Origin of the sequence: Streptomyces sp. NPDC058221 (genome assembly GCF_042882365.1) — a bacterium.
Taxonomy (GTDB): Bacteria; Actinomycetota; Actinomycetes; order Streptomycetales; family Streptomycetaceae; genus Streptomyces.
This window is the reverse complement of record NZ_JBHVWF010000038.1, coordinates 1-54,312: the sequence shown is the minus strand read 5'-3', so window position 1 is coordinate 54,312 and position 54,312 is coordinate 1. Positions and strand designations below refer to the sequence as shown.

The following is a 54,312-nucleotide window of genomic DNA, read 5'->3' as shown; positions in this document are numbered from 1 at the left end:
GCCGATCTGGCCCTCCGCGTACATGATCCGCAGGTTCGGGAAGCGCTCGAACTTGCCGCTCATCAGCCAGTCGACCATCGAGAAGCAGCAGTTGGCGAAGGTGATGGTGGAGCCCACGGCGGGCGGGGCGTCGGCCGAGGTGGACGGCATCTTCGAGGACGAGCCGATGTGCATGGCGACCACCGTCCCCGTCTCGTCGCAGGCCCGCAGGAACGGATCCCACTCGTCCGTATGAATCGACGGCAGCCCGAGATGTGGAGGTATTTCGGAGAACGCGACCGCGCGCACTCCGCGGGCGGCGTTGCGCCTGACCTCGTCGGCGGCCAGCTGGGCGTCCCAGAGCGGGACGAGGGTGAGCGGGATGAGCCGGCCGTGCGCCTCGGGGCCGCACCACTCGTCGACCATCCAGTCGTTGTACGCCCGCACTCCGAGCAGCCCGAGTTCGCGGTCCTTCGCTTCGGTGAAGGTCTGGCCACAGAAGCGGGGGAATGTGGGGAAACAGAGCGCGGACTGCACGTGGTTGATGTCCATGTCCGCGAGGCGGTCGGGCACCGAGAACGAACCGGGGCGCATCTGCTCGTAGGTGATGACTTCGAGCTTGATCTCGTCCCTGTCATAGCCGACGGAGGTGTCGAGGCGGGTGAGCGGTCGGTGCAGATCCTCGTACACCCACCAGTCGCCTATCGGCCCCTCGTCACCCTTCGCACCCATCACAGGCGCGAACTTGCCGCCCATGAAAGTCATTTCCTTGAGCGGCGCCCGGACGATGCGCGGGCCGGAGTCGGCGTACTTGGACGGGAGCCGGTCCCGCCAGACATGAGGGGGCTCCACCGTGTGGTCGTCCACCGAGATGATCTTCGGGAAGGTCTCCATGCGTTCCACGGTAGCGCTGATCTGACGAACCGTCAGCTATCTGTGCGAGGCTCCGTTCCACAATCGTTGTCGAGGGCTCGTGCAGAGAGTCACCCACTGCTGACGCGTCCGCCCTTCACAAGGCAGACTGTTGACGGCGATACCAACGGTATGGAGCAATCCGGATGGCCTCGGTGGGATCCGGACATGTGCGGATCGTGCCGGGCAGCGCACAGGGTGGGACAGGAGGCAGCAATGGGCCGTGACGACGGGCCACGAGTACGTGTTCCGGAGCAACGCGCCCCGGAGCAGCGGCCGGCACAGGACGCGGGCCTGCACTTCTCCGTGCTCGGCCCGGTGCGGGCCCGGCGGGGCGACGAGACGCTGCCCTCCGGTTCACCGCAGCAGCGCGCCCTGCTGACGGCCCTGCTGCTGCGGGGCGGGCACACCGCCACGGCCGGCGAACTCATCGACGCCATCTGGGGCGAGGACCCGCCCTCGCAGGCGCTGGCCGCCGTGCGTACGTACGCCTCCCGGCTCCGCAAGATCCTGGGCCCGGACACCCTGGCGAGCGATTCCGGCGGCTACGCGATGTGGACCGGCCCCGGCGCGCTCGATGTGACGGTGGCCGAGGAGCTGGCGGCAGGCGCCGAGAAGGCCCGGGCCGCGGGTGACCGCTGCCGGGCCAGGGTGCTGCTGAACAAGGCGCTCGCCCTGTGGGACGGCGAGGCACTCGCCTCGGTGCCGGGACCGTACGCCGAGAACCAGCGCACCCGGCTGGAGGAGTGGCGGCTCCAGCTCACCGAGACCCGCCTCGACCTGGACCTGGAGGTCGGCTGCCACGCGGAGACGGTCTCCGAACTGACCGCGCTCACCGCCGCGCACCCGCTGCGCGAACGGCTGCGCGAACTCCTGATGGTGGCCCTGTACCGCAGCGGCCGGCAGGCCGAGGCCCTCGCGGTGTACGCCGACACCCGCCGGCTCCTCGCCGAGGAACTGGGCGTCGACCCGCGCCCCGAACTGGCCCGGCTCCAGCAGCGCATCCTCCAGGCCGACACGGAGCTGGCCCGCCCGGTCGACGAACCCGTCCAGACCGCCCCACCGATCCGCCCGGCCCAACTACCCGCGACCGTTCCCGACTTCACGGGCCGCGCCGCCTTCGTCCGCGAGCTGGGCGACCGGCTCGCGACCGCCGAGGGCTCCGTGATGGCTGTCTCCGCCCTCGCGGGCATCGGCGGCGTCGGCAAGACGACCCTCGCGGTGCACGTCGCCCACCAGGCCCGCAGGCACTTCCCGGACGGCCAGCTGTACGTCGACCTCCAGGGCGCGGGCTCGCGCGTCGCCGAACCGGAGACGGTACTCGGCGCGTTCCTGCGCGCCCTGGGCACACCGGACTCGGCGATCCCCGACTCCCTCGACGAGCGCGCCGCGCTCTACCGCTCCACGCTCGACGGCCGCCGCATCCTGGTCCTCCTGGACAACGCCCACGACACGGCCCAGATCCGCCCGCTGCTGCCCGGCACCGAGGGCTGCGCCGCGCTGGTCACCAGCCGGGTCCGGATGGTCGACCTGGCGGGCGCCCACCTGGTCGACCTGGACGTGATGTCGCCGGAGGAGGCCCTCCAGCTCTTCACCCGCATCGTGGGCGAGGAGCGCATCAACTCCGAACGCAAGGCGGCCCTGGACGTGGTCGCCGCCTGCGGCTTCCTCCCCCTCGCGATCCGCATCGCCGCCTCCCGGCTGGCCTCCCGCCGCACCTGGACGGTCTCGGTCCTGGCCGCCAAGCTCGCCGACGAACGCCGCCGCCTGGACGAGCTCCAGGCGGGCGACCTCGCGGTGAAGGCCACCTTCGAACTCGGCTACGGCCAGCTGGAACCCGCCCAGGCCCGCGCCTTCCGCCTCCTGGGCCTCGCGGACGGCCCCGACATCTCCCTCGCGGCGGCAGCCGCCCTGCTGAACCTGGACCTGCACACCGCGGAGGATCTCCTGGAGGCCCTGGTCGACACGTCCCTCCTGGAGTCGGCGGCCCCGGGCCGCTACCGCTACCACGATCTGGTGCGCCTCTACGCGCGTTCCTGCGCGGAGCGGGACGAGGAGCCGCCGCAGGAGCGGGAGTCGGCGTTGTCGCGGCTGCTGGACTTCTATCTGGCGACGGCTGCGGGTGTGTACGCGCTGGAGCGGCCGGGGGACCGGACCGTCAACCACCTGGAACGTGCCGAACACGCCGGACTGCCCTTCTCCGGCCACGACAAAGCTCTCGACTGGCTGTACTCGGAAGCCAACCCGCTCCTGGCCTGCGTTCAGCAGAGCATCACCGCCACCACCATTCGGCGTGCCGTGGATCTCCTGCTCGCCTCGAAGGACCTCGCGGAATCGGGCGCCAACTCACGTCAGTTCGAATCGGTCGCCACCATCGTGCGGGATGCCGCGGTCACCACGGGTGACGCTCGCTCCGAGGCCCGGGCGCGGACGGCACTGGCCCAGGTGCACAGCACCGCGGGCCGATTCGACCAGGCGGAGAGCGAGGCACGGCAGGCCATGGTTCTCGCATCGTCGATCGATGACGTCTGGACCCACTGCAACGCACCGAACGAGCTCGGGATCATCGCCGGCTACCGCAATCGGTTCCCCGAGGCAGAGGCTCTTCTCCAGGAGACCATCACCGCCTTCCGGACCGACAACAACCAGGCCGGCGAAGCCAGCGCTCTGTGCAATCTGTCCCGGGTCCGTCTGGCCATCGGCCGGACTGCGAGCGCCGTCGAACTCGCCGGCCAGGGAATCGACATCTACGCCCGGCTGGGGCTCACCCTGCGTCTGGCGAACGGTCGCTACGCCCTTGGGCTCGCGCTGGCCCGAGCGGGTCGGCAGGACGAGGCCGAGGTGCGCCTGTCCGAGGCGCTCTCCGTCTTCCGGGACAGCCGCCAACGGCTGTGGGAGGGGATGACCCTCTTCAGGCTGGCCGAGGTGCACCTCGCGGCTGAGCGGCCGGCCCAGGCCGCCTCGTACTCCGAGCAGGCGCTGACGGTGCTGCTCCACATCGGCGGCGAGTGGCGACGAGCCAACGTGCTGACCGTACTGGGCCAGGCATTGAACGGCATAGGCCAGGCGGACCGGGCGAAGGTCTGCTGGCAGGAGGCGCTTTCGGTCTTCGACCAGCTGAAGGCCCCGGAGGGTGCCATCGTTCGCGGCCTGCTCGGCGCGCCGGTTTCCCCCCACGGTCGCTGAGCCTGCGTTCATCGTTCGTTTATCACCACGCGCCATTCTCAATCTGTCGATGCGTCGCGTCGGGGGGCAGGCGAGTCGACAGTGGAACCGCGCACTAAGGTGAACGGCTCTGAACAGCCCGTCCGGCAGTTCACGGGGGAGCAGCCGGACGGGCTTTGCCGACCAACCATGCATCGATCAACGGAGTTCACAGCATGAGCGACGCCAAGAAGGCCCAGACGCCCACACCGAAGTCCGCCGCCAAGCCTGCGGACAGCCACATGACCGGTGAGCCCGAGATAAAGCCCACGGACAGCCACATGACGGGCGAGCCCGAGGTCAAGCCCACGGACAGCCACATGACCGGTGAGCCCGAGGTCAAGCCCATGGACAGCCACATGACCGGTGCCGATCCGCGCTGAGCCGGGGGCACGGGGGTAGGGGGAGCGGCCGCGGCGGCGCGGAGGGGGAGCCGTCGCGGCCGCTGCATGTCCGCGTCCGGGCGTTCCACGCGATCGCGCCACTCGTCCGAGGTCACCACACGTACGCCATCGACGTGGCCTCGCGGGGCGGGGGCGGGTGGTTCACCGAAGCATCACTATAGCATTGCAAATGCTATAGTGGTCGGATGGATGAGAGCTCCGACTTTCCACTCGGCGACGGACCCAGCAGCGGGATCTCCGTCACCCTCACCGCCGGAACGCTCCACGCGATCCGGGAACGCGTCGGCAAGCGCGGCGTCTCCGCGTACCTGGAAAGGGCCGCACAACGCCAGATCGAACGCGACAGCCTCGATGAGCTGCTCACCGACTTCGAGAAAATCAACGGCCCGGCAGACCCGGGTGCTGTGAGCGACAAGCGCACCAGGCTCACCGGCAACAGCGCATCCGAGTCGGGTACCGCCGCGTGAGCGGGACCCTGGTCCTGGACAGCGAAGGGCTGGCGCAGGCGGTTCTGCGGGGCCGAGAAGTCCAGGAGTGGCTGGAGGCGGCCCGCGAGGCGGATGTTCCCGTCATCACCTCGGCTGTGGTCCTCGTCGAGGTGGTCCATCCACGGATCAACCGCGCCGCGCTCGACTGGACGCTCTCCCGCCTGCGGGTCGAACCACTCAGCCAGTCCGTCGCCCACTCCGCGGCGACACTCCTCCGGAACGCCGGGCTGCACGGTCACAAGTACGCCATCGACGCGATGCTCTGCGCGACCGCCCTGGCACGCCCCGGCCGGGTCACGATCCTGACCTCCGACGTGGAGGACATCGGACTGCTCACCGCCGGCCATAACCGCGTGGTGGCGGAGAAGGTCTGACCGGCCGGACAGCCCTTACCCCCTCCCGCGCCCCCGCAGCTCCCCCTTCACCACCTTGCCGCTCGCGTTGCGCGGGAGCTCCGGCACGAACTCCACCGCCCTCGGCACCTTGTAGTTCGCCATCTCCCGCCGCGACCAGGCGATCAGGTCATCGGCGGTCAGCGTCGCGCCCGGACGGCGTACCGCGAACGCCTTGCCGACCTCGCCGAGGCGGGGGTCGGGGATGCCGATGACCGCGACGTCCGCCACATCCGGGTGCAGGCCCAGGAGCTGTTCTATCTCCGCGGGGTAGGCGTTGAAGCCGCCGACGATGAACATGTCCTTGATCCGGTCGGTGATGCGCAGGCTGCCGCCCTCGTCGAGGACGCCCACGTCGCCGGTGTGCAGCCAGCCGTCGGCCGTGATCGTGGCGGCCGTGGTCTCCGGGTCCTCGAAGTAGCCCCGCATCACGTTGAAGCCGCGGACCAGGATCTCGCCCGGTTCGCCCGGGGCGGCCAGGACCCGGAGTTCCGTGCCGGGGATCGCGCGGCCCGAGGTGGAGGCGATCACCTCCGCCGGGTCGCCGCGGCGGCACATCGTGACGATGCCGCTCGCCTCGGAGAGGCCGTAGGCGGTCAGGACCGTGGCGATGCCGAGCTCCGTGCGCAGGCGTTCGACCAGCTGGAGGGGGACGACCGCCGCGCCCGTCACCACGAGGCGCAGGGCCGAGAGGTCGTGGGAGGCGCGGGCCGGGTGGTCCAGGATCGACTGGTGGAGGGTGGGCGGGCCGGGGAGGACCGAGATGCGTTCGGCGGCGATGTTCGCGAGGACCGTGTCCACGTTGAAGACCGGCTGCGGGATCATCGTCGCCCCCCGCATCAGGCACGCGATGACGCCTGCCTTGTAACCGAAGGTGTGGAAGAAGGGGTTCACGATCAGATAGCGGTCGCCCTCGCGCAGGCCGGCCAGCTCGCTCCAGATCTCGTAGCAGCGCAGGGTCTGGGCATGGCTGATGACCGCACCCTTGGGACTGCCCGTGGTGCCGGAGGTGTAGATGATGTCGGAGGGGTCGGACGGGGCGGTGGCGGCGGCCCGTTCGCGTACCTGCCCGGTCGATATCCGCTCCCCGGAGGCCAGGAAGTCCTTCCACGTCACGTAGTCCTCGGGTGCGGTGTCGGCGAGGACCACCACCTTCTCCAGGTGCGGAAGTCCGGCCGCGGCCCGCCGCAGGGACGCCACGTACGACGTGCCGAGGAAGGTGCCCGTGACGAAGAGCAGCCTGGCGCGGCTCTGCTCCAGGACGTACGCCGCCTCCGTGCCCTTGAAGCGGGTGTTGAGCGGGACGAGCACCGCGCCGGCCGTCACCGCACCCAGTGCGGAGACGATCCAGTCCAGGGTGTTGGGCGCCCAGACCGCCACCCGGTCCCCCGGCTCCACACCGGAGGCCATGCACGCGGCGGCGGCCCGGTCCACGCGTTCGCCGAGTTCCGTGTACGTGATGCGGGTGCGGCCCTCGACCACCGCCTCCCGGTCGCCGTACCGGCGCGCCGCCTCCCGCACCAGGTTCGGGACGGTGGACCATTCCTCGTCGCCGCGCATCTCTTGCCCTCCCGTCGAACAGAACCGCAGTGGAACCGCAGTAGCTGACTATCCGTCAGATTAGCTGTAGCCTCTGCCGCTGTCAGCAGTCATGACGGCTTCGGAGGTGGCGGTGGCGACGCTCAAGGACAAGGCAGCGATAGCCGGGATAGGGCAGACGCGATTCGCGAAGCACCTGCCCGAGTCGGAGAAGACCCTGGCCTGCCGGGCCATCGTCGCGGCGCTCGACGACGCGGGGATCGCCGCGTCGGAGGTGGACGCGTTCGCCTCGTACACGATGGAGGAGACGGACGAGGTCGAGGTGGCCAAGGCCATCGGGGCCGGCGATGTCACCTTCTTCAGCAAGGTGGGGTACGGGGGTGGTGGTTCCTGCGCGACCCTCGCGCATCTGGCTTCCGCCGTCGCCACCGGACAGGCGAGTGTCGGCGTCGCCTGGCGGTCGCGGAAACGGGGGTCGGGGCCGCGCCCCTGGAAGAACACCGCGGTGCAGCTGCCGACCCCCGCCCAGTGGACCAGGCCCTACGGGCTGCTGCGGCCCGCCGACGAGATCGGCATGCTGGCGCGGCGGTACATGCACGAGTACGGGGCGACCCGCGACCATCTCTTCAACGTCGCGCTGGCCTGCCGCAACCGGGCCAACCAGAACCCCGACGCCGTGATGTACGAGCGGCCGCTGACCCGCGACATGTATATGACCTCGCGCTGGATCAGCGAACCGCTCTGCCTCTTCGACAACTGCCTGGAGACGGACGGGGCGCTGGCCTGCGTCATCGTCCCCGCCGAGCGGGCCCGCGACTGCCGGCAGAAGCCGGTGTACCTGCACTCCGTCGCCCAGGGCCTGCCCGCCCAGCACCACGGGATGGTCAACTACTGGAACGACGACCCGCTCACCGGACCGGCCTGGGCGGCGGCCCGACAGCTGTGGAAGCAGGCCGACTTCGGCCCTGACGACGTCGATGTGGCCCAGATCTACGACGCGTTCACCCCGCTCATCCCGCTCTCCCTGGAGGGCTACGGATTCTGCGGGCGCGGCGAGGGCGCCGCGTTCACCGAGGGCGGTGCGCTGGAGAGCGGCGGGCGGCTGCCGGTGAACACCGGTGGCGGCGGGCTCAGCGAGGGGTACGTGCACGGCTTCAACCTCATCAACGAGGGCGTGAAGCAGCTGCGCGGCACCTCCACCGCCCAGGTCCCGGACGCCTCGACCTGCCTGGTGACCGCCGGCGAGGGCGTCCCCACATCCGCCGTACTGCTGAGGAATTGAGGAGCGATTCGAGATGGATGGACTGCTGCTGCCCGTCGTGGACGAGGACGGCGCACCCTTCTGGGAGTACGCGGCCCGCGGTGAACTGCGCGTCCAGGCGTGCGCCGCCCCGGACTGCGGACGGCTCCGCTTCCCGCCCCGGCCGTGCTGCCCGCACTGCCAGTCCTTCGAGAGCGAGTGGCGGGTGATGAGCGGGCGTGGCCGCATCTGGTCGTACGTGCTGCCGCATCCGCCGCTGCTGCCGGCCTACGCGGCGCAGGCGCCGTACAACGCCGTGGTGGTCGAACTGGCCGACGCCCCGGAGATCCGGCTGGTCGGCAATGTGGTGAGCGGGCCCGACGCGCCGCTGAACTCGGTGGACCCGGGCCGGCTGCGGATCGGGGCAGGGGTGAAGGCGGTCTTCTGCCCCGTCTCCCCCGAGGTGAACCTGGTCCGCTGGCTGCTGGAGCGGTGAGGGGCGATGGTGCTGCGCACAGAGCGGGACAAGGAGACCGGGGTCGCACTGCTCACCCTGGACCGGCCGGACCGGCACAACGCGATCGACCTCGCCACGGCTGCCGAACTGGCCGCGGCCTGGCGGGCGTTCCGGTACGACGAGGAGGTGCGGGCCGTCGTCGTGACCGGCGCGGGCGGCCGGGCGTTCTGTACCGGGATCGACCGGGGCGTGGAGGTCCCGCAGCCTCCCTCCCCTTACACGATCGACGATCCGCTGATCGCGATCGGGCCGAAGGCGAACGACCTGTGGAAGCCGGTGATCGCGGCCGTGGAGGGGATGGCCTGCGGCGGGGCGTTCTACCTGCTGGGCGAGTCGGAGTTCGTCATCGCCTCCGAAGAGGCGACGTTCTTCGACCCGCACACCACGTACGGCATGGTCAGCGCGTACGAGGCGATCTCGATGGCGCAGCGGATGCCGTTCGGTGAGGTCGCCCGGATGTCCCTGATGGGGACGGCCGAACGGCTCACGGCCCGCCGGGCGTACGAGACCGGGCTGGTCAGCGAGGTCACCGCGGCCGGCGGCGCGGTGGCGGCGGCGCTGCGGGCGGCGGAGGTCATCGCCTCGTACCCGACCGGGGCGGTGCAGGGGACGGTACGGGCGGTCTGGTCCGCGAAGGAGGCGGCGAGAGCGCAGGCACTGGCCCATGCCCCGCACCTGATCGGGCTCGGCAATCTGCCGCCGGAGCGGCAGGCCGAGCTGTTCGAGGGGCGGGGCAGGGGGGCCGGTGGTGCCGGATTCCGGCTGCGGTGAGCGCCGGGGCGTCGTCCGTCAGTAGTTGAGCGTGGCGGTGACCGAGCACTTCTTCACCCGGTAGACCTGGCTGGGCGTGACCATCGGGACGGAGACGGTCTTCGTCTGGCCGCCGTTCGCCTGCACGGTCGCCACACCGGTGTCGACGGCAGTGCCCATCGCGTCGAGGAAGCTCACGTTCACCTCGTACGTGTGGCTGCCGGACGCGCTCGCGGTGAGCCGCACCGTGGAGGTGGTGACGGCCTTACTCGCGCCCTTCGCGGGCGTCGCGCAGCGGAATACGTACGCCCGGGGAGCGCTCGTCGCGGTGGCGCTCGGGGTCGACCTGCTGGAGTTGGAGCCGGAGGTGGAGCCGCTGGACGAGCCGTAGTTGCGATTGGTGCGGTGGTAGGAGCCGTTGCTCTTCTTGGAGTTGGAGCACCCGCCGCCGCTGCTGCTGCTGGACTTGCGGCTCTTGCTCTTGCTGCCGTGGCTGGAGCTGGAGAAGCCCGTGAGCGCGAGGACCACCGCGACCAGGACCACCGTGAGTTTCATGTGCTGCCGCATCATCGATGCCGCCCCCCTGTTTTTGTCTGTGTACGTGCCGCCGACGGACGGCCGCGCGACACCGTAGCGCACAGCATGGCCCGTACCGACCGGCGGCCCGGTCATGGCCCTGTCACGATCTCGTCATGGTCTGCCGGTCCGCCCGTGCGTCGCCTGGTGGCGGGGGTCATTCCCCCGGCGTAGCGTCGAGACGAGAGCGGTGCCGGTAGGTGTCGCCGGCCGGTGACGCCTCGCACGCCGCCCCCGCAGGAGGCGGAGATGATCCGTGACGTCCTCGGCTCGATCGTCGCTCTCGCCGGAGCGGCGGCCGCCGTACTGAGCCCCTTCCGTGACTGGTACGACGGCCGCCTCGGGCGGCATTACCGGATCGGCGACCTCTTCACGGGGGTCACCGGGGCGCATCCCGGTGTGTTCGCTTCGATCCTGCTGCCCTTTCTCTTCGCCGCGGCCGTGACGGTCGTCGGCGTGCTGCTGCGGTCCCGGCTGCTGGTGGCCCTGGCCGGTGTGGTGGTGCTCGGCTTCACGGTGCTGTGGATGGTCCGCCAGGGCCAGGCCGCCGGCAGCCTCACGGTCACGGGCGACGGCCACGGGCTGCAGGAGGGGGTGGCGGGCGCGCTGGGCGGCGGGGTGCTGCTGCTTCTGGGGGCGGTGCTGATGTCGGGGCGGCGGAAGCGGCGTTCGCGGCCGGCGGAGCCGTATGCGGCGCCGGGGTCGGCTTCGCCGGACACGTGGCCGCCGACTCGGGAGCCGGGGCCGTCGGTGCAGACGAGTCCGTGGCCGGAGCCGGAGGCCGACCCGTACGTGGGCCCGGCCCCGGGCCCGGACGACCGGCCTACCTCGTGAGCCCGTCACGAAGCGGCCACCCACTCCAGCCCGTCCGGCCCTTTCAGCCTGTCCGGCCCTTCCAGCCCTTCCGGCCCTTCCAGCCCTTCCGGCCCTTCCGGTCCTTCCGGCGATTGAGGACGAAGCGGCCACCCACTCAAGCCCGTCCGGCGATTGAGGACAAAGCGGCCACCGGACGCAACCCGCACCCCTCCGCACCGCCCACCACATCACCGGTTCCGTCCTCAAACGCCGGACAGGCTGGAGGGTAGCCGCCCACCACATCACCGGTTCCGTCCTCAAACGCCGGACAGGCTGGGGGGTAGCCGCCCACCACACCACCGGTTCCGTCCTCAAACGCCGGACAGGCTGGAGGATGGCCGCACACGTTGGGGACGGGTCCTACGCGCGGGGGCGGTTGCCTGTGCCGGTGCCCTTCCGGGCGTCCAGCGCGTACACGCAGCGGTCCTTGCTGCACGCGTACACCACCCCGCCCTGCGCCACCGGCGACCCCGTGATCTCCCCGCCCGTGGCGAGCTTCCAGCGAAGCTGGCCGCCCGCCGCGTCCAGGGTGTACAGCACGTGGTCCGCGGAGCCGAAGTGGACCCGGCCGTCGGCGACGACCGGCGCGCCCACCACGTCACCGCCCGCGGCGAAGCGCCACTTCGGAGTTCCGGTCACCGCGTCCAGCGTGTACAGCGCACTGCCGCTGCCGACATGGACGTTCCCCGTCGCCACCAGCACCGGTTCGACCGACTGCCGGGACTCCGTGGCGATGCGCCAGCGGTCCTTGCCGGTCGAGGCGTCCAGGGCGTACACCGTGCCGAGGTAGTCCGCGAGATACACCCCGCCGCCGGTGACCGCCGGGCCGGGCGCGAACGCGGGCGGCGACAGGAAGACCGCCGGCGACTCGAAGTGCCAGCGCACCCGCCCGGAGGCGATGTCCACCGCGAGAACCCGGGTTCCCGCCGAGACGTACACATAGCCGTCCGGCGCCGGGGTCACCCGGACCGGCACACCGCCGCACGAGGCCGCGTCGCCGACCGGGTACGACCAGCGCTCGATGCCCGTACGGGCGTCGACGGCCCGCAGCCGGGCGTCCTGCCAGAGGTAGACCGTGCCGTCGTGGACCGCCGGACCGGCCTCCGAGGTCTCGAAGTCCGTCTGCGCGCCGGTGGTCTCCCAGAGCTTCTCCCCGCTGGACGCCTCCCACGCCTGGACGCCGCCGCCCCGGGTGCCGGTGACGACCGTGCCGCGGTCGGCCCTGAGCGAGTACACCCACGCATCGGTCTGCAGCCGCCACCGCTCGGCGCCGGAGACCGCGTCCAGGGCGTAGAGCGACGGGCCGTCGGAGGCGTGGATGCGGCCGCCGTCCACGGCCATCGCCCAGGCCACGTCACGGGTCTTGAACTGGCGCCGCCCGTTGCCGGTGTCCAGCGCATGCACCTCGAAGGACGTGACGTACAACAGGTCGCCGACGACGACCGGCGTGCCCCACACGTCGTTCGACATCCGGAACCGCCACGGCCGCCAGCGGTCCGGAGCGGAGGGCGCGCTGTCGGGCGCGTGCGCCGGGGCGGGGACGGGGGCCGGGGCGGCCGGCCCCGCGCCGTTCATCCCGGCGGGCGGGCGCACCCAGCCGGTCGCCGGAGCGGCCTCGGCGACGGCCGCGGAGGCGCGTACGTCCTGGGCGAGCGGACCGGGACCGATCGGCACCTGCGCACCGGAGAGCCGCACCGGGCCACCCGCGTCGGGCGCCTCCGGGGACGGAACCGGCGGGGCGGGCGGAACGGGCGGGGAGACCGACGAGCGCAGGTCCGCACCGCTCCGCCAGCCGGTGTCCCCGTCGGAGCCGGGCGGATCGACCGGGGGCGGCGGCACGGGCGCCGGCACCGGCGCGGGCGACGCCGGCGGCGGAGCGACCGCGCGGCCACCGCCGCGGCGCTGCTCGATCATCTCGGTGGCGACGGTCGGCAGCCAGGCCGACGCCGTACCGCTGTCGTCGCCGCCGGAGGCGAAGAGATGCGGGGCGAGCTGGGACTGCAGCTCGGCGGGGGTGGGCCGGCGCGACGCCTCCATCTGCATACAGGACTCGATCAGCGGCCGCAGATCGTCCGGCAGACCGGTGACGTCGGGGCCCTCGCGCAGCAGCATGAAGACCGTCTCGACCGGGTTGGCCCCGTGGAACGGCGCATGGCCGGTCGCGGCGAAGACGAGCGTCGAGCCGAGCGAGAAGATGTCGCTGGCGCCCGTGACACTGCGCGAGTCACGCGCCTGCTCCGGCGACATGTACGCCGGCGTGCCCACGGCGACGTTCGTCATGGTGAGCCGGGTGTTGGAGACACCGGACGCGATCCCGAAGTCGATCACCCGCGGGCCGTCCTCGACGACGAGCACGTTCGACGGCTTCATGTCGCGGTGCACGAGCTTGGCCCCGTGGATGGACTGCAGGGCCTCGGCGATGCCCGCCGCCAGCCAGCGCACGGCCTGGGTCGGCATCGGCCCGCACTCGTTCACTATCTCCTCGAGCGAGGGCGCCGGCACATAGGCGGTGGCGAGCCAGGGCACCGCGGCGCGCGGATCGGCGTCGACCACGGCGGCCGTGTAGAAACCGCTGACCGCGCGGGCGGCCTCCACCTCACGCGTGAAGCGGACCCGGAACAGCTGGTCCTCGGCCAGCTCCGTGCGCACCGTCTTGATCGCCACCCGTCGGCCCGACGCCGAGCGGGCGAGATAGACCAGCCCCATGCCGCCGGCCCCGAGCCGTCCCAGCACCTCGAACGGGCCGATCCGCCTCGGGTCGTGCTGCGTCAGCTGCTCCACTTGCCTGCCACCTCCCCGTACGGACCTCAGTCGACAGAGGCCCGCGAAAAACCCGCCCTGTGCAGCGTCTCACCCCTGGGCACCACCCGGCGGTGCGCACCCTGATTGTTCCTGGCCGAGGCCCCGGTTGCGAACCCGGGGGCAGATCCGGGTGTCATGGCTCACTCCGGGCCGTATCAGGACACCGGTGGCTGAAGTACGGCGAACACGGCGCCCTGGTCGTCCTGGAGGACCGCCATCCGCCCGTAGGGGATGTCGAAGGGCGGTGCGGAGACCCGGCCGCCGAGCCGGACGGTCGCGTCGGCAGACGCGTCGCAGTCCGCCACGGCGAAGTAGTTGAGGAAGTAGCTGGGCATCACGGCGGGGAACGCGTCGGTGATGACGCTGCGCCCGCCGACCGCGGTGTCCGGCCCGGGTTCCGTACCGGCCGGCGACCACATCCGGAAGTCGACGCCCGCCTCGTCGGTCCCCGGAGCGCCCGCCCCGGCCTCGTCCGGATCGGTGGAGCGGAAGCCGAAGACCTGTTCGTAGAAGGGGTCGACGCGCTCCTTCTGCCGGGTGTAGACCTCGGTCCAGCAGAAGGATCCCGGCTCGTTCTGCTTCTGGAAGCCCTTGCGCTCGCCCGCCTGCCAGAGGCCGAAGACCGCACCGCCCGGGTCGGCGGCCTGGGCGAGCACCCCGGACCGGCCGGACCGGACCGGCTCGGTGATCACCTGGCCGCCCGCCTCCCGGATCCGGGCGACGGATGCGCTGATGTCGTCGGTGGCGAAGTAGACGCCCCAGGCGGTCGGCATCCGGCCGTCCTGCTTGGCGGCGAGCGCGGCGACCAGGGCCCCCTTGCTGAGGGCGTCCGCGTAGGGCCCGTCACCCGCCCGGAAGGTCCAGCCGAAGAGCTCACCGTAGAAGCGCTTGCCCGCTTCCAGGTCGGGGAGCTGCACATCCACCCAGCACGGCGCGGACTGCGCGAATGCGGCCATGGGCCCGGATCCTTCCGTCGTGGTGACGCTCGTCACACCCAACGTAGCCGTGTGGCCGGGCCTGCGCGCCCCAACCCCTCCGGCTCGAACGCATTTTCGACATCGAGCTCCCGAGCGGCACCTTGAACGGCACCGTCACGGAAAGTTATCCACGGAAGTTATCCACAGGCTGTTGATAACACTAATCAGACTGTGGGCAACCATGCGCGGCACCGCGGCGCACTTCACCGGATATCCCCGCACTCCCCCCACCACGCCTGCGGCACTCCCCATTTGCAGTCGGCCGAATCGCGCTCCGATCACCCGTCGGTAAGCTGACGGCATGACAGGACAAGTACGCACCGTCGACGGCCGCGTGGCCGGTCGACGCGGACAGGCGACGCGGCAGAAGCTGCTCGACTGCCTCAGCGAGATGCTCAGCTCCTCGCCGTACCGGGACGTCAAAGTCATCGACGTCGCCCGGAAGGCGGGGACTTCACCCGCGACCTTCTATCAGTACTTCCCCGACGTCGAGGGCGCCGTCCTCGAGATCGCCGAAGAAATGGCCAAGGAGGGTGCCGGCCTGACCGAACTGGTCGCCGGGCGCTCCTGGGTCGGCAAGTCGGGCTGGCAGACCGCCGAAGAACTGGTCGAGGGCTTCCTCGACTTCTGGCGGCGCAACGACGCGATCCTGCGCGTGGTCGACCTCGGCGCGGCCGAGGGCGACAAGCGGTTCTACAAGATCCGTATGAAGATCCTCAACTCCGTCACCAACTCCCTTACGGATTCGGTGAAGGAGCTGCAGGCCAAGGGCAAGGTGGACAAGGACGTCAGCCCGGCGGCGATGGCCGGCTCCCTGGTGGCGATGCTGGCCGCGGTCGCCTCGCACCAGAAGGGCTTCACCACCTGGGGCGTGAAGCAGGCCGAACTCAGGCCGAACCTCGCACTGTTGGTACATCTGGGCATCACCGGCAAGAAGCCGACGAAGTAGCGCCCGCGCCGGATTCCCGTACTGGGTGACGCGCGGTGATCCCGGGCGCCCCAGGTCCTGTCTCACCGACGGCGGACCACGCATGTGGTCCGCCGTCGGCGTACCCGGACACAGTCGTGGGTGCGCACCCCGCTCACTCCGTGCCGTCGCGCCGCTCCAGCCGGAACAGCCGGATCTCCCGGTCGATCCGCGCCTGGTACGCCGCGTAGGGCGGCCAGAACCTCAGCGCCGCCTCCCACACGACCGCCCGTTCGGCGCCCTCCAGCAGCCGGGCCCGTACCGGGATGTCGCGGCCCTTCCAGCTGATGGCGGCCGCCTCCGGATGTGCCAGCAGATTCGCGGTCCAGGCCGGATGCCCCGTACGGCCGAAGTTGCTGCCGACCAGTATCCAGCCGCCCGCGTCACCCTCCCCGCCCTCCGGCATACAGGCCAGTGGGGTGGTCCGGAGCTGACCGCTGCGCGCCCCCGGCACCGTCAGGATCACCCCCGGCAGCATCTGCGCGCTGAGCAGCACCCGGCCGCGGGTGAGCCGGTGGACGGTGCGGTCCATGGCCGGTACGAGATGGGGCGCGATCCGCGCGAAGGTGCGGGTGGCGGAGACCTTCTGGACGAGGCGGACGCCGGGCGCCATCAGACCGCCACCCGTTCGGCCGGTCCCTGCCCGGCCGGTCCCTGCCCCGACTGTCCCTGCCCGGTCGGTCCCGCCCCGCCCCGGCCTTCCGGCCCGAAGAGTCCGGCCTGCTCGGCCGCGTGGTCGCGGAGCCGGTGGACGGGACCCAGGAGCAGCTCGTCGGCGGCGGCCCGCTCGGAGTACGGCTGTGCGTCCCGCTCCCAGCCGAGGCCGGTGCCCCCGTGCAGCTGCACGGCCTCGGCCGTGGTGACCCGCAGGACTTCGAGCGCCTGGGCGAGGGCGAGCCCGCCGGCCTCCTGGTCCCAGGCCGCGTAGTACGCCGCCGAGCGGGCCGACCGCACCCGTACGTAGAGATCCGCCAGGCGGTGCTTCGCGGCCTGGAAGGAGCCGGCTGCGCGGCTGAACCGCTCACGTTCCCCGACGTGGGCGACCGTCCTCTCCAACGCGGTCGCCGCCGCCCCCACCGCCTCGGCGGCGAGCGCCGCGGCTGCCGTGCGGCCGGCCACGGCGAGGGCCGCCGTGACGTCCACGGTGGCATCGGCGCCGAGGAGCTCGGCCTCGGTGTCGCGCAGCTGGATGCGGGCGAGCGGCCGGGTCCTGTCGAGCGAGGGCTGGCGGGTGCGGACGAGTCCGGCGGGCGGTTGCGGCCCGTCCGTCCGGACCAGGAACAGCAGGGTGCGGCTGCGCGGGAAGCCGCCTGCGTGCGCGGCCACCAGGAGCAGTCCGGCCCGGTGCCCGTCCAGCACCTGGACCGCCTCCCCGTACAGCCGCCACGCCCCGCCGTCACCGGCCTGCCGGGCCTGTACGCCGCCCGCCCGGCCACCGCCCGCCCAGCTGCCGCCGGTCAGGTCGCCGGTGAGGCCGAGGGCGGTGGGGAGCGAGCCGCCGGGGACGGCCAGCGCCGCGGTGAGCCCGCCCGCCGCGACGGGTGGCAGCAGGGCGGCGCGCTGCGCCTTCGTGCCGAGGGCGAGGATCAGGGGCGCCGCGAGTACAGCGGTGGCGAGCAGCGGGGACGGCAGCAGCGCGCGGCCCGTCTCCTCGCAGACGACGGCGAGCTCGACGGGGCCGCGGCCGGCGCCTCCGTACTCCTTCGGTAGGGCGAGTCCCGGCAGCCCGGCGTCCTCGGAGAGCCGGCGCCACAGCTCGGCGTCGTAGCCGTCCTGCGTATCCACGGCTTTCCTGACGTCGTCGGGGCCGCTGTGTCTGGCCAGCAGTTCGCGCACGGTGCGGCGGATCTCGTCCTGTTCCGCGGTGAAGGCGGCATCCATCGTCGGACTCCTTCCCCTCGGAGGCCGACGGCCTCCGATCTGACGATCCGTCATGCTAGGGGTGATTCCGCGAGATGCCCAGAGTCGCGCACCGTGACGGGCCTCGCAAGATCCCGGTCGGGCAAGCCGGTTCGCCTCCCCGAATCTGATGTACCGTCAGATTCATGCCCTCTTCCCACCGCAAGGTCGCTGTCGTCGGCATATCCCTCGCCGACTGCGGACGCGTCGACACGGCCACGCCGTACGCCCTGCACGCCCAGGCCGCCCGCCGGGCGCTCGCCGACTCGGGGCTCGACCGGTCGGTCGTCGACGGCTTCGCCTCCGCCGGGCTCGGCACACTCGCCCCGGTCGAGGTCGCCGAATACCTGGGCCTGAAACCCACCTGGGTGGACTCCACCGCGGTCGGCGGTTCGACCTGGGAGGTGATGGCGGCCCACGCGGCGGACGCCATCGCGGCGGGCCACGCCAACGCGGTACTGCTGGTGTACGGGTCGACGGCACGGGCGGACATCAAGGCGGGCCGCCGCACGTCCAACCTCTCCTTCGGGGCCCGCGGACCGCTCCAGTTCGAGGTGCCGTACGGGCACTCGCTGATCGCCAAGTACGCGATGGCCGCCCGCCGCCACATGCACGAGTACGGCACCACCCTGGAGCAGCTGGCCGAGGTGGCGGTGCAGGCACGCGCCAACGCGGCGGCCAACCCGGACGCGATGTTCCGCGACCCGGTGACGGTGGACGAGGTGCTGTCGGGGCCGATGATCGCCGACCCGTTCACCAAGCTGCACTGCTGCATCCGCAGCGACGGCGGCTGCGCGGTGCTGCTGGCGGCCGAGGAGTACGTGCCGGACACGGCGAAGGACCCGGTCTGGATCCTCGGTACCGGCGAACACGTCTCGCACTCCACGATGTCCGAGTGGGACGACTTCACGGTCTCCCCCGCCGCCGTCTCGGGCCGCCTCGCCTTCGAGCGGGCGGGGGTGCGGCCGGCCGACATCGACCTGGCCGAGATCTACGACGCCTTCACCTATATGACGCTGGTGACGCTGGAGGACCTGGGCTTCTGCGCGAAGGGCGAGGGCGGCGCGTTCGTCGAGAAGGGCCGCACGGGACTGTCCGGAGAACTCCCGGTCAACACGGACGGCGGCGGCCTGTCCGCCTGCCACCCCGGGATGCGCGGACTGTTCCTGCTGGTGGAGGCGGTACGCCAGCTGCGCGGCGAGGCCGGGGAACGCCAGGTGCGCAGGGCGGGGGGCCGGCTGCCGGAGCTGGCGGTGGCGTCGGGGACGGGCGGCTGGTTCTGCTCGTCGGGGACGGTGGTGCTGGGGCGGGGGTGAGGGGGCGGGGGTGAGGGGGCGGGGCGGCGTGACCGCGTATTCCGGCGGCGACGGCCGCCTCAGACGGCGACGACGGTGAGAGCGCCCTCCAGCCCCTTGAAGTCGTCCGCGTTCCGAGTGAAGAGCGGCAACCCCCTGACCGAGGCGATGGAGGCGATCATCAGGTCCATGCGCCGGGGGCGGGGGTTGCGGCCTGCGGCGATGACAAGGGACACCAGACTCCCGTATCGGGCAACGGCATCCCCGTCGAAGGGCAGCGGTTCGAAGTCGGCCACGGCAGCGCCCAGCTTCTCCATCCGCGCCGCCCTCCCGGCCGGGTCCCCGGCCATCGCCACACCTTGCTGCAGCTCGGCCATGGTCACGGCAGTGAGCGCCGGAAAGGCAGGGAGATCCTCGGCACTCAGCAGATCGAGGTCGATGTACGTGCAGGTGTCGAGCACGCCCACACGGTAGCGCTCAGCCACGCGTACGCTCCCACGGGTCGTCGTCCCCGGCCCGGTCCTCGCCGCCGAAGAGCTCGTCCGCCTCCTGACGCATCAGCGCACCGTCCACGCGGGGAAGCCGCCGGTGCCGGGCCACCAGCTCCTCGGCGCCGAGCCTCCGCTTCCGCGTGAGCGGCCGGAGCTCCGCGACCTCTATCCCGTTACGGGTGATGTGGAAGATCTCGCCCTCCTCCACAGCGTTCATGACATCCGCGGACCGGTTCCGGAACTCGCGCTGCGTGATGGTCTTCATCTCTTCAGCGTAGCGCCTCGTGTCTCATCGTGCTACACCGTTCGCCACCGGCCCATGAGGTGCAATGGCCGCATGACCGATGCATCCGCTTCCCCCGCGCAGCGCGCCTTCCGTGACCTGCTCCACGCCCAGCGTGTGTGGGACATCGAGCTGCCCGCCTTCGATCCGGCCGCCGCGCCGCAGACCCCGCTCCCCCTCTTCCACTCCTGGTTCGCCGAGGCGGTCGCCGCCGGGCAGGCCGAGCCGCACACCATGACCCTGGCCACGGCCGACGCTCAGGGGCTGCCCGATGTCCGGACGCTGATGCTGCACGACGCGGACGAGCGCGGCTGGCACTTCGCCACGCACTCCGGCAGCGCGAAGGGCCGCCAGCTCACCGGGCGTCCGCACGGCGCGCTCGGCTTCTACTGGCCCGCGCAGGGGCGGCAGGTACGGGTACGGGGGCCGGTCACCGCGTGCTCGGCCGCCGAGAGCCTGGCCGATCTGCACGCCCGCTCCACCGGGGCGCTGGCCTCCGCGCTGGTGGGGCGGCAGAGCGAGGTGCTGGGCTCGACGGGAGAGCTCGACCGGGCCTCGGACGCCGCCTGGCAGCGGGCCCGGCAGGAACCGGACGCGCAGGCGCCGAGCTGGACGCGGTACGTCGTCGAGCCGCGCGAGATCGAGTTCTTCCAGGGCGACGCCCGGCGGCGGCACATCCGGCTGCGGTACCGCCGGGGCGCCGGGGACGAAGGGGCCGCCGGGGCCTGGGAGCGGGAGCTGCTCTGGCCCTGAGCGGCCGGCGGCGCCCTCTGCCCCGCCCGGATAGGGGGCGGGGCAGAGGCGCGGGCCCGCGCCGGGCGGGGCAGGGCGCGGGACCGCGATCACCGGGGCACTCCCCCGGCGGACCGCTCAGTTCACGGTGATCGCCTGCACCGGGCAGGCACGGGCCGCCACACCGACCATCGGGCCGCCGACGGCATCACCGGATTCGGGCAGCAGTTCACTGAACCCGTCGTCGTCCTGGGTGAATACCTCCGGCGCGGCAAGCGCACACTGCCCCGCGCCGATACACACGTCCTTGTCGATATCGATCCGCATCTCAGCAAGACCTCTTTCCCGATTTCCCTGGTCGATTTTCCGTCACCACGTCACGGGCAGTTCCAGGAGCCCCTGGATCGTGTCCCCCGGTTTGAACGGGACTTCCTCGGCGGGCACCGCAAGCCGCAGACCGGGAAGCCGGTCGAAGAGAGCGGGCAGCGCGATCTCCAATTCGGCCCGGGCCAGATTCTGGCCGAGGCACTGATGGATTCCGAACCCGAAAGCGACGTGATTGCGCGCGCTGCGGCCGAGGTCCAGCTCGTCCGGCGCCGGGTACACGGCCTCGTCCCGGTTGATCACCGCCGTGGACAGCACGACGCCGTCTCCCGCCCGGACAGTCACCCCGCCGACCTCGATGTCCTCGACGGCCACCCGCGAGAGACCGTCCGCGATGGACAGGAAGCGCAGCAGCTCCTCCACCGCGGCGGGCATCCCGCTGCCGGAGTCCCCGCCGGCCTCGCGGAGCACGGCCAGCTGCTCCGGATGCTGGAGAAGGGTGAAGGTGCCGAGCGAGATCATGTTCGCGGTCGTCTCATGGCCCGCCACGAGCAGGATCTCGGCCAGCCGCACCAGCTCCTCGACGTCCGTCGCACCGGTCTCCAGCTGCTTGGCGATCAGCTCGTCGAGCAGCCCGTCCCCGGGGTCGCGCCGCTTCTGCCCGATCAGTACCCGGAAGTACGCGTCGAGCTCGTCGCGCGCCGCCTCGACGTCGGAGGCCTCCGGGCCGCGCAGCAGCTTGCGCGACTGCGCCTCGAAGAACTCGTGGTCCGTGTACGGCACCCCGAGCAGCGCGCAGATGACCATGGAGGGCACCGGCAGCGCGAAGGCGTTGACCAGATCCGCCGGCGGCCCCTGCTCGACCATCGCGTCGAGCAGGCTGTCCACGGTCGCCCGGATCTGCGGGCGCAGGGCCACCGTCCGCTTGACCGTGAAGCTCGGGATCAGCATCCGGCGCTGCGTGTTGTGCTCCGGATCGTCGACGCCGATCAGCTCCACCCGCCGCTGGGTGATCTCGGCCTGCCGCCGGGCGAAGAACGGGAACGCGGGGTTCTCCCGGTCCGACGAAAGCCTCGGATCCACCAGCAGGGACCGTGCTTCGGCGTGCCCGGTCACCAGCCACGCCGTACGGCCGTTGAAGAACCGGACGGGAGTCACCGGCTGCTGTCCCCGGCTCTCACTCGGATATCCCGTGGGCGGGTGGTAGGGGCAGGTGCGGTTCTGCGGAAAGGTGACGGTCTCGGTCTCTGCCATGGAGGACCTCGCAATGCGATGGGGGCGTCCTGCCGATCACTCACCACTAGATGCCTCAGGCACCTAGATGGGCTAGGCGTTGTTCGGCCAATTCCCCCGGCCGAATCCCGTGCCGCCCCGTACCGCTCTTCCGGACCCTGTTCCGGCCACACGCACCAGCCCCGCCGCCGCGCATATCCAGCGGTTCCGCTCCGCCCTTATCCGATTTCAACAGCACAGGAGCACTATGGGAGACAGATGAGGACTGGACTGGAGGGCACCCATGACCCGAACCCGTAGCCGGTACGCCCCCGACCGCGGCCTGACCACACGCATGGTCACCACCATGTTCCTGATCGGCCTGCTGTACGTGGTCCTGGTCGGCGTCCTGCTCGCCGTGCTGCGTGGAGCCTGGCCGATCATCCTGATCATCACCGGGGGCATGTTCATCGCCCAGTTCTGGTTCAGCGACCGCATCGCGGCCTTCAGCATGGGCGCCCGCGAGGTGACACCCGAGCAGGCGCCGGAACTGCACGGCACCATCGACCGGATCTGCGCCCTCGCCGACATGCCCAAACCGCGGGTCGCGATCGCCGAGAGCGACGTACCGAACGCCTTCGCCACCGGCCGCAGCGAGAAGACCGCCCTCGTCTGCGCCACCACCGGCCTGCTGCGCAGACTGGAGCCCGAGGAGCTGGAGGGCGTCCTCGCCCACGAGATGTCGCACGTCGCGCACCGGGACGTCGCCGTCATGACGATCGCCTCGTTCCTCGGCGTACTCGCGGGCATCATCACCCGGGTGGCGCTCTGGGGCGGCTTCTCCCGCAACAGCCGCAGCAACGACCCCATCGGCATCGCGATCATGCTGATCCCGCTCATCAGCGCGGTGGTCTACGCCCTGAGCTTCCTGCTGACCCGGCTGCTGTCCCGCTACCGCGAGCTCTCCGCCGACCGCACGGCCGCGCTGCTCACCGGCCGCCCGTCCGCCCTCGCCTCGGCCCTCACCAAAGTGAGCGGCCAGATGGCCCGGATCCCGACGGAGGACCTGCGGAAGGCGGAGGCGTACAACGCCTTCTACTTCGTCCCGGCCTTCTCCTCCAAGGAGAGCCTGAGCAAGCTGCTCTCCTCGCACCCGACGCTGGAGCAGCGGCTCGACCAGCTGGCCCGCATCTCCGCCGACCTGTCCCGTCCGTAAGCCCTTGAGGCCTTGCCGCCTTGATGTCCGACCCCTTGAGGAGTACGTCCGTGGGCCTGCTCGACACCATCCTGGGCCGCAGCAAGCCGGTCCGCCCCGACCTCGACCAGCTCTTCGCCGTCCCGTCCGCCGCACTGACCCTCCAGGCGGCGACGGGTTTCGTCCCGACCGGTCTCGGCTCGGTGTGCTTCGCGGGTGTGGAGGGCGCCACCTTCTCCCGTATCCAGCAGGACGTGCGGGAGCTGCTCGACGCGGACACCGCACGCGGCGGCATCCCCGTGGAGTTCAGCCGGGACTCCTACGGCTACACCTGGCTGCTCGCCCGGCAGCCCGCCGAGGACAGCGCGGCCCTGGTCAACGACCTGCACGCGGTCAACACCCTGCTCCAGGACGGCGGCTTCGGCCCGCAGCTGCTCTGCTCGCTGATCGGCTTCCGGGACGAGCGGGAACGGCCACTGGCGTTGGTCTACCTCTACAAGCGCGGTACGTTCTACCCCTTCGCCCCGGTCCCGGGCAGCGGCGAGAAGCGCGACAACGAACTCGAACTGCAGGTCCGGGCCGCCCTCGGGGACGACCTCCGGGTGGAGAAGGACCTGGCCCGCTGGTTCCCGGTGTGGGGGGCGCCGGGGCTGTGAGGGCGGGCCCGCGGAAGCGGGCCGGGTGATGTTGGTTAGCCTCCCTCCATGGCCGCCTCCGACGCCCTCGATGCCCTCGACGCCCTCGTCCGCCTGTGCCCGCCGCCCTCCGACCCGCCACCCGCACCGGACTGGGTGCAGGCGGAGTGCGCTCTCGGTACGACGCTGCCTGCCGACTACAAACAGCTGGTCGAGACATACGGGGCCGGCGTCTTCGACGAGACGGTCTGGCTGCTCGTCCCCGGCTCCGCCGACACCGAGTTGGACCTTTGCGCGCAGGCCACGGAACGGATCGAGACCCTCGCCGGCCTGTGGGAGGCCGGCGAGGAGAAGCCCGACGGCTTGCTGGAGACCGGTGCGCGCATCGTGCCGTGGGCGTACGAGGAGGGCTCGGGGGCGTTCCTGTACTGGCTGGCACGGCCGGGTCAGCACCCCGACGAGTGGACCGTGCTCTACAACGAGGGACGGGGCCCGCTCTGGGAGCCCCACGCGACGGGATGCCTCGCCTTTTTGCTGGCGGTGCTCACCGGCACGGCGGAAACGGAGTACTTCGGCTACTTCTACGAGGTGCTGAAGCCCACGGAACACCACTTCGCCACGGCCGGCCGGGTCCGGGGAACCTCCGGGCAGTGACGCGACCGGTCCAGCTCCCGCCGTGTCACAGGCGCGGGGCGACCGGCCCCGACGGGCAGAGGTAGAACAGCTCCGGGTCGCCCTCGTCCAGTCCGTGGAGCAGACCGGCCGGCGTCCATCCCGCTCGCCGCAGCAGGCGCTGCATCGGCTGGTTGGACACGTTCGTCGAGGTGAACAGCTTCGGGGCGGTGCAGGCTGCCGCAGCGTCCGCCAGCAGCCGCGCACCGACGCCCCGGCCACGGGCGGCCGGCGCCACCATCAGCATGGTGACGAAGCCCTGCTCGAAGAACGTGTACTCCACCACGCAGTACCCGAGAGCCCCGGACGCGTCCTCGGCCACGGTCGCGAGGCCCTGCCGACACCACCGGCGGATGTTCTCGCACCGCGCCTCGTCGCCGTCCGCCGCGATCGGATCGATCCGGCTCAGCGCATCGGCATCCGCATCACCGGCGCGCCGCACGGCGAAGTCTCCGGGCTCCACCGAGTCCATGGAGAGCATGCTGTCTGTCCCTCGCCTACGTGCCCTGAGTGCGGGTGAATACGTGGACGCGGCCGATCTGCTTGAAGCCACGGCGGCCGTACCAGGTGCGCGGCCAGTCATCGGGGTCGGCGAGGAGAAAGACCAGGCCGCTGTCCGGCGCGCAGCCGAGGGCCGTGGCGAGAAGCGTGTCCGCGTAGCCCCGGCGGACATGGGTGTCAGCGGTGACTACGTCCTCGATCTGGGCGATCCCCTGGGCCGCGTCGCAGTAGAAGTCGGCCCAGGCGCCGACCGTCCCGTGCTCGTCCCGGACAGCGAGGAATCGAACCTGCTCAGCGCCGCGGAGCCGGGCCGTCCGGCGGTCGGCGAGCTGGCCGACCACGGCGTCCTCCTCCTGCGGCATCCACCGGCGCAGCTGGTTGAACAGAGCGGGGCGCAGCTCGGCGAAAGCGACCGACTGTGCGGGCGGTCCGGCTGCGGGCACGGATACGGGTGCCGCTGCGGAGCCGTAGCGGGCCATGACGAGTTGGCTCACATGGGCGTAGCCGGCTGCGGTGAGGACGGGTGCGCAGTCCGTACCCGTGCTGTCGTCGAGCACGGTGATCTGGCGGTGATCCAGGTGGCCGAGCGCGCTTTCGGCCAGTGCGGGGAGCGCGGCAGGATCCGGCGTTCCGTCGATGACGAGCTGGTTGTGTTCGTACGACGCCGCGTACTCCTCGTCCAGGACCACCGCGCCGCCGGGAACCTCGGTCACGACCGCGGCCTGACGTCGGGCGAAGGACAGGCGAAAGGCCACGATGCGCTGAAGATCCGCTACAGCCATGCGGGCAGTCTATGGAGCAACACCGCCCGACGCGACCGCATTTGCCTCCACCCGGCCGGTCCCGGGCACGCCGGGCGGACGTCCGCCCCGCGCCCGGCTCGAAGTCGTGGGGGCTGCGGCGGCAATCCGGTCAGGGGCCCCGTCGCACGGCGCGCAGACCGTGCGGAGAAACCCGTCCGCCCCCCTGGCGCAGAATTTCTACCACGTGTTAAGTATTTGTGATCGCTCACCGAGGGCCGTGCGGCCGGCACGCCGCCGACGAAGGGAACGAGAGTGGAGAGCATCACCAAGAACAGGCAGTCTCCCGAGGTGCTGCGCGCCATGATCGAGCGCGCCTACGGAGCCGGGCAGGTCCCGGCCGGGGACGGGTGGGCGAGTGAACTGGGGCACGGCTGGTTCAACGTCGCCTACCGCATCCGCCTGCGCGACGGCGCCGAGGTCGTCCTGAAGATCGCCCCGCCGCCCGCGGTGGAGGTGATGACCTACGAGCACGGCGCCATGTCGATCGAACTGGCCACGCTGGACCTGCTGAGGACACGTACCACCGTGCCCGTCCCCGCCGTCCACTTCGCCGACCGGAGTCGCGAACTGTGCGACGCCGACTACTTCTTCATGCCGTACATCGACGCCGACAACCTCGGCATCATCGCCGAGACGCTGCCCGCGACCGAGCGGGATGCCCTGATGGAGCAGCTCGGCGCGGCCAACCGGGAGATCAACTCCGTCCGCGGTGAGCGCTTCGGCCCGCTGGCCGGGCCCGGCCATGCCACCTGGCGGCAGGCGTTCACCACCATGACCGAGAACGTGCTCGTCGACGGCGAGCGTCGCGGCGTCGACATCGGCTGGGAGTACGACACCGTGCGCGCGGCCGTGGCCGCACACGCCGACAGCCTCGACGAGGTCACCGAAGCCCGCCTGGTGGAGTGGGACCTGTGGGCAAGCAACGTCATGGTCCGCGACGGCAGGATCGTCTGCGTCATCGATCACGAACGCGCCTTCTACGGCGACCCCTTGATGGAGGCCGGTTTCACCGGCACTCAGATGCCCGCCGCCTTCGGCGACCCGGCACCCTTCATGCGCGGCTACGGTCACGGCGAGCTGACCGGGACCGAGCAGACACGCCGCCGCCTCTACTGCCTCTACCTGGTACTGATCATGGTCATCGAAACCGTGTACCGCGGGCACACCGACACCAAGCAGTACGACTGGGCCCGCCCCCGCCTCGACGAGGCCATGGCACTGCTCGGCCGCACCCGCAAGTGACCTCCTCGCAGGCACCGGGGGCCGTCACGGACCACACGACCCGGCTCGGCACCGAGCCGGTGGGCCGGCTGCTGTGGCACGCCTGCACCCAGACCACCGCCGCGGTCGGCGTGTACGGCGTCTACGCCCTCACCAACGCCTGGTTCGTCGGCCGGGGCGTGGGCGACACCGCCATGGCCGCGGTCAACCTGGTCGCCCCGCTCCTGCTGCTCCTCGGCGCGGTGTCCACCACCGTCGGCGCGGGCGGCGCCTCCCTGATCTCCCGCGCCCTGGGCACGGGAGACCACCGGGCCGCCGCCCGCGCGGCGGGCAACTCCTTCGCCCTGTTCTGGGCCTGCGCCGCAGCCACCACCGCACTCGGCCTGGCCTTCCTGGACCCGCTGCTCACCCTGCTCGGCGCCACCGGCGAACTGGGCGCGACCGCCCGCCCCTACGCCGTGGTGCTGCTGTGCGGGGCCCTGGTGTCCACCGGCTTCTCCAGCCTGGTGCGGGCCGAGGGCCGCATGGGGTTCTCGACCCTGCTGTGGCTCGTGCCCGTCGCCGTACAGATCACCCTGGACCCGCTGCTCATCTTCGGATTCGACATGGGGGTACGGGGCGCCGCGCTCGGCACCGTCGGCGGCCAGGCCGTGTCCGCGGCGATGAGCCTCTGGTTCTTCTTCGTACAGAGGCGCCGCCCCTACCGCATCGCCGCACGGGACCTGCTGCCCCACGGCCCGACGCTGCGAGCACTGCTGGGCGTCGGCCTGCCCTCGTTCCTGGCCGGTACCGGTGTCACACTCCTGGCCGTCCTCGTCAACGCCACCCTCACGGCCGCAGGCTCGGCCACCGCACTCGCGGCCTACGCCGTGTGCGCCCGGCTCCAGACCTTCGTGATGATGCCGCACACCGGCATCAGCCAGGGACTGCAGCCCATCGTCGGCTACAACACCGGCCGCGGCCTGCCCGACCGTGCGCTCAAGGCCCGCACCTACTCGCTTCTCGCGTCCGTGCTGTACGGCCTGATCACCGCCGCCGCCCTCGCCGCACTGGCCCGACCCCTGGCCGGCCTCTTCCTCAACGACGCCGACACCATCAACACCGCCGGACAGGCACTGCCGGTCATCGCGATCGGGCTCACCGTCGCCGGAATCGGCCCCCTGGTAGCGGCCTACGCCCAGTCGCTGGGCCGCCCGGCACCCGCGTACCTCATCTCCATCGGCAGCCTGCTCCTGATCAAGGTCCCCCTGATCGCCACCCTCGGCCGACTCGGCACCACAGGTGTCTGGACCGCCCTGGCCGCGGGCGAGGTGGCCACAGCGGCTGTCGCCCTCCTGCTGCTGCGACGCCTCCGCGGAGCTACGTCGAAGGGCCTCCGGGGAGCTACGTCAAAGGCTCCCTGAGGAGCTGCTCCAGGTGGGCACGGAGCACCCCGGCCATGTCCACCTCATCCGGACTCGTCAGCCACTGCACCTGCAACCCGTCCATCAGCGCCACGAACCCGGCCGCCGCCACCCGGGGATCGACCCCGTCCCGCAACGCCCCCTGCTCCGCCAGCTCCCGCAACGCACGGTGCACATACTCGCGCGTCGTCCCGTAGTGATCCGTGAAGTACTGGTGCGCGGGATGGTCCTCGGCGATCGCCTCCGCCGCGAGACGCACGTACAACTCCACGATCCCCGGATGCCGGGCATTGTGATCGGCCAGATCCACCAGATGCCGCACCGCCGCCGTGGGCGCGTACTCCTTCGGTCCGAGCCGTGCGGTGTCCTCCTCGTCGCGGCGCTCCAGCACTGCCGCCAGCAGCGCTTCGCGACTGGGGAAGTAGTAGTGGAGGCCCACGTGGCTGAGGCCGGCGCGCTTGGCGATCTCCCGCAGGGAGGCGCCGTGATAGCCGACGTCCGCGTAGACCTCGGCAGCCGTCGTCACGATCTGCTCACGGCGCGCCCGCCCTTTCGCATACCCACGCGAAGAGGCAGGCACCTTGGCTTCCGCATCAGACATACCGCCATCATCGCAGCGGCGGTGATCGGAGGCCGTGCGCCCGCGTGCCTCGGCGCCCTACCGGCTCGACGTGTCAGCCGTTCGCCGCGTGCCCCAGGAACGCGGTCCAGGCGGCGGGGGCGACCGCGAAGGTCGGGCCGTCGGTGACCTTGGAGTCGCGGACGTGGACGGTGTGCGGGCAGGTGGCGACCTCGACGCAGGCGCCGCCCTCGTTGTTGCTGTAACTGGACTTGCGCCAGTCGTAGGCGACTTCGATGCAGGCCCCGCCCTCGTTGCCGCTGTAGCTGGACTTGAACCAGGTCAGTACGGGCCTGTGGCTCACAGTTGCCTCACCTTCGTCTCGATGACCTCAGCGGACCTCCAGGGGTTGAGCGCCTGAGCCCGCAGGATGCCGAAGAGGTCGAACAGATCGCCCACCTGCTCCGGCTTCGAGATCAACCTATCGCCGCCCTGACCCTCCACGTACAGCAGAGTGCGGCCTTCCGCCGTGGACATCAGCTGCATGGGCCCCATCATCCCCGCATGCGTATGCTGCGCCGACGGCATCACCTGCACCGTCAGGTGGTTGAACCGCTCCACACAGTCGAGTACGTGCCGCAGTTGCTCCTTCAGTACCTCGGGCCCGCCGAGCGTCCGGTCCAGGACCGATTCCTCGATGACGTACCCGATACGCGGCGGAGGCGTGCGCGCCAGCACCGCTTGCCGTTCCAGCCTCGCTTCGACGTGCCGGACGATCTCGGCCTCGGAGTACGCCGGTACGCGTGACCGGTGCAGCGCGTACGCGTACGCCTCCGTCTGGAGCAGGCCGGGGATCAGCATCGTCTCGTACGCGCTGATGACCCGCGCGGTTCGCTCCAGCTTTGCCCAGTCCAGGAACTTCGGCGAGTACTTCTCCTCGTCCACCAACTCGCAGCACGCCCTCAGCGCCCCGCCCGCTCCGAACACCTCATCGGCATCGATCAGCAGGTCGCGCGAGGGGATGCGTTCCGCCCGTTCGACCGCCCCCATCAGCGACTCCGAGATCAGCAGCCGTTCCGCCGCTTCCTTCTGCGTCAGTCCCGCCCGCACCCGGTGGATGCGGATCAGCTCCCCCACCAGCCGCCGCCCGTGCGTGGTCTCGCTACTCGTCCCCACAGCCGCCACCGCCGTTCCCCACACCTCACCGATGTGGACCGTGTCCTCCTGGTCACGCTACGCAACCGCCGGAATGCTCGTAGCCATGACGCAGAAGAAACTCCCCGAATGGGTTCCCTCGTCGGGGCTCCAACTCCACCTGTCCGGAATCCACTTCGACGCGATCCGGCTGCGCGGCGTACGCGGCGAAGCGGTGCTGCACCATCTGGCCACGCTCACCGACGGCGATCCGGGGCCGGTCGTGCGGGAGATCGCGGGGGCGCGATGGACCTACTTCCTGCTCGCTCCCGGCGCGAGCCAGGACTTCGACTGGCCGCCCGGTACGAAGTGCTTCGGGCCGGCCACCCGGGACCAGTACGTGGGTATCCCAGCACCGCACGGCAACACGTATCCGCTGAGCTGGCGTTGTGGGGCGCCCGAGGCGGGGGACTTCGTGGACGCGGAGTTGCTGCACGGGGTGGTGACGGCGCAGCTGATGCCCGAGGAGTACGACCTCGGGGAACATCGGTACAGCGGTTGGCGCTGACGGCCTACCCCACGATTGATCTTGGGGTGGGTGATTGGAGCTCTTCGGATCTTCCAGACGTGCGGTGGTAGGTGGTCTCGGTATCAGCGGTGCAGTACGAACTGGGCCATGCGTAGGCCCGGTGCGGGTTCGAAGTCGACGCCGCGTCTGAAGCCGAGCCTTTCGTACAGCTTCACGGCGGGCTGGTTGTCCGCTCCGGTGCTGACTCTCACCTCACCGCTGTCGGTCACCTCGGCGAGCAGGTGGTCCAGCAGGCAGGAGGCAAGGCCCCGGCGGAACCAGGCAGGGTCCACGCAGACCCGGTCGATGTGGGTGACGGCCCGGTCGCTGTCGGTCTGCCAGGCCACGAAAGCCGCCACCGTACCTTCGTCGGTCACCGCACCCAGCCAGCGCAAGGGCAAGGACGTCATGTCCTGGAGGGATTCGGACAGCGCAGGGATGCCGTCGAAGCCGATGAGCTCGGCCTCGACGGCATAGGCACGCAGGCCCGCCGCGTGCACGGTGGCCGCAACCGTGACATCACTCAGATCCAGCTCGCGAATCAGCATGCCGGGCGGCAGCGGCGCCCGGGAAGAGGAATGCGCCAGGCGATGCTCGGGCATGCGCCGATGCTATCGGGCTGGGCCCAACGCTGATCTCGGGCGCGAATACGGGGACGCGGAGAAGGCCGCGCGAGTTGTTTGTTCGTGCAGATCAAACAGGGCCGCATGGCCATGTCCCACCCGGCCTTCGCTGGTCTCTCCCGCCGGCATCTGGGTGCGCTGGTCAGCGAACTTGCTCCGCGCTGGGGAGCCCGCTGCGGGTCCGGGCGCCATGACCGGCGTGGCCGGGCCCGCCAACGGGAGTCCGGGGCCGGTCCGGAGTACGACCTGGTCTTCACCGACCGGCTCCTGGTGACTCTCGTGCATCTGCGGACCGGGCTCACTCATGAGGCCCTCGGGGTGATCTACGAGGTGGGCTCTTCCACGATCGGACGGGCGATCGGTGAGCTCCTCCAGCTACTGGCCGGGCGCGGTTTCGCCGTCTCCGACCGGCCAGGTGTGCGCCTGCGCACGCTGGCCGACGTGTTCGCCTACGCCAAAGCCGAGAATGTCACGCTGCGGATCGACGGGATGGAAACCCAGGTCCGCCGCCCGCAGGCGGGTCGTCCGGGCCGGCGAGCCTTCGTATCCGGGAAACGCAAACAGAACACCATCAAGACCACCACGATCAGCGACCACCAGGGCCGCACGCTGTGGTCCGGCGCCTTGCGGCCCGGCCGGATGCACGACCAGACTGCGATGCGTACCGAAGGCATCGCCGAGCAGCTCCGTCTTCACCTTGGCGTAAACGCCGAGGTCGACGACGGCTACCGCGGCCTGGCAGGCGAGTTCCCCACCCAGGTCTTCGCCCCACCCCGGAAACCGAAGAACATGGACGACGGGCCCGTGACCGAGTGGTACGGCTGGCGCGAGCACAAGCGACGACAGTCCTCGCGCCGGATCTGCGTCGAGCACGCCAACGCCGAGCACCGCCAATGGCGCCCACTCCAGCGATACACCGGCCGCCGTGAAACCTACGGCGAAACACACCAGGCCATCGCCACCCTCGTCTCCGACCGCGCCGCGGAGCGGCCCACCCGTCCCAAGACGAGCACCGAGCTGGTGCCCGTCAGCGCGACTGCCTGCTGAATCGCCAGCCAACTCCCCAGACCAACACGTCCCATGATCAATCGCGGGGAAACGCGTGAGAACGATCACGGTCGGGGCGCGAGTGTGCTCTCGGTTCTCGTATTCGCGGCGGGCCTTGCGCTGGGTAGGGACCGCCGGGACGCCTTGGCTGCCGTCGAGCGGCTGGCAGCGGGCGAGCAGTTGGCGGTGCACGGCGGGGACGGCGCTGACGCGCGGGGGCAGCCCTGACCTCGCCGTACGGTCGCCCCCCTGGTCGGGCGCGGCACGCTCGGCGGGCTCCAGCTCGGCGGTGCGGGTCGCGCCGCGGCTGACCCGGTGGTCGCGAGCGAGGGCGGCGATGGAGCGGCCTTCCAGGTACGCGGTGCGTACGTCGGCGGTTTTCGTGGCCGTCACGGCGGGGCGGCGCCCGCCCTTCGTGCCCTTGGCCTCGGCGGCGCGCAGTCCGTCGTAGGTCAGCTCGCGTTGGAGTTCGCCGGCGGCGAGGTCTGCGCCATGAACTTCACGGTGGACAGCAGCTCGCCGTTGCGGGGGTGGCGGGCGGTGAGGTCCATGGCGAAGAACGCGCAGTTGTGGATGCGCAGGGAGGCGGTCACGGTGGAGGACATCGAGAATGTGCTGATTGCCCGCGCACGAGGCGGAACATCTCGGAGATGTGCACGGCGTCGCCCGGCGGCGCGTAGGTGAGCAGTTCGCGGAATCTCGGGCGCTGGAGGGGTTGGAGACGGCTGGAGGTGCCCGGCATCCTGAAGGACGAGGTCCTGCCGGGCGGCCGACCGCAGGTCCGTCGAGACGCGCCTGTAGACCAGGGTCGCCACCAAGGGGCCCCTCCCTGCGGAGGGTTGCCCCCTGCCTGTCGTCAAACCCTGTCAGCAATCGCCATCGGACCCGATTGGATTCACGCCGCTCGGACTCCCGGATTACACAGGTTCATTGGACGCGTCGACTGCCTGTCGTCAAACGATCGTTTGACGACAGAAGGCAAGGAGGGTCACCAGCTCCCATAAGCATGGACTGAGATTTTTCCGTGAATCGCGATCACGTTCTTCATATCTACTCGGCGAGGTTCAGGCATGGGACCCAAGATGCAGATGGGCACATAGTCGTCTGCCTTGAGCCAAATCTGGCCGCGACAGACGTCCGGAAGAGTAACTCCAGTAGGCCATCCGGCCGGGCGGTACAGAACCCTGGGGGCACTGGAATCCGGATTGCGCAAATTGAGGTGGAGTGCGAGCGGATAGTGTTCCCAGGCTATTGTGTCGGCGTGCTTGACGACCACCGAGGCAACCATGGACCATGGGACATGTTGGCGACCAGAAGCATCGGTCGCGGTAATACCCTCTTCGTCAATGCGCAGTGTTCTGGGGCGCATACTCTGTCTCAGCATTCGGCGCGGGTACAAGCCGTCAGCCTTATTCGCGAAGGCCGCCATATCCAGAATAAATAGGCCTATCATTACCCACGCAAGAAGGCCACTAAGACTGAAATAACCCCATATGAAGAGGCCAGAAAAAACAAGGCAGATGGCCATCGGCCCGATTCTGTCATCGTATTGACTGAACTCTTGAGGGTTCTCATCACCAGTCCATGACTCCTCGAAGACTATCGGCTCCTTGGTGGCCGCATCGGGAACGATTTGGACAGCGTGCTTTTTATTATCCTGTTCTGCCTGGGGTTGTGCGAGTAATCGCCGACTCCCGAGCTGATGTGGACGCTTTCTCTGACGGTTCTTCCCTCGGCGGGCGATGGCAATGTCGCCTTCCCCGATGAAACTCAACTGTGGGGGCCGGGGACTGCCTTCGGTCATCCAGTGGTGCACTTGCCGGTAGAGCTCACTAACCGTGAGGTGTCCTGCAGCTTCGGCATGTCGCAGGCCGCGCACGAGCATTTCGGTGAATGGGCTGGGTTGCCCCTCTGCTTCAGCATCGCGTGCGAGCTGTGTGGATCTGTTACTGGTCAGGACATACCGGCCCTTGCCTGCCACTGGAGCGGCGAGGTCGACGTCTGCCTTCCACGCGCCGCTGTGGCAGCAGTCGAGCACGATGACGACGGTCGCGGCGGCTGAACTGCGGATCATGTTGTTGATCTCCGCAGCGCTCAAGGCAGTGGCACGAGGGGTATCGAGCATGGTGTCACTGGCGCACAGGTACAGCTCGCCGTATTCGTCGAGCCGGCCATGGCCGCTGTAGTACAGCAGCAGCACGTCCTCGCGCATGGCAGTGCTGAAGAATTTGTCCAGGTTTTTCCGCAGCTCATGAACTTCCTTGTCCGGCAGCGACAGGATGTTGCCGGGAGAGAACAGTCCGACCTTGTCATCGGTCAGTGCCTGCCCGAGTTCCTTGAGATCGACCAGCGGTCCGCGCAGCTCAGGAAGTGCATGCGGGTCGCTGGGGAAGCTGGCGTTCCCGATCAGTAACCCGCGGTAGCGCGGGTCGGCGTGCATCAGCTGCCGCCGAGGCGCCTGCCGACGCCCTCAGTCAGAACCTGGAATGACGCTTGGTCAACGTTGCTTCCGGTGACCGTCAGCGTCTGTTCGGCGCCCTGGTCGTCAGTCCACGTCACCGTCAACGTCCTTGTCTTGTCCCGGACCAGCCATGCTCTGAAGCACGCCACCGCAGCAGTCAGCGCTCCGGACGAACCCACGACGAGCGTTGCGGCCGCCATCGCACCCTTCGCACCTTCCTCCGAAGCATCCCGCACGGATACCGCCCCGGCTTCCTCGCGCAGATCGGTGTGCAGTGTCGCCACTTGATGTAGCCAGCGCCGATCATCCGGGTGAAACTTCCCTGTGCCTGCCGCAAGTGTCAGCTCAACATCGGAAGCCATCCCTACCCCCTGCCTAGCTCATGTCACGCTGAGCATAGTGACTGGACTGCGAGTCACTATGGAGCGCAGACACCGGTCGGTCCACCCCAAGCCCCGGCAGCGGCAGCCTGATCAGGGTCGCAGGCGCGTCAACGGCTGGCGGAGTCATCATCACCCTTCAGTCCTCCGCTCCGTCGTCGTCCTCGTCCAACTCAGGCGCATCCGGGTCGCGCAGCGGGCATAGTGCATGGACGGCCGGGGTCGAGGCAGTGAGGCTGTGGCAGCCGAGCAGGTTCAAGTTGCGGTGCTTGAGAGGGGAGAGCCGGGCGACGCCCTCGGCGCGAAGCTGAGCCCACCAGTACCGAGGCCGGAGTAGCCGGCGCGGGAGGCCGGGAGGACTGTCCTCGCGTGCTCGCGTCCGTATTATCAACCGCATGACTGCTGAGCCCGCGCGATCCGCCGGACGTATGCGCGCCTCCGACGCCGACCGCGAAGCGGTCGTGGAAGTGTTGCGGGAGGCGGCGGCCGACGGGCGTATCGACCTCGACGAGCTGGACACCCGCCTGGGACTGGCCCTCGCGGCCAAGACCCGCGGCGAGCTTGAGCCCCTCACCGATGACCTCGGTCCTGCCGTGCCCGAATCGGACAGTGAACCGCTGACCCTGCGGGGCGGCTTCCACGGCGCCGAGCGGACGGGACGCTGGAAGGTGCCGCCGCGGATTCTCGCGTACGGCGGCCTGGGCGGCGTACGTCTCGACTTCACTCAGGCCGAGTGCCTGCTGCGCGAAGTCGAGGTCGAGGTGGACGCGCAGATGGCCGGGGTGAAGATCGTGATCCCGGCGGGCTGGAAGGCGGACACGGACGGGCTGGATCTCGCGCTCGGCGGCATGAAGGACAAGACCACGGGCGAGCGGCTGCCCGGCACACCGGTGCTCCGGATCACGGGGTCGTGCGGCGCGGGCGGCGTGCTCATCCGCCACCCCAACCTCCGCGAACGCCGCAAGCAGCGCAAGCAGTTGTCGCGCTGAGGCGACGGATCGCACAGCCGGCTGACGCCGGTCACGGCAGGTCCGGGGCCCACGCGACTCCGTTGATGTGCGACCCGCCGTCGACGAAGAGCGTGTTGCCCGTGACGTAGCGCGCGCCCTCGCCCGCGAGGAACGCCGCCACCGGGGCGATGTCCCTGGCGGGATCACCGATCCGCCCCATGGGGTTCATGGCCTCGGACTGCGCCTCCAGCTCCGGATGGTCGCTCATCATCCTGCGGAAGGCCGCGCTCTTCGCCCCCGGGCAGATCGCGTTGACCACCACGCCGGTCGGGGCCCACTCCCTGGCGGCGGTCCGGGTCAGGGTGCGCAGGGCCTCCTTGGCGGCGTTGTACTCCAGTGTCCCGACATGGGCGTTCACGCCGTTGAGGCTGCACATGTTGATGACGCGCCCCCAGCCCCGCTCCTTCATGTGCGGGAACGCTGCCTGCATCGCCCAGAACGGCCCGTAGAAGCCAACGCCCAGCCCACGGGCCAGCATCTCGTCGGTCTTGTTCTCGACCCGGCCGACATCGCCCGCTCCCCAGGCGTTGTTGACCAGGATGTCGACACGGCCCCACTCCCGCACCGCCGCGTCGACCATCGCCAGTACCTGCGTCTTGTCGCCGACGTCCGTACGCACGAACCGGCCGCCGATCGCGTCGGCCGTGGCGCGGCCGGTCTCCTCGTTCAGTTCCGCGACCAGTACTCCTGCCCCCTCGGCGGCGAACCGCCGGGCCACCGCGGCGCCGATTCCGTCGCCCGCACCGGTGACGATCGCTACGCGTCCTTCGAGTGACATGGGTTCGCTCCTTGCACGGCGGTGACGGCGACGGCCGCCATCCAATCCCGTGCGGCCGGGCCGGGCAGGGCCCGATCCCGGTGGACGGGACGCGCGCGCTACGCGGGGCGGACGGTGAGGATCTGCTGGGCGTGACCGACGGGTCCGTTGATGTCATGCAGGACCGTGCTGGTGATGCCCTGGCCGGTCGGACCGAAGACGACCGTGGTGTCGAGCCCGGTCCAGCGGCCCTCGGGGTGGCGGTGCAGGTGAAGGGTCAGGTCGACGTTGGGGAACGTCCAGGCCGTGGGTGACTCGCGTACGGCAATGCCGTTGGCGGTGTCGACGAGCGCGATGTAGGACGCGAGCGGGCCGACGGGCTCGCCCGCGACGAGGTCCAGGGGCGTGGAGATCCAGGCGGTCGTGCGGCCCGGCTGGGGCGTCGCGAGCGGGCGGACGTCGATGGACGCGATGTAGCCGCCGGGCCAGAGGGCGGCCATGGCCCAGGGCGCGAGCGTCTCGGGATCCGTGAGCCTGTCGGCCTCGCCTCCGGCGACGGCGGCGGTGTCGACGGAGGCGAGGCACCAGGCCCTGGCGCGCACGACGGGACGACCTGCGATGACCGCGACGGCTTCGACGAGTTCGATGGTCCGCCCGGGCCGGATGGTCTCGACCCGGATCTCGCACTCGTCGAGGGCGAGCCGGCCGAGGATGTCGAAGCTGATCCGGGACAGGAGCAGGGCCGCCCCCGGCCGGTCGGCGAGGTGGCTCTCGATGGCGTGGACGATGAGGCCGCCGAGCGGGCTGAAGTGCACTTCGTCCGTGCTCCACGCGCCGCTCGCGTGGGCGGTGGGCTTGAAGCGGTGTGCGTCGATGCGCTCGTAGTAGCTGCCCGTGTTCATTGAGTGGGTCCCTCGCGGCTGTGCGGATCAAGGAACCTCAGCGTGTCACCGTACGGATGCCGGCCGGCATCCGGGGCCTCAGAGGGCTCCAGGCCCGAACACCGCCACCGCCTCGCGCCCCTCCTCCCGCCGGAACGTCACCCGCAGCTCCATCCCGATGGCGAGCGCGGACTCCTCGCACTCCACGACCTCCGTCATCATCCGCGGCCCCTCGGCCAGGTCGACGACAGCCGCGACGTACGGGACCCGGGTGCCGAACGGCGGCAGATCGTTTCGGTGGACGACGGACCAGGTGTAGAGCGTGGCCCGGCCGCTCGCCCGTTCCCAGTCGACGTCCTCGCTCCAGCAGTGCGGGCAGAACTCGCGCGGGTAGTGGTGGGCCCGCTCACAGGCCCGGCACCGGCGCAGCAGCAGATGGCCCTCGGCCGCGGCGTCCCAGTAGGGGCGGGTGAACGTGTCGGGCTCCGGGGTGTCGTAGCGGGGAGCCGGAGTGGGGGGCACGGTGGGGGGCGGAGTGCCGGCCGGGGTCGGAGTCGGGGCCGGGGCCGGATTTCGGGCCGTCACAGGAAGAGTCCGATCGCGTGGTCGAGGGACCAGGTCTGCCAGGACATGGCGAACAGGGCGACCAGTGAGATCAGCGCCATCATCGCGTTCTGCCCCTGTTCGGCCCAGTCGTGGATCATCAGCACCAGGTAGAGCAGGTTGAGCAGGAGCCCCGCGATCAGCGCCACCGGAGTCAGGAGCCCGGTCACCAGGCCGAGGCCCAGGGCGAGTTCCGCGTAGACGACGACGTACGCCATCGCCTTCGGGCGCGGCGCGACGATCTTCTCGAAGCCGCCGCGCACGGCCGGCCAGCGGTGCTTCCCCGCGACGTCCGCGGCCCAGGCGATGCCGGTGCCGCGCTCGAACCAGCCCTTCTTGTCCTTGTGCCGCCAGCTCTCCAGCCACCACAGGCCGAGGCCTATTCGGAGCACGGCGAGCCACTCGGCTCCGTCGAGCCAGATCGTCCGCATGGGGCCCTCCCGTTCACGGAATCTGACGGTACGTCAGTTGACGGGTGCCAGTTCACCTGATGGCGGCGGGCTGCGCAAGGGGTCGCACATGAGTGCGCACCCGTGATCAATTCGCAATCGATTCCGGTCTTGACCGAGACCCATCAAGGAGTCGCGCGATTACGCTCCGAAGCATGTCCGACAGCACACCTACCGCCGGTAGCACCGCCCCGTCCCCCACCGACCTCACCGAGGACCGGCCCGTCTACGTCGTCGGCGGCGGTCCGGGCGGCCTCGCCGCCGCGGCGGCCCTGCGCGCCCAGGGCCAACGCGCCGTCGTCCTGGAGAAGTCCACGGACGTCGGCGCGTCCTGGCGGCGTCATTACGACCGGCTGCACCTGCACACCACCCGGCGCTGGTCCGCCCTCCCGGGGCTGGCCATGCCGCGCCGGTTCGGCCGCTGGGTGTCCCGCGACAACGTGGTGCGCTACCTGGAGAAGTACGCCCAGCACCACGAGCTGGAAGTGGTGACGGGTGTCGAGGTCTCCCGCATCGACCGGGCGCCGGACGGCACCGGATGGCGGCTGACCGCGACCGGCGGCCGTGAGCTGACCGGGCGGGCGGTGGTCGTGGCCACCGGCTTCAACCACACCCCGCGCATCCCGGACTGGTCCGGGCGCGACACCTTCACCGGCGAGCTGCTGCACGCCGCCGACTACCGCAGCCCGGCCCCCTACGCGGGCAAGGACGTGCTGGTCGTGGGCATCGGCAACACGGGGGCCGAGATCGCCGTCGACCTGGTGGAGGGCGGGGCCTCGCGCGTGCGGCTCGCGGTGCGGACCGTTCCGCACATCCTGCGTCGCTCCACGGCGGGCTGGCCCGCCCAGGGCACCGGCATCCTGGTGCGCCGGCTGCCGGTCCCGCTGGTCGACCGGGCCGCGGGACTGATGGCCCGCGCGACCATGCCCGACCTCACCGAACAGGGGCTGCCCCGCCCGGAGAGCGGCCTGTACTCCCGGGTCAAGGAAGGCGCCATCCCCATCCAGGACGTGGGACTGCTCGACGCGGTGAAGAACGGCCGGGTGGAGCCGGTGGCGGCCGTCGAGTCGTTCGACAAGGACACGGTGGTACTGACCGACGGAACCCGCGTCACCCCGGACACCGTGATCGCCGCGACCGGCTATCTGCGTTCGCTGGAGGGGCTGGTCGGCCACCTCGGCGTGCTGGACGGCCGGGGCCGGCCGGTGGTGCACGGCGGCCGCACCCCGAAGCAGGCCCCGGGCCTGTACTTCACCGGGTTCACCAACCCGATCAGCGGCATGCTCCGTGAACTCGCCCTGGACGCGCAGAAGATCGCCAAGAAGCTGGCCCGCACCGGCTGACCGGTGCGGAGCCGGGACCGCGGGGTCGCGGGGCCGGGGCGTCTCGGGGTTCCGATGCCTGGGGCCGACGCCTCGGGGCCAGTCGCCCCGGGGTACTGCTCACCCCTGGGCCCGGGTATCCCGGAGTGCTGCTCCGCCCTCAATCGCCGGGCGGGCTTGAAGTGGTTGCCGGACACGCCCGGAGAGGCCACCAGGCGGGCTCGGAGTAGTTGCCGGGCAGCCTCAGAGGAATCGCCGACCGGGCCCGGGGATCGCCGGGCAATCTCGGAGGATCGCCGACCGGGCCCGGGGATCGCCGGGACAGACCCGGAGCGATTGCCGGGCAGGCCCGGAAACGGCCGCCCGGGCAGGCCGGAAACGGCCGCCGGACGGGCATTGCGTGTTCAGCCGGCAGGCCATGAGGGATCACCGGGGCAGGCTCGAAGCGGTTACCGGGGCAGGCCCCGGCGGATACCGGGGCAGGCCCCGAGCGGTCGCCGACAGTCCCGGAGTGGGCGCCGCGGCCCGTGGAGGAGCCTGTCGAAGAGCCCGTCGGGGGGCCGGGCGGAAGGCCCACTCTCAGCCTTTGCCTGCACACCCATTCCTGACGGGCCGTCAGTTCAGTAACCTGACACGGCGTCAGCTAATGACGCCGGGCGGGCAGGACGAGCGCCGAGGACCTTCGAGCAGGAGTGGGCGGAACGATGCTTGGATCGACTCACGGCACCCTCACCACCGACTTCCGCGCCAGGGTGGTGGCCTGCGGCGAGGAGCCGCACGCCGCCGTCCACAGCATGGCGGCCGCCGCGGCGGAAGGCGATCTCGACGTCAGCGGCCGCCCGCTGCACGCGACCGTGCCGGATCTGGACCGGTTCTTCCGGCCGGAGTCCGTGGCGGTCATCGGCGCATCCGACACCGACGGCAGGCCCAACACCGGGATCACCCGGCAGCTGATCGCCTGGGCCGAGCGGGTCGGGGCGCGGCTGTATCCGGTGCACCCCACGCGGGAGTCCGTCTTCGGGCGGGCGTGCTCTCCTTCCGTCGCCGAACTGCCGGAACAGGTGGACCTGGCGGTACTGCTGGTCGGCGACCCGCTCCCGGTGATCGAGGAACTCGCGCAGGCCAAGGTGAAATTCGCCGTCGCCTTCGCGTCCGGTTTCGCGGAGACCGGGGCGGAGGGCGCCGCCGCGCAGGCCCGGCTGGCCGCCGCGGTGGAGCGGTCGGGGCTGCGGCTGCTCGGGCCGAACACCAACCTCAACGCCTTCGAGAAGTTCCGCGACGATCTGGACGGGCCGGCAATCGCGCTGATCACCCAGTCCGGCCACCAGGGGCGCCCCGTCTACACCCTTCAGGAGCTGGGCGTGCGGCTCTCGCACTGGGCGCCCACGGGCAACGAGGCGGATCTGGAGACCTCCGACTTCATCTCGTACTTCTCCCAGCGCCCCGAGGTCGGCGCCATCGCCTGCTACGTGGAGGGGCTCAAGGACGGACGCTCCTTCCTGCTCGCCGCCGACCGGGCCGCACGGGCCGGCGTCCCGGTGGTGGCGGTCAAGGTCGGGCGGACCGAGACGGGGGCCAGGATGGCCGCGTCACACACCGGCAAGCTGACCGGCGCCGACCAGGTCGTCGACGCGGCGATGCGGCAGTTCGGCGTGATCCGGGTGAACGGTCTCGACGAACTCCAGGACACCGCCGCCCTCCTGGCACGAGCGCGCAAACCACTGGCCGACGGGGTCGTGGTGTATTCGATCTCGGGCGGCACGGGCGCGCACTTCTCGGACCTGGCGACGGCGGCCGGCCTGGAGATCCCGGTCCTGTCCGAGGAGAAGCAGGCCGAGCTGCACACCTGGATACCCGGCTACCTGAACGTGGCGAACCCCGTCGACAACGGCGGGCACCCGGTCGGCGACTGGCGCGGCCGGAAGATCATCGACGCGATTCTCGCCGACCCCGGGGTCGGGGTGCTCATCTGTCCGATCACCGGCCCCTTCCCGCCGATGAGCGACAAGCTCGCACAGGACCTGGTGGACGCGGCGGAGGCCACGGACAAGCTGGTGTGCGTGGTGTGGGGTTCGCCGGTCGGCACGGAGGAGGCCTACCGCACGACGCTGCTCGGCTCGTCCCGCGTCGCCACCTTCCGCACCTTCGGCAACTGCATCACCGCCGTGAAGGCCTATCTGGACCACCACCGGTTCGTCGCGTCCTACCGCTCCCCCTTCGACGAGGCACCGCGCACGCCGTCGCCCTCGTTCCGCAAGGCGCAGGCACTGATGCGCCCGGGCCACCAGCTGAGCGAGCACGCGGCGAAGCAGCTGCTGCGGGCGTACGGAATCCGGGTGCCCCGAGAGCAGTTGGTGACCAGCGCAGCGGCTGCCGTCCGGGCGGCGGGCCTGGTCGGCTACCCCGTCGTCATGAAGGCATCCGGCGCCAGGCTCGCCCACAAGACCGAGCTCGGCCTGGTCAAGGTCGGCCTGACCTCGGCGAGCCAGGTGCGGGACGCCTATCGGGAACTGACCGACATCGCACGCTACGAGGACATCGAGCTGGACGGGATCCTGGTCTGCCAGATGGTCGAGCGGGGCGTCGAGATGATGGTCGGCGTCACGCAGGACGCCCTGTTCGGCCCGACCGTGACCGTCGGGCTCGGTGGCGTACTGGTCGAGGTACTGCACGACGCGGCGGTGCGGGTGCCGCCCTTCGGCGAGGACCAGGCGCGCGCGATGCTCGGCGAGCTGCGCGGCCGGGCCCTGCTGGAAGGGGTGCGCGGCGGCCCGCCGGTGGACGTGGACGCGCTCGTCGAAGTGGTGCTGCGGGTGCAGCGGATGGCGCTCGAACTGGGCGACGACCTCTGCGAGCTGGACATCAACCCGCTGATGGTGCTGGGCCGCGGACAGGGCGCGGTGGCGCTGGACGCGCTCGCCGTCTGCCGCTGACCGGCCGCCCCGCCGACCCGCCATCACGCCCCTCCACCACCGCCACCTGCCCAGGAGCTGCTTCATGCCGTCCTCCCCCGAAGACACCGCTCGCAACACCCCCTCCGGGGCGCCTGAATCATTGATACTCCACACCACTGACAACGGCGTCTCGTGGATCACCCTCAACCGCCCCGAGGCGATGAACGCCGTTACCTGGGACCAGCGCGAACGCATCATCGCGCTGCTCGCCGAGGCCTCCGCCGACCCCGGGATCCGGGCCGTCGTCCTGACCGCCACCGGCCGCGGCTTCTGCGCCGGCGCCGATCTGCGCGGCGCCCCGGCGACCGGCGACCGGGTTCCAGGCGATGTCGCCCGCATGATCCGGCTCGGCGCCCAGCGCCTGATAGCCGCGGTCCTCGACTGCGAGAAGCCGGTCATCGCCGCGGTCAACGGCACGGCGGCCGGTATCGGCGCCCATCTGGCGTTCGCCTGCGATCTGGTCCTGGCCGCCGAATCCGCCAAGTTCATCGAGGTGTTCGTGCGCCGCGGCCTCGTACCGGACGGCGGTGGCGCGTACCTGCTGCCCCGGCTGATCGGACCGCAGCGCGCCAAGGAGCTGATGTTCTTCGGCGACTCGCTCCCGGCACCGGACGCGGAACGCCTGGGCCTGGTCAACCGGACCGTCCCGGACGAGGAACTGCCGGCGACGGCGCGGGCCTGGGCCCAGCGGCTGGCCGAGGGGCCCACTCGCTCGATCGCCCTGACCAAGCAGCTGGTCAACGCCTCACTGGACTCCGACCGGACCACGGCGTTCGCCGCCGAGGCCATGGCCCAGGAGATCAACATGACGACGCAGGACGCCAACGAGGGCGTGGCGAGCTTCGTGGAACGGCGGGCGGCGAAGTACCGGGGAATCTAGGCGTACCGCCCCGGAGCGTCGTTCACGCGGGTGACAGCCCGCTCGTGTCCAGGTCCAGGCCGAACGGATCCGGCAGCCGCAGAACCGCCCCGAAGGGGTGCGGGCCGTCCACCCGGGTGTAGCCCAGGTGCCCCGGCTCGGAGAACAGCGTCACGCTGCCCTCGATCCGGTCGACGAGGAGATACAGCGGCGCCCGGTACTCGGCGTACCGGCGGCGCTTCACGACACGGTCGGTCTCCGCGTCCGACTCGGACGTGACTTCCACGACGAGGAGTGTCTGGTCGGGGAGCAGCGCCCCGCCGCCTTTGGCAAGCGCCTCGGGGCCCACTGCGATGTCCGGGACGTACCAGTTCGAAGAACCGGGCAGGTCCAGGTTTCCGGAACCTTCGACACACCCCAGTTCATCGACGCGACCCTCGATCTGCCGACGAACCACTCGGGCTGCACGTTCGTGGTCCCAGGTCGGTGACACCGGCTCGATGATCCCCTCGATGATCTGGACCCGGTCCCCGCGGAACCGCTGCACGGCGAACTTCAGGGCACGTTCGGAGTCGATGCCCTGGCCGTAGTCGGGCGCACTGGTCATCGCGCCTCCTCCCGCCCAATCGATCCCTGACGACTCAGAGTAGCCGTGGGAAAACCACGTGTCGTCGCACCGGCGGGCGGCGAAGTGCCGGGGAATCCGACTTTCGGCAGTGTCGGCTCCTCCCCCGGCTGCGTACGGTCGTGCGGGTGGACAGAGCGATGAACAGGATCAGTGGGGCGGCCCGGCGGGCCGCCGCACCGGAGAGCCTTGCGACCGTCGCCGCGACGGCCTGTGTCGTGCTGAGCACCGTCAGCGTGTGGTGGGCCCTGCCCGCGTCGGTGGCGGCGTTCCTCGCCGGCCGGGAGCCCGGAAGGACCGGGCCCACGGCCCTCGTGCTGGTCTCTGTGGTGGCCGGCGGGGTGGTGGCAGTGGCCCTGGTGCCGTCCTGGCTGTTGATGGCGGGTCGGTTCGTCGCGGTGGTGGTGGCTGCCGGGATGCTTCCGTGGTTCGTGGGGCGTTTCTGGCGTCAGTACCAGGAGCTCGTCCGGGCGGGCTGGGAGCGGGCGGGCCGGCTGGAGCGTGAACAACGGCTGGTCGCCGAGCAGGCGCGGTCCCGCGAACGGGCCCGCATCGCCCAGGACATGCACGATCTCCTCGGTCACGACCTCAGTCTCATCGCCCTCTCGGCGGGCGCACTCAAGCTCGCACCGGGGCTCGACGAGTCGCATCGGGCGGCGGCCGGCGAAATCCGGGCGCGGGCGGCCGCTTCGGTGGAGCGGCTCGGCGAGGTGATCGGCCTGCTGCGCGAGGAGGTGGACGACGGACCTCCGCAGGCGCCCGGTGACGGCATTCCCCGGCTGGTCGAGGAGGCCGCGGCGGCCGGCCTCCCGGTCAGCCTGCGCATCGAGGGCGACGCCGGGGAGATGCCGCCCTCGGCCGCGCGAGCCGCCCACCGAGTCGTCCAGGAGTCGCTGACCAACGCCGCCAAGCACGCGCCCGGGGCCCGGGTGGACGTGCTGCTGGCCCACGCCGCCGGGAAGACGACGGTCCGGGTGGAGAACGCGCCCGTACAGCAGCGCCCCGGGGATGTTCCGGGCACCGGGCGGGGACTCATCGGGCTGGACGAACGGGTGCGGCAGGCGGGCGGCTCGTTCTCGTACGGTCCGCACGAAGGCGGCTTCGCGGTCGCCGCACTGATACCGCACCGCCGGCCCGTGCACCCGCCGTCCGTCCGCCTCCCGTCACCGTCCCCGGCCGTGCCCGCCGCCGCATTGCCCACCGAGCACCGAAACGCCCGGAGCCGGGTCCGCCGGACACTGGCCGTCGCGGTCGTGCTGCCCCTGACAGTATGGGCGGTGCTGAGTGCCGCGCTGATGGGCTGGGACATCCGCTCGGCCCGGCAGTCCGTCCTGGACCCGGGCGACTATGCCCGGCTACGGGTGGGCCAGGACCGGGACTCGTCGCAACTGCCCGACCGCGAGACCACGCGGCGAGCGGCGGCCGGGGAACCGGAGGGGGCCGGCATCACCTGCGCGTACTACGCGATGACGGCGGACCGCTTCGACGACCGGTCCGGGGACACGTACCGGCTCTGCTTCCGGGCCGGACGGCTGATGTCCAAGGAGGTCCTCGCGCCATGAACCACACGACGCCCGTGAAACGCACAGTGCCGTCAACCGTCCAATGACCGCGAACCCCACCCCGGCTACCGAGCCCATGTACCGTCCCCATGAACGGAGTTCCTTGCCCATGATCCGGGTCCTCATCGCCGACGACGAGCCGATGATCCGCGCGGGCGTGCGCTCCGTGCTGTCCACCGATCCGGGCATCGATGTCGTGGCCGAGGCGGCCGACGGGCACGAAGCGGTGGAGCTGACGCGCCGGCACCGCCCCGACGTCGCCGTGCTCGACATCCGGATGCCCGGGACGAACGGCATCGAGGCCGCCGCCGAGATCCGGCGTACCGTGCACAGGACCGGCGTGGTGATGCTGACGACCTTCGGTGAGGACGACTACATCCTCCAGGCGCTCGGCGGTGGCGCCGCCGGCTTCCTGATCAAGTCGGGCGAGCCCGAGGAGCTCATCGCGGGAGTACGCGCGGTGGCCGACGGCGCCGCCTACCTGTCACCGAAGGTCGCGGCGCGGGTCGTCGCCCACCTCTCAGCGACGGGGGCGGGTGCGCTGGCCGGACGCCGCGCTGCCGCCAGGGAACGGGTCCGCTCGCTCACCGGCCGGGAACGCGACGTACTGACCTTCCTCGGCAGCGGCCTGTCCAACGGGCAGATCGCCCGTCGGCTCCACCTGGTGGAGGGGACGGTCAAGGCGCACGTGAGCTCCATCCTCGCCAGACTGGGTGTGGACAACCGTGCCGCCGCGGCGGTCGTCGCCCATGAGGCCGGCGTCGTCGCCCCCATGGAGTCGGCCGAGCCGCCTCGCGAGCGCTGACGCCGCCACCCGGGCCGGCGGCAGGAACACAATCAGCGCCGCCGCGGTGACCCCGCCCCCGAGAGCCGCCCCTGCCAGCACGTCGTGCGGGTAGTGCACCCCCACCACGACCCGCAGGAGCGCTGTCGCGCCCGCCAACGGCAGAGCGACCGCGGCGAGGCGCGGCCGCAGCATCGCAAGACCCACCGCGATACCGGCCGCCAGGGTGGCGTGGTTGCTCGGGAAGGACCAGTCGCCGGGCTGCGGGCACTCCGCGACCACCGCCGCGCCGTGGCGCAGGACCCGGCAGGGGCGCTCCTCGTCCACCACCAGCTTCACGGCCTCGCTGATCGCGTACGCCAGCACCGTGCCGATCCCGACGAGCACGGCGCCGGCAGACAGCCGGGTGTCCGCACGGCGTACCGCGCGCCACCAGGTCCACGCCAGAAGCAGGCCGAGGGCCAGCAGTGCCCCGTCCGTGGCCGCTTCCAGCAGTGGGCCGGTCCAGGAGGGCCCGTCGGCAACCGACCCGGTCACCGAGTGGTACGCCGACGCCGACGCACCACCCGTCACTTCCACCGGATCGGCCGTCCCCCATCCCCCGGGCGCGAGTCCCACGACGGCGCCCGCCCCCACGCCCAGGACGCCGACCGCGAGCAGCGGCCTCCCGGCTCCGGTGCCGCCTGCGGTCTCCCGCCCTGCTTTTCGCCTCGTTCGTCCTTGTCGCCTCATGGGAAGCGAACATAGAAGTGAAAGACGCCGGGCGCCCGGGCCGAACGGCGGTGCCGACCCCTGACGAAGGTCGGGGGACGGTCCGCACCCCTTCCAATCTGACAGGCCGTCAGCTCTAATCGAAGAGTGATGGGACACGCAGGAATGGCCGCGACCGCAGTCCGCTACCTCAGGTCCGTCGGCGCCGCGACGGCCGTCGCCCCGGCGACGGTCGATCCGCTGCCGCGTCCGGATCTGCGGGCCGTCACCGACGACGAGCGGCTGCCCGTCGATCCGGGCGAATTCCGCCGGGTGCTCGGGCACTTCGCCAGTGGGGTCACCGTCGTCACCGCGCACGACCCGGACGACCCGGCCGGTCCGGCGGGTTTCGCCTGCCAGTCGTTCGCCTCGCTCTCGCTGGACCCGCCGCTGGTCGCGTTCATGGTCGCCCGCACGTCGACGACCTGGCCGCGCATCGCCCGGGCCGGGGCCTTCTGCGTCAACATCCTGGGGGCCGAACAGGGCGCGTTGTGCCGGTCGTTCGCGGTCAGCGGGGCCGACAAGTTCGCCGGAGTGGCCCACACCCCCGCCCCCGCGACCGGGTCCCCGCTGCTGGAGTCCGTGCCCGCCTGGGTCGACTGCCGCATCCAGGCCGTCCACACCGGCGGCGACCATCTGATCGTGGTCGGCCGGGTGGAGGCACTTGGGGCGGCTGCGGACGAGGGCGGGAGCGGGCCGCTGTTGTTCCACCAAGGGGCGTTCGGCCACTTCAGCCGGTGAGCGTCCTGCGCCTGGGCCGCCCCGCTCACCGGACGACGGCGTCCGCCGGCTCGCGGACCCGCCGGATCACCAGTGCCATCAGCGCGGCCGTCGCGCACAGCGCCCCGGACGCGTACCAGACCATGTCGTACGAGCCGAACGCATCGCGCGCCACTCCGCCCAGGAAAGCCACCAGGGCGGCACCCACCTGGTGGGAGGCGAGGACCCAGCCGAAGACGATCGCGCTGTCCTCGCCGTACTGCTCGCGGCACAGGGCCAGGGTCGGCGGGACCGTGGCGACCCAGTCCAGGCCGTAGAACACGATGAAGAAGACCATCGGCGGGTGCACGGTCGGCGCCATCAGCATCGGCAGGAACAGCAGCGAGATCCCGCGCAGCGCGTAGTAGACGGCCAGCAGCCGCCGGGCGTCGAAGCGGTCGGTGAGCCAGCCGGAGAAGATCGTCCCGATGATGTCGAAGATCCCGATGACCGCGAGCAGCGAGGCGGCGGCGGTGATCGGCATGCCGTGGTCGTGCGCCGAGGGCACGAAGTGCGTACGGATCAGGCCGTTGGTCGAGGCGCCGCAGATCGCGAAGGTGCCGGCCAGCAGCCAGAACGGTCCGGTGCGGGCGGCGTCGAGCAGGATGCGTACGGTCCGGCTCGCCGCGCCCCGTGCGGGTGCGGGCTTCTCCACGTACGTGCCGCCGTACGGGGCCAGGCCCACATCGGCCGGGTGGTCGCGCATCAGGAGCCACACGAACGGGACGACGACCAGGGCGGCGAGTGCGACGGTCACCGAGGCCGGGCGCCAGCCGTGCGCGTCGATGATCCAGGCGCAGAGCGGGAGGAACACCAGCTGGCCGGAGGCGCCCGCCGCGGTGAGGATGCCCGTGACCAGGCCCCGGCGGGCGACGAACCAGCGGTTGGTGACCGTCGCGGAGAAGGCCATCGCCATCGAACCGCTGCCGAGGCCGACGAGCAGCCCCCAGTAGATCATCAGCTGCCAGGCCGCCGTCATCCAGACGCTGGCCAGTGCCCCGGCGGCGACCGCGCTCAGCGCGACGACCACGACCCGGCGGATGCCGAACCGGTCCATCAGCGCCGCGGCGAACGGCGCGGTGAGGCCGTAGAGCGCCATGTCGATCGACACCGCGAGACCGATCTCGCCGCGCGACCAGTCGAACTCCGTGTGGAGCGGGTCGATGAGCAGCCCCGGGAGGGAGTTGAACGCGGCGCCGCCGATGATCGTCACGAAGGTGACGGCGGCGACGATCCAGGCGCGGTGGAAGCGCGGCCGGTGCTGTGCGTCGGGGGCGGTCCGCCGCCGCATGCCCCGGGCGGAACTCTCGGTTGTCTGGGTCACGTCGCCAAGCATCCGGTCACGGCCACCCGCTCCACGAGTGGCCCGAGGGACACGGTTCGCAGGAATCAGGCCACGGGGCCGGGCGACGGAGCCGGGCGACGGACAGGCGCGTGGACCGGGGTCCGGACAGGCGCGTGGACCGGTCCGCGTACGCTCTCCTTCGCCGGCGGCCCGTACACGCACGCGTGCCGCTCCGTCCACGTCCTCGGGGGACTTCATGCAGTGGGTCGCACGCCAGAACTTCCACCACCGGTCCGCGCTGATGCAGGGGTGGGGCGTCGTCCTGCTGCTCGCCGCCTGCGCGTTGTGGATCTGGCTGGCGTTCGTGCTGGTGGACCAGCAGGACGCGTACTGCTACCGCACGGTGTCGAACTGCGTGCGGGTCACCGCCTTGCCCAAGCAGCTCACCCTCCTCGCCGCGTCCGGGCCGCTGTCCGTGCTCGGTGCCGCGCTGCTCGTCGGAGGCAGCGTGCGCCGGCAGACGAGCGCGCACGTCCTCCAGGTCATCGAGATGCAGAAGTCCGAGGAACGGGCTCGCGCCGGCGGGAAGTAGCCGCTGCGGTCAGCACACCCCAGACACCCGCCGCGCCCACCGCGTACCAGAACAGATCGGGCGCGTTGAAGGTCGAGCCCAGCACCAGCCGGGCCACCGCGCTCTGCCGGGACAGGTCCGCCGGCACCCCGGTCAGCTGGAGCAGCTCGACCGCCCAGCTGATCCCAAGACCGGTGGCGGCCACGGTGACCGGCCGGGCGCGGGGCGCGCACAGCGCGACGAGGGCGCAGATCAGTACCGTATAGAGCGCGTCTCCCGCGTACTTGGCGGCAGCGCCGTCGCCGGCGGTACGGACACCGAGCCCGGCCGCGACCGTCACCGCGGCCGCCCCCACCGCCACGGCCCGCGCCCGGCGCGCACTTCGGCCTCTCCTACCCCCCACGGCCCGCGCCCGAGCAGAGCGCGCGCTCCGGTCGCGCGGGCTCACCTGATCCGCTCCAGCCGCCGGATCGGCCGGGCCGCCAGCAGCACGCCCACCGCCAGCATGTTGATCACCGCCCCGGCCAGCAGCACCTCCGGTGCGCCGACCACGTCCGCGACCGGGCCCGCCAGCGCCCGGCCCGCCGCCAGCATCAGCAGGGACCCGGCCACGTCGTACGCGTGCAGCCGGTTCAGCGCCTCCGGCGGCACCTGCGTCTGGACGGTCGTCGACCACATCACCAGCCAGAACGCGAACGCCGCGCCGGCGATGAACTGACCGGTCCCCAGCGCGAACACGGGCAGCCCGAGCCCCAGCGCCAGCAGATTGACGCACACCCCCGTCAGCGCCACGGCGCCCACCGCCAGCGGACGGCGGGGCCGCAGCCGCAGGGCGAGCAGGCCGCCGACGACACTGCCCGCGCCGTTCACCGCCATCATCGCGCCGTACGTAGCCGAGCCGTGCGCCTCGGTGACCTCGACGGCGGTCAGCGGAAGCATCGGGCCGAGCACCGTGAATCCGTACACCGTCCAGATCGCGATGACCCCCCACAGCCAGCTGCGTGCCCTGAACTCGCGCCATCCGTCCACCAGTTCCGCGACGAACGTGCCGCGCTGCGCGTCGTCCGACGGGGCCGGGGCCAGCCGGAGCAGGAAGAGGCAAACGCCGGAGACCAGGAACGTCGACGCGTTCGCCGCGTAGACCGCGCCGGCGCTCGCCAGGCCGACGAGGACACCCGCGAACGCCGGGCCCGCCATGGTCATCAGCGCCTCGGATACGCGCAGCACCGCATTGGCGCGCTGCACGTCCGAGGCCACCCGGGGCACGGTCGAGGCGACCCCCGGCTGGAAGAGCGCGGCCCCCACACCGGCCACCGCGCTCAGCGCGTACACCGCCCACAGTGGGGGGTTTCCGGTCGCGAAGGAAACCGCGAGCGCCGAGGCGCCGATCAGCCTCAGCGTGTCGGCGATGATCATCATGCGGCGCGGGGTGAACCGGTCGGCCAGTACGCCGCCGAACAGGACGAACAGTGCCAGCGGACCCATCCAGGCCGCCAGCGCGTACCCCACCGAGGAGTGGGGACGGCCGGCCCCCAGCAGTCCCGCGGTGAGCGCCACCGGGATCATTCCGTCACCGAAGAGCGCCGCGGTCCTGGCGACGAAGAAGAGCCGGAAGTTGCGGTTCCAGAGCCGGCCGGGCCCGGTGGGCAGGGGTGGAAGAGGCGGCGCCGGGGGCAGCGAGGACAGCGGGTTCAACGGGGACACAGGAGATGAATCACGCAAAACGCTCTCACTGCCCACGGTGGGAATGCATGCGTGGTCCGCCGACTTTTCCTTCACACCGATGACATGTATCAGCTTATGGTCTATACCAGCTAGTGGTGAAGGGAGACCGCCGTGCCGCACCGAGTCGTCGTTCTCGCCCTCGATGGCGTGCTTCCGTTCGAACTGGGCATCGCGCAAAGGATATTCAGCCGTTCGATCGGAACCGAACCGCTCAACCGGGGTGCGAAACTCTACGACGTCGTCACCTGCTCGGTCCGGCCGCCCGGCCCGGTCGCCACCGACGCGGACTTCACGATCACCGTCGAGCACGGCCCGGAGGTCCTCGCCACAGCCGACACGGTGGTGATCCCGGCCAGTTACGAACTCGGCCCCGTCTACACCGAGGGCCGGCTGACGGAGGAACTCGCCGCGGCGTTGGCGTTCATCAGGCCCGGCACCCGCCTGGTCTCCATCTGCACCGGCGGCTACGTGCTCGCCGCCGCCGGATATCTCGACGGGCGCCCCGCCACCACCCACTGGTCATCCGCCGACCACTTCCAGCAGCTCTTCCCGAGCGTCCGGGTCGACCCCGACGTCCTGTTCATCGACGACGGCGACGTCCTGACCTCGGCCGGGGTCGCCGCCGGCATCGATCTCTGCCTGCACATCGTGCGCCGCGACCACGGCGCCGCCGTCGCCAACGACGTCGCCCGCCGCACGGTCGTACCCCCGCACCGCGAGGGCGGCCAGGCGCAGTACATCCAGCGCCCGGTCCCCGACGCCCAGCTCGCCGGCACCACCAGCGCACGGGCCTGGGCGCTCAGCCGGCTGGAGCGGCCGATCCTGCTGCGCGACATGGCACAGCGGGAGTCGATGAGCGTACGGACCTTCACCCGCCGCTTCCGCGAAGAGGTCGGGGTCAGCCCCGTCCAGTGGCTGACCCAGCAGCGCGTGGAGCGGGCCCGCCGGCTGCTGGAGTCCACCGACCTGCCGATCGACCAGGTCGCCCGGGACGCCGGCTTCGGCACCCCCACCTCACTGCGCCAGCACCTCCAGGCGGCTCTGGGGGTGTCACCGACGGGGTACCGCCGGACGTTCCGGGCGGCGACGACCGGGAGCCGGGCCTGAGCCGCCGCGCAGGCGGCCCTCACGGCCCTCAGGCCCGGAACACCAGCACGCCCCGCGCCACCCGCCCGTGGTGCGCGTCGTCCACCGCCTTCGCGAAGTCCTCCACCGGGTAGGTCTCGGTGACGAGTTCGTCCAGCAGCAGCCGGCCCTCCCGGTACAGGTCCGCGTACAGGGCGATGTCGCGCTGCGGACGCGACGAGCCGTAGCGGCAGCCCAGGATCGACTTGTCCAGGTACATCGACGAGACGAGGAACGACGCCTCGGCGGTCGCCGCCGGTACGCCCAGCAGGATCGCCTGGCCGTGCCGGTCCAGCAGGTCGATCGCGGTACGGATCAGCTCGGTGCGGCCCACGCACTCGAAGGCGTGGTCGGCGCCGTGCGGCAGGATCTCCCGGACGCCCTCCGCCGAGGTGAGGAAGTGGGTGGCGCCGAACTGCCGGGCCACCGCCTCCTTGTCCGGGTTGGAGTCGATCGCGACGATGGTCAGCGCGCCGGCGATCCGGGCGCCCTGGATGACGTTGAGCCCGATGCCGCCGGTGCCGATCACGACGACGCTCTCGCCGCGGTCGACCTTGGCCCGGTTCAGTACGGCTCCGACTCCCGTCAGCACCCCGCAGCCGATCAGGGCCGCCGAGGTGAGGGGCAGGTCCGCCGGGATCTTCACCGCCTGCACGGCCTTGACCAGGGTCCGTTCGGCGAAGGCCGAGTTGGACGCGAACTGGTACAGCGGCTTGCCACCCCGCGAGAACGGCTGCCCCGGCATCCCGATCGCCTTGCGGCACATCGTGGGCCGGCCCCGGTCGCACTGCGCGCAGGCGCCACAGCTGGCCAGGGTGGACAGGGACACGTGGTCGCCCGGCGCGACATGGCTCACGCCCGCGCCGACCGCCTCGACCACACCTGCGCCCTCGTGCCCGAGCACGACCGGCAGCGGGAACGGGATCGTTCCGTCGATCACCGACAGATCACTGTGGCAGAGCCCTGCCGCGGCCACGGCCACCAGCACCTCGCCGGGGCCCGGATCACGTATCTCCAGGTCGTCGACGACCTCGGTGCGCTTGCCGTCGAAAACGACGCCTCTCATCTCGGCTCCCTCGGTAGGCCGAGCGCGTGCTCGGCGGTGGTGTTGCGGATCCTGCGGGGCCCTTCAGGCCCACCCCTCACGTGGCACCCGGGCCCATTCCGTGCCGGGGCCATTTCAAGCCCGTCCGGCGATTGAGGACCGGGGTCCGGGGCAGCGCCCCGGCAACGCGCCCGCACCCTGCAACC

Annotated in this window: 56 protein-coding genes and 1 pseudogene (1 of these 57 only partly in view); 27 read left to right on the top strand and 30 right to left on the bottom strand. The window is 71.1% G+C overall.

The window, feature by feature from the left end:
- Positions 1-873, bottom strand: the 5' portion of a protein-coding gene (locus ACFVW8_RS15305) for an amidohydrolase family protein (protein WP_389689985.1). It extends 360 nt beyond the left edge of the window; only the first 873 of its 1,233 coding nucleotides appear in the window; it begins with the start codon at positions 871-873; its stop codon lies off the left edge, out of view.
- Between the two features lie 234 nt (positions 874-1,107).
- Between ACFVW8_RS15305 and ACFVW8_RS15300 the strand changes: the two genes are divergently transcribed.
- The 4 genes from ACFVW8_RS15300 (at position 1,108) to ACFVW8_RS15285 (ending at position 5,361) form a co-directional block, all read left to right on the top strand.
- On the top strand, positions 1,108-4,077 hold the full coding sequence (locus ACFVW8_RS15300; protein WP_389689983.1) for a BTAD domain-containing putative transcriptional regulator: 2,970 nt from the start codon (positions 1,108-1,110) through the stop codon (positions 4,075-4,077).
- 194 nt (positions 4,078-4,271) lie between these two features.
- On the top strand, positions 4,272-4,478 hold the full coding sequence (locus ACFVW8_RS15295) for a hypothetical protein (protein ID WP_389689981.1): 207 nt from the start codon (positions 4,272-4,274) through the stop codon (positions 4,476-4,478).
- Between the two features lie 206 nt (positions 4,479-4,684).
- Entirely contained in the window at positions 4,685-4,966 is a 282-nt protein-coding gene (locus tag ACFVW8_RS15290) for a hypothetical protein (protein WP_389689979.1), read from the top strand.
- The gene (locus ACFVW8_RS15285) at positions 4,963-5,361 is read left to right on the top strand and encodes a type II toxin-antitoxin system VapC family toxin (RefSeq protein ID WP_389689978.1); all 399 of its coding nucleotides are present in this window, start codon (positions 4,963-4,965) and stop codon (positions 5,359-5,361) included. The genes ACFVW8_RS15290 and ACFVW8_RS15285 overlap by 4 nt, the downstream gene beginning before the upstream one ends.
- A gap of 15 nt (positions 5,362-5,376) precedes the next feature.
- Here the strand turns inward: ACFVW8_RS15285 and ACFVW8_RS15280 are convergent, their stop codons facing one another.
- Positions 5,377-6,939, bottom strand: coding sequence for a FadD3 family acyl-CoA ligase (locus tag ACFVW8_RS15280; protein ID WP_389689976.1), 1,563 nt, complete (start codon positions 6,937-6,939; stop codon positions 5,377-5,379).
- A gap of 91 nt (positions 6,940-7,030) precedes the next feature.
- Here ACFVW8_RS15280 and ACFVW8_RS15275 point away from each other — a divergent pair, with 91 nt between their 5' ends.
- The 3 genes from ACFVW8_RS15275 to ACFVW8_RS15265 are packed head-to-tail and all read left to right on the top strand — an operon-like array spanning position 7,031 to position 9,446.
- Positions 7,031-8,200, top strand: a complete 1,170-nt coding sequence (locus ACFVW8_RS15275; RefSeq protein ID WP_389689974.1) for a lipid-transfer protein — start codon at positions 7,031-7,033, stop codon at positions 8,198-8,200.
- 13 nt (positions 8,201-8,213) lie between these two features.
- Positions 8,214-8,654 carry a Zn-ribbon domain-containing OB-fold protein gene (locus ACFVW8_RS15270; protein WP_389689972.1) on the top strand — a complete coding sequence of 147 codons (441 nt, stop codon included), beginning with the start codon at positions 8,214-8,216 and terminating at the stop codon, positions 8,652-8,654.
- A gap of 6 nt (positions 8,655-8,660) precedes the next feature.
- On the top strand, positions 8,661-9,446 hold the full coding sequence (locus tag ACFVW8_RS15265) for an enoyl-CoA hydratase/isomerase family protein (protein WP_389689970.1): 786 nt from the start codon (positions 8,661-8,663) through the stop codon (positions 9,444-9,446).
- An 18-nt stretch (positions 9,447-9,464) separates the two neighbouring features.
- Here ACFVW8_RS15265 and ACFVW8_RS15260 read toward each other — a convergent pair whose 3' ends face one another.
- Positions 9,465-9,995 carry a hypothetical protein gene (locus ACFVW8_RS15260; RefSeq protein WP_389689968.1) on the bottom strand — a complete coding sequence of 177 codons (531 nt, stop codon included), beginning with the start codon at positions 9,993-9,995 and terminating at the stop codon, positions 9,465-9,467.
- Positions 9,996-10,250: 255 nt separating this feature from the next.
- On the opposite strand from ACFVW8_RS15260, the gene ACFVW8_RS15255 reads away from it, so the two are divergent.
- Positions 10,251-10,835 carry a hypothetical protein gene (locus ACFVW8_RS15255; protein WP_389689966.1) on the top strand — a complete coding sequence of 195 codons (585 nt, stop codon included), beginning with the start codon at positions 10,251-10,253 and terminating at the stop codon, positions 10,833-10,835.
- A gap of 381 nt (positions 10,836-11,216) precedes the next feature.
- On the opposite strand, the gene ACFVW8_RS15250 is transcribed toward ACFVW8_RS15255, so the two are convergent.
- Positions 11,217-13,637 carry a serine/threonine-protein kinase gene (locus ACFVW8_RS15250; RefSeq protein ID WP_389689964.1) on the bottom strand — a complete coding sequence of 807 codons (2,421 nt, stop codon included), beginning with the start codon at positions 13,635-13,637 and terminating at the stop codon, positions 11,217-11,219.
- Positions 13,638-13,813: 176 nt separating this feature from the next.
- Positions 13,814-14,614 carry a VOC family protein gene (locus ACFVW8_RS15245; protein WP_389689962.1) on the bottom strand — a complete coding sequence of 267 codons (801 nt, stop codon included), beginning with the start codon at positions 14,612-14,614 and terminating at the stop codon, positions 13,814-13,816.
- A 322-nt stretch (positions 14,615-14,936) separates the two neighbouring features.
- On the opposite strand from ACFVW8_RS15245, the gene ACFVW8_RS15240 reads away from it, so the two are divergent.
- Positions 14,937-15,584: a TetR family transcriptional regulator gene (locus tag ACFVW8_RS15240; protein ID WP_389689960.1), complete on the top strand. Its 648-nt coding sequence runs from the start codon at positions 14,937-14,939 to the stop codon at positions 15,582-15,584.
- Between the two features lie 133 nt (positions 15,585-15,717).
- On the opposite strand, the gene ACFVW8_RS15235 is transcribed toward ACFVW8_RS15240, so the two are convergent.
- The gene (locus ACFVW8_RS15235) at positions 15,718-16,215 is read right to left on the bottom strand and encodes a nitroreductase family deazaflavin-dependent oxidoreductase (protein ID WP_389689958.1); all 498 of its coding nucleotides are present in this window, start codon (positions 16,213-16,215) and stop codon (positions 15,718-15,720) included.
- Positions 16,215-17,483, bottom strand: a complete 1,269-nt coding sequence (locus ACFVW8_RS15230) for an acyl-CoA dehydrogenase family protein (protein WP_389689956.1) — start codon at positions 17,481-17,483, stop codon at positions 16,215-16,217. Before ACFVW8_RS15230 ends, ACFVW8_RS15235 begins: the two co-directional genes overlap by 1 nt.
- Positions 17,484-17,647: 164 nt before the next feature.
- Between ACFVW8_RS15230 and ACFVW8_RS15225 the strand changes: the two genes are divergently transcribed.
- A complete protein-coding gene (locus tag ACFVW8_RS15225) occupies positions 17,648-18,817 on the top strand; it encodes an acetyl-CoA acetyltransferase (RefSeq protein ID WP_389689954.1) in 1,170 nt (389 codons plus the stop codon).
- Positions 18,818-18,876: 59 nt separating this feature from the next.
- On the opposite strand, the gene ACFVW8_RS15220 is transcribed toward ACFVW8_RS15225, so the two are convergent.
- The gene (locus tag ACFVW8_RS15220; RefSeq protein WP_389689952.1) at positions 18,877-19,281 is read right to left on the bottom strand and encodes a type II toxin-antitoxin system VapC family toxin; all 405 of its coding nucleotides are present in this window, start codon (positions 19,279-19,281) and stop codon (positions 18,877-18,879) included.
- Positions 19,274-19,552 carry a type II toxin-antitoxin system Phd/YefM family antitoxin gene (locus ACFVW8_RS15215; RefSeq protein WP_389689950.1) on the bottom strand — a complete coding sequence of 93 codons (279 nt, stop codon included), beginning with the start codon at positions 19,550-19,552 and terminating at the stop codon, positions 19,274-19,276. The genes ACFVW8_RS15220 and ACFVW8_RS15215 overlap by 8 nt, the downstream gene beginning before the upstream one ends.
- A gap of 72 nt (positions 19,553-19,624) precedes the next feature.
- Here ACFVW8_RS15215 and ACFVW8_RS15210 point away from each other — a divergent pair, with 72 nt between their 5' ends.
- The gene (locus ACFVW8_RS15210) at positions 19,625-20,323 is read left to right on the top strand and encodes a pyridoxal 5'-phosphate synthase (protein ID WP_389689948.1); all 699 of its coding nucleotides are present in this window, start codon (positions 19,625-19,627) and stop codon (positions 20,321-20,323) included.
- Between the two features lie 117 nt (positions 20,324-20,440).
- On the opposite strand, the gene ACFVW8_RS15205 is transcribed toward ACFVW8_RS15210, so the two are convergent.
- Both ACFVW8_RS15205 and ACFVW8_RS15200 read right to left on the bottom strand, forming a co-directional pair.
- A complete protein-coding gene (locus ACFVW8_RS15205) occupies positions 20,441-20,629 on the bottom strand; it encodes a ferredoxin (protein ID WP_389689946.1) in 189 nt (62 codons plus the stop codon).
- Between the two features lie 42 nt (positions 20,630-20,671).
- Positions 20,672-21,880, bottom strand: a complete 1,209-nt coding sequence (locus ACFVW8_RS15200; protein ID WP_389689944.1) for a cytochrome P450 — start codon at positions 21,878-21,880, stop codon at positions 20,672-20,674.
- Positions 21,881-22,142: 262 nt separating this feature from the next.
- On the opposite strand from ACFVW8_RS15200, the gene htpX reads away from it, so the two are divergent.
- From htpX to ACFVW8_RS15185, 3 genes are read left to right on the top strand one after another with little or no spacing between them, the layout of a single operon-like run.
- The gene (gene htpX / locus ACFVW8_RS15195) at positions 22,143-23,054 is read left to right on the top strand and encodes a zinc metalloprotease HtpX (protein WP_389689942.1); all 912 of its coding nucleotides are present in this window, start codon (positions 22,143-22,145) and stop codon (positions 23,052-23,054) included.
- A 50-nt stretch (positions 23,055-23,104) separates the two neighbouring features.
- The gene (locus tag ACFVW8_RS15190; protein WP_389689940.1) at positions 23,105-23,689 is read left to right on the top strand and encodes a hypothetical protein; all 585 of its coding nucleotides are present in this window, start codon (positions 23,105-23,107) and stop codon (positions 23,687-23,689) included.
- Positions 23,690-23,737: 48 nt separating this feature from the next.
- Positions 23,738-24,322 (top strand): hypothetical protein, encoded by a 585-nt coding sequence (locus tag ACFVW8_RS15185; RefSeq protein WP_389689938.1) that lies wholly within the window; start codon positions 23,738-23,740, stop codon positions 24,320-24,322.
- Between the two features lie 25 nt (positions 24,323-24,347).
- On the opposite strand, the gene ACFVW8_RS15180 is transcribed toward ACFVW8_RS15185, so the two are convergent.
- Both ACFVW8_RS15180 and ACFVW8_RS15175 read right to left on the bottom strand, forming a co-directional pair.
- Positions 24,348-24,821, bottom strand: coding sequence for a GNAT family N-acetyltransferase (locus tag ACFVW8_RS15180; protein WP_389689936.1), 474 nt, complete (start codon positions 24,819-24,821; stop codon positions 24,348-24,350).
- Positions 24,822-24,837: 16 nt separating this feature from the next.
- Positions 24,838-25,623 (bottom strand): N-acetyltransferase, encoded by a 786-nt coding sequence (locus tag ACFVW8_RS15175; RefSeq protein ID WP_389689934.1) that lies wholly within the window; start codon positions 25,621-25,623, stop codon positions 24,838-24,840.
- 273 nt (positions 25,624-25,896) lie between these two features.
- On the opposite strand from ACFVW8_RS15175, the gene ACFVW8_RS15170 reads away from it, so the two are divergent.
- Both ACFVW8_RS15170 and ACFVW8_RS15165 read left to right on the top strand, forming a co-directional pair.
- Complete coding sequence (locus ACFVW8_RS15170) at positions 25,897-26,886, top strand: phosphotransferase family protein (RefSeq protein WP_389689932.1); 990 nt, start codon at positions 25,897-25,899, stop codon at positions 26,884-26,886.
- Complete coding sequence (locus ACFVW8_RS15165) at positions 26,883-28,268, top strand: MATE family efflux transporter (RefSeq protein WP_389689930.1); 1,386 nt, start codon at positions 26,883-26,885, stop codon at positions 28,266-28,268. The genes ACFVW8_RS15170 and ACFVW8_RS15165 overlap by 4 nt, the downstream gene beginning before the upstream one ends.
- Here ACFVW8_RS15165 and ACFVW8_RS15160 read toward each other — a convergent pair.
- From ACFVW8_RS15160 to ACFVW8_RS15150, 3 genes are all read right to left on the bottom strand, one after another.
- Positions 28,249-28,869: a TetR/AcrR family transcriptional regulator gene (locus ACFVW8_RS15160; RefSeq protein ID WP_389689928.1), complete on the bottom strand. Its 621-nt coding sequence runs from the start codon at positions 28,867-28,869 to the stop codon at positions 28,249-28,251. The two genes, ACFVW8_RS15165 and ACFVW8_RS15160, sit on opposite strands and share 20 nt — an antisense overlap.
- Before the next feature lie 73 nt (positions 28,870-28,942).
- A complete protein-coding gene (locus ACFVW8_RS15155) occupies positions 28,943-29,191 on the bottom strand; it encodes a DUF397 domain-containing protein (RefSeq protein WP_389689926.1) in 249 nt (82 codons plus the stop codon).
- Entirely contained in the window at positions 29,188-30,003 is an 816-nt protein-coding gene (locus ACFVW8_RS15150) for a Scr1 family TA system antitoxin-like transcriptional regulator (RefSeq protein WP_389689924.1), read from the bottom strand. The genes ACFVW8_RS15155 and ACFVW8_RS15150 overlap by 4 nt, the downstream gene beginning before the upstream one ends.
- Positions 30,004-30,088: 85 nt before the next feature.
- Between ACFVW8_RS15150 and ACFVW8_RS15145 the strand changes: the two genes are divergently transcribed.
- Positions 30,089-30,529, top strand: coding sequence for a hypothetical protein (locus ACFVW8_RS15145; RefSeq protein ID WP_389689922.1), 441 nt, complete (start codon positions 30,089-30,091; stop codon positions 30,527-30,529).
- An 83-nt stretch (positions 30,530-30,612) separates the two neighbouring features.
- Here the strand turns inward: ACFVW8_RS15145 and ACFVW8_RS15140 are convergent, their stop codons facing one another.
- Positions 30,613-31,131 (bottom strand): GNAT family N-acetyltransferase, encoded by a 519-nt coding sequence (locus tag ACFVW8_RS15140; RefSeq protein ID WP_389689920.1) that lies wholly within the window; start codon positions 31,129-31,131, stop codon positions 30,613-30,615.
- 105 nt (positions 31,132-31,236) lie between these two features.
- On the opposite strand from ACFVW8_RS15140, the gene ACFVW8_RS15135 reads away from it, so the two are divergent.
- Positions 31,237-32,199, top strand: a complete 963-nt coding sequence (locus ACFVW8_RS15135; protein ID WP_389689918.1) for a transposase family protein — start codon at positions 31,237-31,239, stop codon at positions 32,197-32,199.
- Between the two features lie 452 nt (positions 32,200-32,651).
- Here the strand turns inward: ACFVW8_RS15135 and ACFVW8_RS15130 are convergent, their stop codons facing one another.
- The 3 genes from ACFVW8_RS15130 to ACFVW8_RS15120 all read right to left on the bottom strand — a co-directional run bounded on the left by ACFVW8_RS15130 (position 32,652) and on the right by ACFVW8_RS15120 (position 35,022).
- On the bottom strand, positions 32,652-32,804 hold the full coding sequence (locus ACFVW8_RS15130) for a hypothetical protein (protein ID WP_389689916.1): 153 nt from the start codon (positions 32,802-32,804) through the stop codon (positions 32,652-32,654).
- Positions 32,805-33,187: 383 nt separating this feature from the next.
- The gene (locus tag ACFVW8_RS15125) at positions 33,188-34,639 is read right to left on the bottom strand and encodes a caspase domain-containing protein (RefSeq protein WP_389689914.1); all 1,452 of its coding nucleotides are present in this window, start codon (positions 34,637-34,639) and stop codon (positions 33,188-33,190) included.
- A complete protein-coding gene (locus ACFVW8_RS15120; RefSeq protein ID WP_389689912.1) occupies positions 34,639-35,022 on the bottom strand; it encodes a hypothetical protein in 384 nt (127 codons plus the stop codon). The genes ACFVW8_RS15125 and ACFVW8_RS15120 overlap by 1 nt, the downstream gene beginning before the upstream one ends.
- 413 nt (positions 35,023-35,435) lie before the next feature.
- On the opposite strand from ACFVW8_RS15120, the gene ACFVW8_RS15115 reads away from it, so the two are divergent.
- Positions 35,436-36,029 carry a DUF1707 domain-containing protein gene (locus ACFVW8_RS15115; RefSeq protein WP_389689910.1) on the top strand — a complete coding sequence of 198 codons (594 nt, stop codon included), beginning with the start codon at positions 35,436-35,438 and terminating at the stop codon, positions 36,027-36,029.
- A gap of 31 nt (positions 36,030-36,060) precedes the next feature.
- On the opposite strand, the gene ACFVW8_RS15110 is transcribed toward ACFVW8_RS15115, so the two are convergent.
- The 4 genes from ACFVW8_RS15110 to ACFVW8_RS15095 all read right to left on the bottom strand — a co-directional run bounded on the left by ACFVW8_RS15110 (position 36,061) and on the right by ACFVW8_RS15095 (position 38,722).
- Positions 36,061-36,828: an SDR family NAD(P)-dependent oxidoreductase gene (locus tag ACFVW8_RS15110; protein WP_389689908.1), complete on the bottom strand. Its 768-nt coding sequence runs from the start codon at positions 36,826-36,828 to the stop codon at positions 36,061-36,063.
- 98 nt (positions 36,829-36,926) lie between these two features.
- The gene (locus ACFVW8_RS15105; RefSeq protein WP_389689906.1) at positions 36,927-37,709 is read right to left on the bottom strand and encodes a thioesterase family protein; all 783 of its coding nucleotides are present in this window, start codon (positions 37,707-37,709) and stop codon (positions 36,927-36,929) included.
- A 78-nt stretch (positions 37,710-37,787) separates the two neighbouring features.
- Complete coding sequence (locus tag ACFVW8_RS15100; protein ID WP_389689904.1) at positions 37,788-38,210, bottom strand: Zn-ribbon domain-containing OB-fold protein; 423 nt, start codon at positions 38,208-38,210, stop codon at positions 37,788-37,790.
- Positions 38,211-38,269: 59 nt separating this feature from the next.
- Complete coding sequence (locus tag ACFVW8_RS15095; protein WP_389689902.1) at positions 38,270-38,722, bottom strand: DoxX family protein; 453 nt, start codon at positions 38,720-38,722, stop codon at positions 38,270-38,272.
- Between the two features lie 173 nt (positions 38,723-38,895).
- On the opposite strand from ACFVW8_RS15095, the gene ACFVW8_RS15090 reads away from it, so the two are divergent.
- The 3 genes from ACFVW8_RS15090 to ACFVW8_RS15080 all read left to right on the top strand — a co-directional run bounded on the left by ACFVW8_RS15090 (position 38,896) and on the right by ACFVW8_RS15080 (position 43,896).
- Positions 38,896-40,083, top strand: coding sequence for a flavin-containing monooxygenase (locus ACFVW8_RS15090; protein ID WP_389689900.1), 1,188 nt, complete (start codon positions 38,896-38,898; stop codon positions 40,081-40,083).
- Between the two features lie 683 nt (positions 40,084-40,766).
- Positions 40,767-42,995: an acetate--CoA ligase family protein gene (locus ACFVW8_RS15085; RefSeq protein WP_389689898.1), complete on the top strand. Its 2,229-nt coding sequence runs from the start codon at positions 40,767-40,769 to the stop codon at positions 42,993-42,995.
- Positions 42,996-43,059: 64 nt separating this feature from the next.
- Complete coding sequence (locus ACFVW8_RS15080; protein WP_389689896.1) at positions 43,060-43,896, top strand: enoyl-CoA hydratase/isomerase family protein; 837 nt, start codon at positions 43,060-43,062, stop codon at positions 43,894-43,896.
- Positions 43,897-43,918: 22 nt separating this feature from the next.
- Here ACFVW8_RS15080 and ACFVW8_RS15075 read toward each other — a convergent pair whose 3' ends face one another.
- Positions 43,919-44,482, bottom strand: coding sequence for a Uma2 family endonuclease (locus ACFVW8_RS15075; RefSeq protein WP_389689894.1), 564 nt, complete (start codon positions 44,480-44,482; stop codon positions 43,919-43,921).
- 158 nt (positions 44,483-44,640) lie between these two features.
- On the opposite strand from ACFVW8_RS15075, the gene ACFVW8_RS15070 reads away from it, so the two are divergent.
- Together ACFVW8_RS15070 and ACFVW8_RS15065 are read left to right on the top strand one after the other, a co-directional pair.
- Complete coding sequence (locus ACFVW8_RS15070) at positions 44,641-46,062, top strand: sensor histidine kinase (RefSeq protein ID WP_389689892.1); 1,422 nt, start codon at positions 44,641-44,643, stop codon at positions 46,060-46,062.
- Positions 46,063-46,171: 109 nt separating this feature from the next.
- Entirely contained in the window at positions 46,172-46,867 is a 696-nt protein-coding gene (locus tag ACFVW8_RS15065) for a response regulator (RefSeq protein WP_389689890.1), read from the top strand.
- 42 nt (positions 46,868-46,909) lie between these two features.
- Here ACFVW8_RS15065 and ACFVW8_RS15060 read toward each other — a convergent pair.
- Positions 46,910-47,578: pseudogene (locus ACFVW8_RS15060) on the bottom strand (phosphatase PAP2 family protein); the annotation flags it as partial.
- Positions 47,579-47,722: 144 nt separating this feature from the next.
- Between ACFVW8_RS15060 and ACFVW8_RS15055 the strand changes: the two are divergent.
- Complete coding sequence (locus ACFVW8_RS15055) at positions 47,723-48,337, top strand: flavin reductase family protein (protein ID WP_389689888.1); 615 nt, start codon at positions 47,723-47,725, stop codon at positions 48,335-48,337.
- A 25-nt stretch (positions 48,338-48,362) separates the two neighbouring features.
- Here ACFVW8_RS15055 and ACFVW8_RS15050 read toward each other — a convergent pair whose 3' ends face one another.
- Positions 48,363-49,679, bottom strand: coding sequence for an MFS transporter (locus ACFVW8_RS15050; RefSeq protein ID WP_389689886.1), 1,317 nt, complete (start codon positions 49,677-49,679; stop codon positions 48,363-48,365).
- 217 nt (positions 49,680-49,896) lie between these two features.
- On the opposite strand from ACFVW8_RS15050, the gene ACFVW8_RS15045 reads away from it, so the two are divergent.
- Positions 49,897-50,232 (top strand): hypothetical protein, encoded by a 336-nt coding sequence (locus ACFVW8_RS15045; RefSeq protein WP_389689884.1) that lies wholly within the window; start codon positions 49,897-49,899, stop codon positions 50,230-50,232.
- On the opposite strand, the gene ACFVW8_RS15040 is transcribed toward ACFVW8_RS15045, so the two are convergent.
- Together ACFVW8_RS15040 and ACFVW8_RS15035 are read right to left on the bottom strand one after the other, a co-directional pair.
- Complete coding sequence (locus ACFVW8_RS15040; RefSeq protein ID WP_389689882.1) at positions 50,183-50,614, bottom strand: DUF2809 domain-containing protein; 432 nt, start codon at positions 50,612-50,614, stop codon at positions 50,183-50,185. The genes ACFVW8_RS15045 and ACFVW8_RS15040 overlap by 50 nt on opposite strands.
- Positions 50,615-50,655: 41 nt before the next feature.
- Positions 50,656-51,906 carry an MFS transporter gene (locus ACFVW8_RS15035; RefSeq protein ID WP_389689991.1) on the bottom strand — a complete coding sequence of 417 codons (1,251 nt, stop codon included), beginning with the start codon at positions 51,904-51,906 and terminating at the stop codon, positions 50,656-50,658.
- 141 nt (positions 51,907-52,047) lie between these two features.
- Between ACFVW8_RS15035 and ACFVW8_RS15030 the strand changes: the two genes are divergently transcribed.
- On the top strand, positions 52,048-53,043 hold the full coding sequence (locus ACFVW8_RS15030; RefSeq protein WP_389689881.1) for a GlxA family transcriptional regulator: 996 nt from the start codon (positions 52,048-52,050) through the stop codon (positions 53,041-53,043).
- A 28-nt stretch (positions 53,044-53,071) separates the two neighbouring features.
- On the opposite strand, the gene ACFVW8_RS15025 is transcribed toward ACFVW8_RS15030, so the two are convergent.
- Entirely contained in the window at positions 53,072-54,127 is a 1,056-nt protein-coding gene (locus tag ACFVW8_RS15025) for a Zn-dependent alcohol dehydrogenase (RefSeq protein WP_389689879.1), read from the bottom strand.
- Positions 54,128-54,312 lie beyond the last annotated feature (185 nt).

Coding starts and splice junctions, on each gene's coding strand:
- ACFVW8_RS15045 (WP_389689884.1), top strand. CDS start 49,897: ATGCAGTGGGTCGCACGCCAGAACTTCCACCACCGGTCCGCGCTGATG.
- ACFVW8_RS15300 (WP_389689983.1), top strand. CDS start 1,108: ATGGGCCGTGACGACGGGCCACGAGTACGTGTTCCGGAGCAACGCGCC.
- ACFVW8_RS15240 (WP_389689960.1), top strand. CDS start 14,937: ATGACAGGACAAGTACGCACCGTCGACGGCCGCGTGGCCGGTCGACGC.
- ACFVW8_RS15140 (WP_389689920.1), bottom strand. CDS start 31,131: ATGCCCGAGCATCGCCTGGCGCATTCCTCTTCCCGGGCGCCGCTGCCG.
- ACFVW8_RS15080 (WP_389689896.1), top strand. CDS start 43,060: ATGCCGTCCTCCCCCGAAGACACCGCTCGCAACACCCCCTCCGGGGCG.
- ACFVW8_RS15175 (WP_389689934.1), bottom strand. CDS start 25,623: ATGGCTGTAGCGGATCTTCAGCGCATCGTGGCCTTTCGCCTGTCCTTC.
- ACFVW8_RS15245 (WP_389689962.1), bottom strand. CDS start 14,614: ATGGCCGCATTCGCGCAGTCCGCGCCGTGCTGGGTGGATGTGCAGCTC.
- ACFVW8_RS15270 (WP_389689972.1), top strand. CDS start 8,214: ATGGATGGACTGCTGCTGCCCGTCGTGGACGAGGACGGCGCACCCTTC.
- ACFVW8_RS15225 (WP_389689954.1), top strand. CDS start 17,648: ATGCCCTCTTCCCACCGCAAGGTCGCTGTCGTCGGCATATCCCTCGCC.
- ACFVW8_RS15205 (WP_389689946.1), bottom strand. CDS start 20,629: ATGCGGATCGATATCGACAAGGACGTGTGTATCGGCGCGGGGCAGTGT.
- ACFVW8_RS15275 (WP_389689974.1), top strand. CDS start 7,031: ATGACGGCTTCGGAGGTGGCGGTGGCGACGCTCAAGGACAAGGCAGCG.
- ACFVW8_RS15230 (WP_389689956.1), bottom strand. CDS start 17,483: ATGGATGCCGCCTTCACCGCGGAACAGGACGAGATCCGCCGCACCGTG.
- ACFVW8_RS15135 (WP_389689918.1), top strand. CDS start 31,237: ATGGCCATGTCCCACCCGGCCTTCGCTGGTCTCTCCCGCCGGCATCTG.
- ACFVW8_RS15145 (WP_389689922.1), top strand. CDS start 30,089: ATGACGCAGAAGAAACTCCCCGAATGGGTTCCCTCGTCGGGGCTCCAA.
- htpX (WP_389689942.1), top strand. CDS start 22,143: ATGACCCGAACCCGTAGCCGGTACGCCCCCGACCGCGGCCTGACCACA.
- ACFVW8_RS15095 (WP_389689902.1), bottom strand. CDS start 38,722: ATGCGGACGATCTGGCTCGACGGAGCCGAGTGGCTCGCCGTGCTCCGA.
- ACFVW8_RS15120 (WP_389689912.1), bottom strand. CDS start 35,022: ATGGCTTCCGATGTTGAGCTGACACTTGCGGCAGGCACAGGGAAGTTT.
- ACFVW8_RS15065 (WP_389689890.1), top strand. CDS start 46,172: ATGATCCGGGTCCTCATCGCCGACGACGAGCCGATGATCCGCGCGGGC.
- ACFVW8_RS15235 (WP_389689958.1), bottom strand. CDS start 16,215: ATGGCGCCCGGCGTCCGCCTCGTCCAGAAGGTCTCCGCCACCCGCACC.
- ACFVW8_RS15295 (WP_389689981.1), top strand. CDS start 4,272: ATGAGCGACGCCAAGAAGGCCCAGACGCCCACACCGAAGTCCGCCGCC.
- ACFVW8_RS15105 (WP_389689906.1), bottom strand. CDS start 37,709: ATGAACACGGGCAGCTACTACGAGCGCATCGACGCACACCGCTTCAAG.
- ACFVW8_RS15115 (WP_389689910.1), top strand. CDS start 35,436: ATGACTGCTGAGCCCGCGCGATCCGCCGGACGTATGCGCGCCTCCGAC.
- ACFVW8_RS15055 (WP_389689888.1), top strand. CDS start 47,723: ATGGCCGCGACCGCAGTCCGCTACCTCAGGTCCGTCGGCGCCGCGACG.
- ACFVW8_RS15070 (WP_389689892.1), top strand. CDS start 44,641: ATGAACAGGATCAGTGGGGCGGCCCGGCGGGCCGCCGCACCGGAGAGC.
- ACFVW8_RS15210 (WP_389689948.1), top strand. CDS start 19,625: ATGACCGATGCATCCGCTTCCCCCGCGCAGCGCGCCTTCCGTGACCTG.
- ACFVW8_RS15265 (WP_389689970.1), top strand. CDS start 8,661: ATGGTGCTGCGCACAGAGCGGGACAAGGAGACCGGGGTCGCACTGCTC.
- ACFVW8_RS15125 (WP_389689914.1), bottom strand. CDS start 34,639: ATGCACGCCGACCCGCGCTACCGCGGGTTACTGATCGGGAACGCCAGC.
- ACFVW8_RS15290 (WP_389689979.1), top strand. CDS start 4,685: ATGGATGAGAGCTCCGACTTTCCACTCGGCGACGGACCCAGCAGCGGG.
- ACFVW8_RS15075 (WP_389689894.1), bottom strand. CDS start 44,482: ATGACCAGTGCGCCCGACTACGGCCAGGGCATCGACTCCGAACGTGCC.
- ACFVW8_RS15160 (WP_389689928.1), bottom strand. CDS start 28,869: ATGTCTGATGCGGAAGCCAAGGTGCCTGCCTCTTCGCGTGGGTATGCG.
- ACFVW8_RS15255 (WP_389689966.1), top strand. CDS start 10,251: ATGATCCGTGACGTCCTCGGCTCGATCGTCGCTCTCGCCGGAGCGGCG.
- ACFVW8_RS15130 (WP_389689916.1), bottom strand. CDS start 32,804: ATGTCCTCCACCGTGACCGCCTCCCTGCGCATCCACAACTGCGCGTTC.
- ACFVW8_RS15180 (WP_389689936.1), bottom strand. CDS start 24,821: ATGCTCTCCATGGACTCGGTGGAGCCCGGAGACTTCGCCGTGCGGCGC.
- ACFVW8_RS15185 (WP_389689938.1), top strand. CDS start 23,738: ATGGCCGCCTCCGACGCCCTCGATGCCCTCGACGCCCTCGTCCGCCTG.
- ACFVW8_RS15090 (WP_389689900.1), top strand. CDS start 38,896: ATGTCCGACAGCACACCTACCGCCGGTAGCACCGCCCCGTCCCCCACC.
- ACFVW8_RS15260 (WP_389689968.1), bottom strand. CDS start 9,995: ATGATGCGGCAGCACATGAAACTCACGGTGGTCCTGGTCGCGGTGGTC.
- ACFVW8_RS15085 (WP_389689898.1), top strand. CDS start 40,767: ATGCTTGGATCGACTCACGGCACCCTCACCACCGACTTCCGCGCCAGG.
- ACFVW8_RS15280 (WP_389689976.1), bottom strand. CDS start 6,939: ATGCGCGGCGACGAGGAATGGTCCACCGTCCCGAACCTGGTGCGGGAG.
- ACFVW8_RS15110 (WP_389689908.1), bottom strand. CDS start 36,828: ATGTCACTCGAAGGACGCGTAGCGATCGTCACCGGTGCGGGCGACGGA.
- ACFVW8_RS15200 (WP_389689944.1), bottom strand. CDS start 21,880: ATGGCAGAGACCGAGACCGTCACCTTTCCGCAGAACCGCACCTGCCCC.
- ACFVW8_RS15025 (WP_389689879.1), bottom strand. CDS start 54,127: ATGAGAGGCGTCGTTTTCGACGGCAAGCGCACCGAGGTCGTCGACGAC.
- ACFVW8_RS15215 (WP_389689950.1), bottom strand. CDS start 19,552: ATGAAGACCATCACGCAGCGCGAGTTCCGGAACCGGTCCGCGGATGTC.